The organism is Porphyromonas cangingivalis (genome assembly GCF_900638305.1).
Taxonomy (GTDB): Bacteria; Bacteroidota; Bacteroidia; order Bacteroidales; family Porphyromonadaceae; genus Porphyromonas_A; species Porphyromonas_A cangingivalis.
In genome coordinates this window covers 1960342-2018012 of sequence record NZ_LR134506.1, presented here as the reverse complement: position 1 = coordinate 2018012, position 57671 = coordinate 1960342, and the positions used below count along the sequence as shown (strand labels likewise).

The 57671-nt window shown below is 45.6% G+C and carries 53 protein-coding genes and 2 pseudogenes (2 of these 55 only partly in view); 22 read left to right on the top strand and 33 right to left on the bottom strand.

Annotated elements, in window-relative coordinates:
* Together mobB and mobC are read left to right on the top strand one after the other, a co-directional pair.
* Window positions 1–1106: the 3' portion of a conjugal transfer protein MobB gene (mobB, locus tag EL262_RS08340; RefSeq protein ID WP_036872639.1), read on the top strand. 157 nt of this gene lie to the left of the window's left edge; 1106 of the gene's 1263 nt are visible here — the last part of the coding sequence; the start codon falls outside the window, past its left edge; the stop codon is at window positions 1104–1106.
* Window positions 1107–1130: 24 nt separating this feature from the next.
* Window positions 1131–3140, top strand: coding sequence for a conjugal transfer protein MobC (mobC, locus tag EL262_RS08335; RefSeq protein WP_025003732.1), 2010 nt, complete (start codon window positions 1131–1133; stop codon window positions 3138–3140).
* A gap of 19 nt (window positions 3141–3159) precedes the next feature.
* Here the strand turns inward: mobC and EL262_RS08330 are convergent, their stop codons facing one another.
* Window positions 3160–4074 carry a pPIWI-associating nuclease domain-containing protein gene (locus EL262_RS08330; RefSeq protein ID WP_025003733.1) on the bottom strand — a complete coding sequence of 305 codons (915 nt, stop codon included), beginning with the start codon at window positions 4072–4074 and terminating at the stop codon, window positions 3160–3162.
* Window positions 4075–4245: 171 nt separating this feature from the next.
* Between EL262_RS08330 and EL262_RS08325 the strand changes: the two genes are divergently transcribed.
* The 3 genes from EL262_RS08325 (at window position 4246) to EL262_RS08315 (ending at window position 8758) form a co-directional block, all read left to right on the top strand.
* A complete protein-coding gene (locus tag EL262_RS08325) occupies window positions 4246–5730 on the top strand; it encodes a DUF3945 domain-containing protein (RefSeq protein WP_078735466.1) in 1485 nt (494 codons plus the stop codon).
* Between the two features lie 28 nt (window positions 5731–5758).
* A complete protein-coding gene (locus EL262_RS08320) occupies window positions 5759–7840 on the top strand; it encodes a type IA DNA topoisomerase (protein ID WP_078735465.1) in 2082 nt (693 codons plus the stop codon).
* Between the two features lie 123 nt (window positions 7841–7963).
* On the top strand, window positions 7964–8758 hold the full coding sequence (locus EL262_RS08315) for a DUF2971 domain-containing protein (RefSeq protein ID WP_025836662.1): 795 nt from the start codon (window positions 7964–7966) through the stop codon (window positions 8756–8758).
* A 7-nt stretch (window positions 8759–8765) separates the two neighbouring features.
* On the opposite strand, the gene EL262_RS08310 is transcribed toward EL262_RS08315, so the two are convergent.
* The 18 genes and pseudogenes from EL262_RS08310 to EL262_RS10280 all read right to left on the bottom strand — a co-directional run.
* The gene (locus tag EL262_RS08310) at window positions 8766–9284 is read right to left on the bottom strand and encodes a dihydrofolate reductase family protein (RefSeq protein ID WP_025836661.1); all 519 of its coding nucleotides are present in this window, start codon (window positions 9282–9284) and stop codon (window positions 8766–8768) included.
* A 305-nt stretch (window positions 9285–9589) separates the two neighbouring features.
* Window positions 9590–9868 (bottom strand): helix-turn-helix domain-containing protein, encoded by a 279-nt coding sequence (locus EL262_RS08305; RefSeq protein WP_025003738.1) that lies wholly within the window; start codon window positions 9866–9868, stop codon window positions 9590–9592.
* Window positions 9869–9880: 12 nt separating this feature from the next.
* Window positions 9881–11911 carry a bifunctional DNA primase/helicase gene (locus EL262_RS08300; RefSeq protein WP_036844646.1) on the bottom strand — a complete coding sequence of 677 codons (2031 nt, stop codon included), beginning with the start codon at window positions 11909–11911 and terminating at the stop codon, window positions 9881–9883.
* Window positions 11874–12233: a helix-turn-helix domain-containing protein gene (locus EL262_RS08295; protein WP_025003740.1), complete on the bottom strand. Its 360-nt coding sequence runs from the start codon at window positions 12231–12233 to the stop codon at window positions 11874–11876. The genes EL262_RS08300 and EL262_RS08295 overlap by 38 nt, the downstream gene beginning before the upstream one ends.
* 161 nt (window positions 12234–12394) lie before the next feature.
* On the bottom strand, window positions 12395–13246 hold the full coding sequence (locus EL262_RS08290) for an RteC domain-containing protein (RefSeq protein ID WP_041993577.1): 852 nt from the start codon (window positions 13244–13246) through the stop codon (window positions 12395–12397).
* A gap of 176 nt (window positions 13247–13422) precedes the next feature.
* Complete coding sequence (arsA, locus tag EL262_RS08285) at window positions 13423–15141, bottom strand: arsenical pump-driving ATPase (protein ID WP_034542510.1); 1719 nt, start codon at window positions 15139–15141, stop codon at window positions 13423–13425.
* A 100-nt stretch (window positions 15142–15241) separates the two neighbouring features.
* The gene (gene arsD / locus EL262_RS08280) at window positions 15242–15595 is read right to left on the bottom strand and encodes an arsenite efflux transporter metallochaperone ArsD (protein ID WP_025003743.1); all 354 of its coding nucleotides are present in this window, start codon (window positions 15593–15595) and stop codon (window positions 15242–15244) included.
* Window positions 15596–15606: 11 nt separating this feature from the next.
* Entirely contained in the window at window positions 15607–15840 is a 234-nt protein-coding gene (locus EL262_RS08275; protein ID WP_025003744.1) for a thioredoxin family protein, read from the bottom strand.
* Between the two features lie 11 nt (window positions 15841–15851).
* On the bottom strand, window positions 15852–16550 hold the full coding sequence (locus tag EL262_RS08270; protein ID WP_025836653.1) for an aromatic aminobenezylarsenical efflux permease ArsG family transporter: 699 nt from the start codon (window positions 16548–16550) through the stop codon (window positions 15852–15854).
* An 8-nt stretch (window positions 16551–16558) separates the two neighbouring features.
* Window positions 16559–16993, bottom strand: a complete 435-nt coding sequence (locus EL262_RS08265; RefSeq protein ID WP_025836651.1) for a nitrophenyl compound nitroreductase subunit ArsF family protein — start codon at window positions 16991–16993, stop codon at window positions 16559–16561.
* A gap of 30 nt (window positions 16994–17023) precedes the next feature.
* Window positions 17024–18058: an ACR3 family arsenite efflux transporter gene (arsB, locus tag EL262_RS08260; RefSeq protein ID WP_025836649.1), complete on the bottom strand. Its 1035-nt coding sequence runs from the start codon at window positions 18056–18058 to the stop codon at window positions 17024–17026.
* Entirely contained in the window at window positions 18051–18476 is a 426-nt protein-coding gene (locus EL262_RS08255; protein ID WP_025836648.1) for an arsenate reductase ArsC, read from the bottom strand. The genes arsB and EL262_RS08255 overlap by 8 nt, the downstream gene beginning before the upstream one ends.
* Before the next feature lie 4 nt (window positions 18477–18480).
* The gene (locus EL262_RS08250; protein ID WP_025836647.1) at window positions 18481–18975 is read right to left on the bottom strand and encodes a GNAT family N-acetyltransferase; all 495 of its coding nucleotides are present in this window, start codon (window positions 18973–18975) and stop codon (window positions 18481–18483) included.
* A 79-nt stretch (window positions 18976–19054) separates the two neighbouring features.
* The gene (locus tag EL262_RS08245; protein WP_034542507.1) at window positions 19055–19372 is read right to left on the bottom strand and encodes an ArsR/SmtB family transcription factor; all 318 of its coding nucleotides are present in this window, start codon (window positions 19370–19372) and stop codon (window positions 19055–19057) included.
* Between the two features lie 622 nt (window positions 19373–19994).
* Window positions 19995–21026: an NAD-dependent epimerase/dehydratase family protein gene (locus EL262_RS08240; RefSeq protein ID WP_025836646.1), complete on the bottom strand. Its 1032-nt coding sequence runs from the start codon at window positions 21024–21026 to the stop codon at window positions 19995–19997.
* Window positions 20998–23976, bottom strand: a complete 2979-nt coding sequence (locus EL262_RS08235; protein ID WP_159442715.1) for a glycosyltransferase — start codon at window positions 23974–23976, stop codon at window positions 20998–21000. The genes EL262_RS08240 and EL262_RS08235 overlap by 29 nt, the downstream gene beginning before the upstream one ends.
* Window positions 23977–24208: 232 nt before the next feature.
* On the bottom strand, window positions 24209–25024 hold the full coding sequence (locus EL262_RS10200; protein WP_234394631.1) for a glycosyltransferase family A protein: 816 nt from the start codon (window positions 25022–25024) through the stop codon (window positions 24209–24211).
* A 354-nt stretch (window positions 25025–25378) separates the two neighbouring features.
* Window positions 25379–25810 (bottom strand): annotated as a pseudogene (locus EL262_RS10280) (glycosyltransferase family 2 protein); the annotation flags it as partial.
* Between the two features lie 342 nt (window positions 25811–26152).
* Here EL262_RS10280 and EL262_RS08225 point away from each other — a divergent pair.
* The 6 genes and pseudogenes from EL262_RS08225 to EL262_RS08200 form a co-directional block, all read left to right on the top strand.
* Window positions 26153–26442: pseudogene (locus EL262_RS08225) on the top strand (DUF3853 family protein); the annotation flags it as partial.
* Window positions 26443–26977: 535 nt separating this feature from the next.
* Window positions 26978–28000 carry a S49 family peptidase gene (locus EL262_RS10190; protein ID WP_126464408.1) on the top strand — a complete coding sequence of 341 codons (1023 nt, stop codon included), beginning with the start codon at window positions 26978–26980 and terminating at the stop codon, window positions 27998–28000.
* Entirely contained in the window at window positions 27922–28833 is a 912-nt protein-coding gene (gene sppA, locus EL262_RS08215) for a signal peptide peptidase SppA (protein WP_126464407.1), read from the top strand. Before EL262_RS10190 ends, sppA begins: the two co-directional genes overlap by 79 nt.
* Before the next feature lie 185 nt (window positions 28834–29018).
* Entirely contained in the window at window positions 29019–30089 is a 1071-nt protein-coding gene (lpxK, locus tag EL262_RS08210) for a tetraacyldisaccharide 4'-kinase (RefSeq protein WP_078735462.1), read from the top strand.
* 185 nt (window positions 30090–30274) lie between these two features.
* Complete coding sequence (locus EL262_RS08205) at window positions 30275–31492, top strand: aminotransferase class V-fold PLP-dependent enzyme (protein WP_025836633.1); 1218 nt, start codon at window positions 30275–30277, stop codon at window positions 31490–31492.
* 46 nt (window positions 31493–31538) lie between these two features.
* On the top strand, window positions 31539–31916 hold the full coding sequence (locus tag EL262_RS08200; RefSeq protein WP_051522598.1) for a rhodanese-like domain-containing protein: 378 nt from the start codon (window positions 31539–31541) through the stop codon (window positions 31914–31916).
* 104 nt (window positions 31917–32020) lie between these two features.
* Here EL262_RS08200 and EL262_RS08195 read toward each other — a convergent pair whose 3' ends face one another.
* The 10 genes from EL262_RS08195 to EL262_RS08150 all read right to left on the bottom strand — a co-directional run bounded on the left by EL262_RS08195 (window position 32021) and on the right by EL262_RS08150 (window position 40579).
* Window positions 32021–32515, bottom strand: coding sequence for a phosphohydrolase (locus tag EL262_RS08195; protein ID WP_174706350.1), 495 nt, complete (start codon window positions 32513–32515; stop codon window positions 32021–32023).
* A 192-nt stretch (window positions 32516–32707) separates the two neighbouring features.
* On the bottom strand, window positions 32708–33445 hold the full coding sequence (locus tag EL262_RS08190) for a shikimate dehydrogenase family protein (protein ID WP_025836629.1): 738 nt from the start codon (window positions 33443–33445) through the stop codon (window positions 32708–32710).
* Window positions 33446–33460: 15 nt separating this feature from the next.
* On the bottom strand, window positions 33461–34180 hold the full coding sequence (gene ubiE / locus EL262_RS08185; RefSeq protein ID WP_036853301.1) for a bifunctional demethylmenaquinone methyltransferase/2-methoxy-6-polyprenyl-1,4-benzoquinol methylase UbiE: 720 nt from the start codon (window positions 34178–34180) through the stop codon (window positions 33461–33463).
* Window positions 34162–35109, bottom strand: coding sequence for a phosphoribosylaminoimidazolesuccinocarboxamide synthase (locus EL262_RS08180; protein ID WP_025836626.1), 948 nt, complete (start codon window positions 35107–35109; stop codon window positions 34162–34164). Before EL262_RS08180 ends, ubiE begins: the two co-directional genes overlap by 19 nt.
* Window positions 35110–35124: 15 nt before the next feature.
* Entirely contained in the window at window positions 35125–36126 is a 1002-nt protein-coding gene (locus EL262_RS08175) for a PhoH family protein (RefSeq protein ID WP_025836624.1), read from the bottom strand.
* A 45-nt stretch (window positions 36127–36171) separates the two neighbouring features.
* A complete protein-coding gene (locus EL262_RS08170; RefSeq protein WP_025836622.1) occupies window positions 36172–36648 on the bottom strand; it encodes a thioredoxin family protein in 477 nt (158 codons plus the stop codon).
* A 227-nt stretch (window positions 36649–36875) separates the two neighbouring features.
* Window positions 36876–38288: a hypothetical protein gene (locus EL262_RS08165; RefSeq protein WP_025836620.1), complete on the bottom strand. Its 1413-nt coding sequence runs from the start codon at window positions 38286–38288 to the stop codon at window positions 36876–36878.
* Window positions 38285–39103: a metal ABC transporter permease gene (locus EL262_RS08160; protein ID WP_078735459.1), complete on the bottom strand. Its 819-nt coding sequence runs from the start codon at window positions 39101–39103 to the stop codon at window positions 38285–38287. Before EL262_RS08160 ends, EL262_RS08165 begins: the two co-directional genes overlap by 4 nt.
* Window positions 39104–39116: 13 nt before the next feature.
* Window positions 39117–39518 (bottom strand): hypothetical protein, encoded by a 402-nt coding sequence (locus tag EL262_RS08155; RefSeq protein ID WP_051522597.1) that lies wholly within the window; start codon window positions 39516–39518, stop codon window positions 39117–39119.
* Between the two features lie 50 nt (window positions 39519–39568).
* Window positions 39569–40579: an HU domain-containing protein gene (locus EL262_RS08150; protein ID WP_025836618.1), complete on the bottom strand. Its 1011-nt coding sequence runs from the start codon at window positions 40577–40579 to the stop codon at window positions 39569–39571.
* Window positions 40580–40983: 404 nt separating this feature from the next.
* Here EL262_RS08150 and EL262_RS08145 point away from each other — a divergent pair, with 404 nt between their 5' ends.
* Window positions 40984–42270, top strand: a complete 1287-nt coding sequence (locus EL262_RS08145) for an AbiH family protein (protein ID WP_025836616.1) — start codon at window positions 40984–40986, stop codon at window positions 42268–42270.
* A 15-nt stretch (window positions 42271–42285) separates the two neighbouring features.
* On the opposite strand, the gene hydF is transcribed toward EL262_RS08145, so the two are convergent.
* Window positions 42286–43482, bottom strand: coding sequence for a [FeFe] hydrogenase H-cluster maturation GTPase HydF (hydF, locus tag EL262_RS08140; protein WP_078735458.1), 1197 nt, complete (start codon window positions 43480–43482; stop codon window positions 42286–42288).
* A gap of 29 nt (window positions 43483–43511) precedes the next feature.
* Window positions 43512–44936, bottom strand: coding sequence for a [FeFe] hydrogenase H-cluster radical SAM maturase HydG (gene hydG / locus EL262_RS08135; protein ID WP_036846775.1), 1425 nt, complete (start codon window positions 44934–44936; stop codon window positions 43512–43514).
* A gap of 360 nt (window positions 44937–45296) precedes the next feature.
* On the opposite strand from hydG, the gene EL262_RS08130 reads away from it, so the two are divergent.
* The 6 genes from EL262_RS08130 to EL262_RS08105 all read left to right on the top strand — a co-directional run bounded on the left by EL262_RS08130 (window position 45297) and on the right by EL262_RS08105 (window position 51377).
* Window positions 45297–46319, top strand: a complete 1023-nt coding sequence (locus tag EL262_RS08130; protein WP_025836614.1) for a metal-dependent transcriptional regulator — start codon at window positions 45297–45299, stop codon at window positions 46317–46319.
* 13 nt (window positions 46320–46332) lie between these two features.
* Entirely contained in the window at window positions 46333–48510 is a 2178-nt protein-coding gene (gene feoB / locus EL262_RS08125; RefSeq protein WP_078735529.1) for a ferrous iron transport protein B, read from the top strand.
* A complete protein-coding gene (locus tag EL262_RS08120; protein WP_036846769.1) occupies window positions 48503–49411 on the top strand; it encodes a cation diffusion facilitator family transporter in 909 nt (302 codons plus the stop codon). Before feoB ends, EL262_RS08120 begins: the two co-directional genes overlap by 8 nt.
* Window positions 49389–50015 (top strand): ribonuclease HII, encoded by a 627-nt coding sequence (locus EL262_RS08115; protein WP_051522596.1) that lies wholly within the window; start codon window positions 49389–49391, stop codon window positions 50013–50015. The genes EL262_RS08120 and EL262_RS08115 overlap by 23 nt, the downstream gene beginning before the upstream one ends.
* 301 nt (window positions 50016–50316) lie before the next feature.
* The gene (locus tag EL262_RS08110; protein ID WP_036846766.1) at window positions 50317–50646 is read left to right on the top strand and encodes a hypothetical protein; all 330 of its coding nucleotides are present in this window, start codon (window positions 50317–50319) and stop codon (window positions 50644–50646) included.
* Between the two features lie 56 nt (window positions 50647–50702).
* Entirely contained in the window at window positions 50703–51377 is a 675-nt protein-coding gene (locus tag EL262_RS08105) for a YiaD family glycine zipper/OmpA-like lipoprotein (RefSeq protein ID WP_025836606.1), read from the top strand.
* 112 nt (window positions 51378–51489) lie between these two features.
* Here the strand turns inward: EL262_RS08105 and EL262_RS08100 are convergent, their stop codons facing one another.
* The gene (locus EL262_RS08100; protein ID WP_025836604.1) at window positions 51490–52218 is read right to left on the bottom strand and encodes a carbonic anhydrase family protein; all 729 of its coding nucleotides are present in this window, start codon (window positions 52216–52218) and stop codon (window positions 51490–51492) included.
* A gap of 369 nt (window positions 52219–52587) precedes the next feature.
* Here EL262_RS08100 and EL262_RS08095 point away from each other — a divergent pair, with 369 nt between their 5' ends.
* The 4 genes from EL262_RS08095 to EL262_RS08080 all read left to right on the top strand — a co-directional run bounded on the left by EL262_RS08095 (window position 52588) and on the right by EL262_RS08080 (window position 57247).
* A complete protein-coding gene (locus EL262_RS08095) occupies window positions 52588–53784 on the top strand; it encodes a saccharopine dehydrogenase family protein (protein WP_025836602.1) in 1197 nt (398 codons plus the stop codon).
* Window positions 53781–54254: a thioredoxin-dependent thiol peroxidase gene (bcp, locus tag EL262_RS08090; protein WP_078735457.1), complete on the top strand. Its 474-nt coding sequence runs from the start codon at window positions 53781–53783 to the stop codon at window positions 54252–54254. Before EL262_RS08095 ends, bcp begins: the two co-directional genes overlap by 4 nt.
* A 34-nt stretch (window positions 54255–54288) precedes the next feature.
* Window positions 54289–55323, top strand: coding sequence for a recombinase RecA (gene recA, locus EL262_RS08085; RefSeq protein WP_025836598.1), 1035 nt, complete (start codon window positions 54289–54291; stop codon window positions 55321–55323).
* Window positions 55324–55882: 559 nt separating this feature from the next.
* Complete coding sequence (locus tag EL262_RS08080; RefSeq protein ID WP_078735456.1) at window positions 55883–57247, top strand: MATE family efflux transporter; 1365 nt, start codon at window positions 55883–55885, stop codon at window positions 57245–57247.
* Window positions 57248–57330: 83 nt separating this feature from the next.
* Here EL262_RS08080 and EL262_RS08075 read toward each other — a convergent pair whose 3' ends face one another.
* Window positions 57331–57671 carry the 3' portion of a DUF695 domain-containing protein gene (locus EL262_RS08075; protein ID WP_025836596.1) on the bottom strand. Its footprint extends 115 nt past the window's final position, so the window shows 341 of its 456 coding nt (coding positions 116–456); its start codon lies off the right edge, out of view — the gene reads right to left on this strand; the stop codon is at window positions 57331–57333.

Sequence of the window (57671 nt, the reverse complement as noted above, 5' to 3'; positions counted from 1 at the left end):
AAATGCACCTGCCCCAAGACATCAAAACCGAAAAGCCCATCATCCATATATCCCTGAATCCGCACCCGGATGATAAGCTTTCGGATGAACAGCTATCGGAGATTGCACAGGAGTATATGGATAAACTGGGCTATGGCAATCAGCCCTACATGGTTTACAAGCATGAAGACATCGACCGTCATCACCTGCATATCGTATCCCTACGGGTGGATGAGAACGGCAAAAAACTGAATGATAAGTTTGAACATCGCCGGAGCAAGGATATTACACGGGAGCTGGAAGCAAAATATGGTCTGCATCCTGCTGAAAAGAAACAGCAGCAGGAATACTACCAGTTCCAAAAGGTCGATTATGCTGCGGGCGATGTAAAGCACCAGCTTTCCAATACGGTTAAAGGCGTGGTTAATACCTATCAGTTCCAGAGTATCGGGGAACTTAATACCCTGTTATCATTATATAATGTACGGGCGGAAGAAGTTAAAGGTGAAGTCCGGGGCAAGGCGTATAATGGTATAGTTTATTCCGCAACCGATGATAAAGGCGAAAAGCTGGGTAATCCCATCAAGTCTTCCCGGCTGGGTAAGTCGGTCGGTTATGAAGCATTGGAACGCAGGATAGGACAATCAGCAACCAAATGGAAAGACGGCAAACTGAAAGCCAATATCAAAGGTCGGGTAAGCGAAGCGTTGAAAGCTTCCAGCTCAAAGGAACAATTTGAAAAAAATCTGAAAGAAAAAGGTATTGAAGTCGTATTCCGGCAGAACCCGGAAGGACGTATCTATGGTGCAACCTTTATCGACCACGAAAACAAAGCCGTCCTGAACGGCTCTCGTTTAGGAAAAGAATTTTCAGCCAATGTATTTAATGACCTGTTTAGAGAATCCCATGTAAACGAGGGACACACAAAACAGGCTGTTCCAAAAGAACCGTTCACACCTTCGGTAGAACCGTTCGTGCCGTCAGAACGGCAATCCGAAAGCGGAGAAGCTACAATCGGAAGCCTTTTCAGTATCCTACCAAATAATAGCGATTCATCGGCAGGGAATGATAAAACCCCGCCAACTCCTAAGAAAAAGAAAAAACGCCGTTACGGACGGCAGATGTAATAACAATCTAAAAAATAATCAATTATGCAGAATGAAGATGATTTAAGAGGACTTGCCAAAGTCATGGACTTTATGCGGGCAATCAGTATTTTATTTGTGGTAATCAATATCTACTGGTTTTGTTACCAGTCGATAGTAAACTGGGGTATCAATATCGGCGTACTCGATAAGATACTATTAAACTTCCAGCGAACAGCAGGGCTATTTAGCCATATCCTGATAACGAAAGTATTTGCAGTGATATTTCTTGCCTTGAGTTGTTTGGGGACAAAAGGAGTGAAGGAAGAAAAAGTAACATGGACAAAGATTTATGTTTTCCTTGTTATTGGTTTTATCCTGTTTTTCCTGAACTGGTGGATGCTGTATTTGCCATTACCACTTTCGGCGAACGCTACCTTTTATATCCTGTCAATGGCTGGCGGATATTTATGTCTATTGGTCGCTGGGGTATGGATGTCCCGGCTACTCAAAAACAATATGATGGACGATGTTTTCAATTTGGAGAATGAAAGCTTCATGCAGGAAACCCGCCTGATGGAAAATGAATATTCAGTAAATCTTCCATCCCGTTTTTGGTATAAGAAAAAACAGCACAAAGGATGGATAAACGTGGTGAACCCGTTCCGGGCTACCATTGTGCTGGGTACTCCCGGTAGTGGTAAATCTTACGCAGTGGTAAATAATTACATTAAACAGCAGATAGAGAAGGGTTTTGCACTCTATTGTTATGACTATAAGTTCCCGGACTTATCGGAAATCGCATATAATCACCTGATGAACCATTCGGATGCTTATAAGATAAAGCCCACCTTCTATGTTATCAATTTTGACGACCCACGCAGAAGCCACCGATGTAACCCTATCAATCCGGCATTTATGACGGACATATCGGATGCTTACGAATCGGCATACACCATTATGCTGAACCTGAACCGAAGCTGGATTCAGAAGCAAGGCGACTTCTTTGTGGAATCCCCGATTATCCTGCTGGCTGCGATTATTTGGTTTCTCAAGATATATAAGGGTGGAAAGTATTGCACATTCCCGCACGCCATCGAGTTCCTGAATCGGAAGTATGCAGATACATTTGTTATCCTGACTTCCTATCCGGAGTTGGAAAACTATCTTTCTCCTTTTATGGATGCGTGGGAATCGCAAGCCCAAGACCAGTTACAGGGGCAAATCGCATCGGCAAAAATCCCATTGTCAAGGATGATAAGCCCGGCATTGTACTGGGTAATGACAGGTGATGATTTTACACTGGATATAAACAACCCGGACGAACCGAAAATACTTTGTGTCGGTAACAATCCCGATAGGCAGAATATTTATTCCGCCGCTTTGGGACTGTACAACAGTCGTATAGTGAAGCTAATTAACAAGAAAGGACAGCTTAAAAGTTCGGTTATTATTGACGAGTTACCGACCATTTATTTCCGGGGATTGGATAACCTGATAGCTACTGCCCGTTCCAATAAAGTAGCAGTCTGTTTGGGCTTTCAGGATTACAGCCAGCTAACAAGGGATTATGGCGATAAGGAAAGTAAAGTAATCCAAAATACAGTTGGAAATATTTTTAGCGGTCAGGTTGTAGGAGAAACAGCAAAAACATTGTCAGACCGTTTCGGGAAGGTATTACAGAAACGCCAATCCATGACAATAAACCGTCAGGATAAATCAACCTCAATCAGTACGCAGATGGATAGCCTGATACCAGCCAGTAAAATATCTAATCTTACGCAAGGAATGTTTGTGGGTGCGGTCAGTGATAATTTCGATGAACGGATAGACCAAAAGATTTTCCATGCTGAAATTGTAGTGGACAACGAGAAGGTAAAACGTGAAACTGCCCGTTATGAAAAAATACCGGAGATTATCGACTTCCGGGATGCAGATGGCAACGACCTGATGAAAGAACAAATCCAACTCAATTATGACCGGATAAAGCAGGATGTTAAGCAGATTGTCATTGATGAAATGGAACGCATTAAAAGCGACCCGGATTTGCAGCATTTGGTGAAATCCGAAGAATAATATAAAAAAGAAGAGTTAATTACTCTTCTTTTTTGTCTTTAAATGCTTCATTTTCGGCTTCTTCTATAAGCTTTTCTATATAATCGTCATCTTCCCCCCAATGACTGTCTGTATCTACTTCAAAAGTGTCAGTTTCTAATTCAAAAGAACTCATATTATCGCATATTTTTCCATAAAATTCACCGGAGAAAGGAAAGGATTCTTCAATAGTCATTCCATCACCTCTCCTTAAATCTCCGTCCGAACCATACTGTAATTTTACAGATACAGTTCCGTTTGCTTGAAAATAGACATCAGATTCATCTATATTCTGTAAAACAATATCATATACATTAAACTCTTCAATTTCATAATGTGTAGCCAAATAATCAATAGAATCAATAGTGTCAAAGAATAGATTGCTTATAATTGACTTATTGATACTTTCTTCCATTTCATGGACTAATAACTTTCTACTTTCCTCAATAGTTTCAAATAATAATATAACAGCCTTCATCACAGATTCCGACATTCGTTTTACATCGGCGTCTGGTATATTAAATGTAGAGGGATTCACATGGGTGTATTTACTTAAAAGGTTTATCGCATCAGTTACTTTATTCCCAATCTCTTCTACATCAATACCTAACTCTTCTTCAATATAAGTATCTGACAATCCAGCCTGAATCGCATACTTCATCCTTTGCTTACGAGTTATTTGTTTAGGTTTTTTAGGGTCATTAGGTTTAAACCAAGTGGTATCCATTACATTTTTATCAGGGGCTAATCTTTCAAGAATATGCCTTGTAAGCTCCCTGATTGAATATGAGAAATTGTTAAATCTTAATTTGTTTTTTACATCTTCAAGGTTTGAAAGAGAGGCTTCAACTAATTCCCGTTCAAAAGTTCCTACTAATCTTTTGTCTATTTCAGCTTTAAAAATATCTATATCCATAATCTATCGTATTTGATGCTGCAAAGATACGATTCTTATTCCTTTTAAAGACTGATATTTACGACAAATAAGGTCATATACAGCCACCTAACGCCACAACTTAATATATACACTATTTCATCCGTACTTTTAATTCGATAAGTTTTTTATTAACCATTAAAAATTAAAGTTATGGATGTAAATTCAAACAACAAGTCCGGCTCTGATGAACAGATGATGGACATTCTTCTTGTCTTTGACAAGGAAAAGAAAACGATTAATGCCGTAAAGGGTATTGATGAAAACGGGGAACTGCAAACTGTTCCGCCAAAGCAGGAACATAACAACGATTTCCTGAAAGTGGATAAGCAGGGTAACACTCTTGAAAATTTCTTGAAGAACTTTTTCAGCCAACTAAAAGACCCGACCCGTTTCAGTTTCTTCAAAGTAGCCCCCGAAGACACCGAACGGACAGTCAAAATCATTCAGGAGAATATCAAGAACCCGACACCTGCTGCCGATGAAATGCTTGATAAAATCCGTATCGAGCCTAAAGACCTGAAAGTGGAAAATCCGAAAGAATCCACGACACAGGAACAGAAGCCCGATACGAATAAGTATTTCATCGACCCTAACAAAATCAACTGGGACGACCTGAAAAATCTGGGTATCACCAAAGAGCAGCTTGAAAAGTCAAAGGCTTTAGAACCTATGCTGCGGGGATATAAGTCGCCTTCTACCTTTCCGATTGAAGCCAACTTCGGGTCAATGGTAATGAAAACGGATGCCCGTCTTTCGTTCCGTCCGGATAGTGAAGGAAATGTGGTTTTGGCAATTCATGGTATCCGCAAAGAACCGGAACTTGACCGTCCGTTCTTTGGACACCAGTTTACCAATGAAGACAAAAAGAATCTCCGGGAAACCGGAAACATGGGTAGAATTGTTGATGTAAAGAACTATCGCACAGGTGAACTTGTACCTTCTTTTATCAGTATCGACAAACAGACTAATGAACTGGTATCCATGAAGGCTTCGTCCCTCAAACTACCCGATGAAATAAAAGGTGTTAAGCTGGATGAAAAACAGAAAGCTGCCCTGATGGAAGGTAAAGCGGTATTCCTTGAAAATATGATTTCCGCCAAGAATAAATCGTTTTTTGCCTTCGTTCAGGTCAATGCGGAAAAACGCAGCCTTGAATTTATCTTTCCCGAAAAAGAGCAAAAGCAAACCCAGCAACAGGGACAACAGCAGAGAAACGACCAGCCCAAAGGGGTGCGTATTCCCAAATCCCTTGCAGGAGTGGAATTATCTGACAAACAGCAGGCTGATTTGCGGGCGGATAAAACCATCTATGTAAAAGGGCTGAAAGATAAAGAAGGTCAGGAATATAACGCCTATGTAAAGGTAAACCATGAAAAAGAAAAGCTGGATTTCTACAAATTCAATCCTGATAAGGCAAAAGAGAAAGCCAAAGAAATAACCCCTGCCAACGAACATAAAACACAGGTAGCGGTCAATTCCGAAGGCAAAACGAACGAAGCGACCAAGCATACGAAAGAACCTTTGAAGCCCGGACAAGCTACACCTACCGGGGAACAGAAGAAAAAGCGGGAAGAAAAGAAAGAAGAACAGAAGCCCGACAAACCTAAAAAGTCGCAAGGTCGCAAAATGAAATAATTATTAACCACAAAAATCCAATTATATAATGATAGCAGTAATAGCAGAAAAGCCCAGTGTGGCAAGGGATATAGCCACCGTACTGGGTGCAACAAAAAAGAATGACGGGAACATTTCAGGTAACGGATACATCGTTACCTGGGCGTTCGGTCATTTGGTAGGACTTGCCATGCCTGATGCTTACGGAATCGAAAACTTCAGGCGGGAAAATTTACCCATACTACCGCAGTCATTCCAGCTTATTCCCCGTCAGGTAAAAACCGACAAAGGATATAAGCCCGATACTGGGACGGTTAAGCAACTCAAGATTATTAAAGAAATATTCGACCAGTGCGATAAGATTATCGTTGCAACTGATGCCGGAAGAGAAGGTGAACTGATATTCAGGTACATTTACCAATATCTTGAGTGTCGGAAACCTTTCGTCCGCTTATGGATAAGCAGCCTGACGGATAAAGCCATCCGGGACGGATTGCAGAATCTCAAGGACGGGACAATGTACGATAACCTTTTCCGGTCGGCAAAGGCAAGAAGCGAAGCAGATTGGCTTATCGGCATTAATGCTTCCCAAGCGTTAAGTATAGCTGCCGGAAGGGGGACATATTCTTTGGGACGGGTACAGACACCCACGCTGGCGATGATATGTTCCCGTTATCTTGAGAACAAGAACTTCGTTCCACAGAAGTATTGGCAACTGAAATTACACACCGGGAAAGACAGCATCGAGTTTTCAGCCCTTTCAGAAGAAAAATTCGATAGCCAGCAACCTGCCATCGACAAGTTGCAAATAATAAAGGATAGCGGTCAGGTGCAAGTTAAATCGGTAGAATGCAAGGAAGTGAACCAAGAGCCACCGCTTTTGTATGACCTTACCACCTTGCAAAAGGAAGCCAATACAAAACTTAATTTCTCCGCAGATAAAACGCTGTCTATTGCACAAAAACTGTATGAAGGCAAGCTGATTTCATACCCCCGAACCGGAAGCCGTTATATATCACAGGATGTTTTCGATGAAATACCAGAACGTATTTCCCTACTGGAAACTTACGACCGGTTTGCCGGCTACGCAAAATCAATGAAAGGTAGCAACCTGAATCGGCGTTCGGTGGACGATAAGAAAGTTACCGACCACCACGCCCTGATTATTACCGAAAATAAGCCCAGAAGTTTACAGGCGGATGAACAGGCAATATATGAACTGGTTGCTGGAAGGATGCTGGAAGCTTTTTCGGAAAAGTGTGTCAAGGAAGTTACTTCAATTTCTCTCACCAGTGGCGAGAGTATTTTTGCAGTGAAAGGAACAGTAATAAAGTCTGCCGGATGGCGGACTGTTTTCAACTCCCAAGAAGAAGGCGAAGAAAATACCGTTTTACCTGCATTAAAAGAGGGTGAGAATTTACCCCTTTTCAGTATTGAGTTATTGGAAAAGCAGACTAAGCCCAAGCCGTTACATACGGAAAGTTCGTTGTTGTCGGCTATGGAGAATGCAGGGAAAGAACTGGGCGATGCCGAACTGAAAGCCAGTATGAAGGATTCCGGTATCGGTACGCCAGCGACACGGGCAGCGATTATTGAAACTCTCTTTACCCGCCAGTATATTGTCAGGGAGAAAAAAGCCCTTGTGCCGACTGAAAAGGGACTGGCGGTTTACGATATAGTCCGGGACAAGAAAATCGCAGACGTGGAAATGACGGGTATGTGGGAAAACGCACTATCCAAGATTGAAAGCGGGGAAATGAATCCTGATACCTTCCATAAAAGTACAGAAGTTCACGCTTCACAGATAACCAGCGAACTTTTAGGGGTACAGCTCACCTTATCAACGCAGCAGGATTTAACCTGCCCGAAATGCGGGACAGGTCGGTTCCTGCTGTATCCGAAAGTGGCAAAGTGTGATAATGCTGATTGTGGGCTGGTTATCTTCCGAAATAAAAGCGATAAGCAATTAACGGATAAGCAGATTACGGAACTGGTAACGATAAAGAAAACCGGAATGATAAAAGGTTTTAAGAGTAAAGCCGGAAAGCCCTTTGATGCTTCACTGGCTTTTGACGACCAGTTCAATGTGGTATTCGTTTTCCCTGAAAAGAAAGGGAAATCAAGGAAATAATCTGAAATTCCGTATCTTTACCACAGAAAATTCCATTATGAATAGATTTTATGCTATCATAATTGAGGATTTTTGTGGTTAGCACCCGGTGGGGACATCGGGTGCTTTTCATAAAATAATTTTATGGAAACAAAAAAGATAATAGTATCAGAGAAAACATTTGAAGAAATGGAACTTCCCGAAACAGTCTATAAATACCGTGTTTGGGACAATCCTTTTCATAAAACAATAATAACTAAGCAAGAAGTTTTTTTTGCTGCTCCCACTTCTTTTGAAGACCCATTAGACTGTAAGAACTTAATTCGCTATGATTTACTTACAGATGAAGATATTTATAGCTATTTTTTAATGGATTCAAAAGAAAAATATCCAGAGCGAACAAGACAGCAACATCGGGCTTATGCAAGAGAATGGAGTAAGAAAACTCCTATGAATGATAAAAAGTATGTAAAAGAGAGAGTTGAGCAAGATTTCAAAGAGTATGATGAACGATTTGGAGTTTTGAGCTTAACCGCCAATCCAACAAATAAAGCTATGTGGGAGAAGTATGCAAATAACCATAATGGTTTTGTGATAGGCTTTAATCCATTGATAATGTTCCCATATTTAGGTGGCGGTGGTGCTGTATCATATTATGACGAACTGCCTATTATATTACCTCGTCCATGGCATTCATTTGAAGAACAACATAACTATCAAATTTTCGCAAAACTTTCTAAATGGAGTTTTGAAGAAGAATATAGGACACATATATTTAGACCCGACCCCTTAACTATACAAGATAGAACTATAAAATTACCACCTGAAGCGATTACTAAAATAATCATAGGAAAGAATATGCCTCAAGAAAGTGTTGAAAATCTGATTGAATCAATTCCGGCAGAACTTTCTCATGTGCAAATTGAGTATGAAAAATGAAACAGCCTTACTTTTTGTGCCGATATATAATACTCATTACATTGTTGCTAATTAATTGATTCCCTAAAATTACCCATTCTGAACCAATAGTCCTTCCAATAAAAGGTATTCCTTCTCCCAGCATGATAGGAATAGTGTAAATTGTCAATTCATCCAGCAGTTCGGTATTGATTAAAGATGTGATAAGTTTACCGCCCCCAATAACTACCAAATCGGATTCCCTTTCTTTTTTCAATCCTTGAATAACATCGAAAGGATTGTCGGTTATGAAAGATAAATATTCTTCCTGAATCGTATTTATTGGGGTATTTGCGACTACAAAAGTCTTTTTACTTTTGTATGGCCAACCACCCCACCGTTCAAAAATAAAATTATAGGTATTTGTGCCGGAAATCAGCGTTTCTGCGGAACTATATACTTTGCTGATAGATTCTTTTACTTCTTTTGTAATCCAGTCTATTTCACCATCTTTACGGGCGATAAACCCATCAAGAGATATAGCTACTTGCGCTTTTAAGATTCCCATGTCAATAGGTATTAAACAGTTATAAAACTGTTCGCCAGCCCATCAAAAAGAAGCGTGGAACTCACACTGCTCCGATACGAGGTACTGGCATACCTAAGAATAGAAGACAGGCAAGCCCACGCTATACAACGATAGCATAGACATTGCACAGTAGTCCCTATTCTTTTGAAAATTGCCAGTTTTCGTATCGAGACGTTCTGCGAACGTTATGTTATATATAAATTCTGAAAGATTAACTTTCAGCTTTTTATCTCAAATTTTCTTCTGCAAAGATACTGAAAGTCGGTGATATAAGCTATTATTTTTTACAGTTTCTCCCGAATCAATTTATGTACATCGGTAGCTTTATAATAGCATCGACCATCATCCAGTTTTATATACGGAAGGATACCTTTTTTTCGATAACGTTGGAGTGTGCGAAGGCTAACTTTTAAAAGAAACATCAAATCCTGATTATCCAAAAGCTGTTCACCATCCAAACAATTACGCTGGGTTGCCAATCGGTCGATTTTCTTTTCGGTCATATCGAACCTGTCCATTATACGTTCCATCCAAGCGATGAATGTTTCCCTATCTATATTCATAACAATAACCGATTAAAAATGACCTTTAATAAAATAACTCTGATTTGAAGGGTCTTTAATAATAATTTCCTTCTCCCGCATAAAGCGTATATAACTTTTCGCTGTGCGTTCCTTTACATCCATAATCTGCTGTATCTGTTCGCACAGGTCTATATAAGTGATAAATGTTTGCTGGTCGAACACTTCACGGGCTACGCTTACCAGTTCTTTTTCTTTCCGCTTCTCTTTTTCTTCACGGGGCTTTTCACCACGATATAGGTGCATCCCGGTTTCCTTATCCCAAGAAAAAAGCATTAATGGAACATCCAACGGACTGCCTTCCCGTACCTTCAAGGCTTTCACTACTGATACAGTCGGTTCATTATCCAGCTCGATGGAGAGAATGGCTGCCGATTTTCGTTGCAGTTCCGACCCCAAGTGTCCACGAAGCTTTAATCCGTTCGGAACATAGTGCAATACACAAACAATACAGGTTTGATATATTCCAGCCAATCGGTAGAGTTCATCGACAACGCGCAAACTTTCGGCTTCATCATTGGCGGAATGTACCAAATCTGCAATACCATCTATGACAACTAACTGGATACCGCCATATTGATAATGAAACTTATCCATACTTTGAACAATAGCCTGTAAACGTTCTTTACGGGACATCCCGGTCAGACAGAAGGCTTTCAACTCTTCCGGCTTTTCCGGTTGTTTTGCCCGCTTTAATAGGTTAGAAACATTCTTAAACAGTTGTACTTCGGACTGTTCTGTATCATACAATAGGACAGCTTTATTTTGGCTGTTTTCGTGTACATTGATTCCCAATGTATCAATACAAATATTTTCTGGTCTGATTGACCCGGCAACCAACGCAGCAACATAGTTGCTTTTCCCTGTACCTTCACCCCCTGTGATGCAAAGGATATTTCCCTGTGTTCCCAGTGGTACATCCCCGGCAGATATGATTTCCTGTGCTTTTGCCGGAGGGTTATTAAAATCTATTTCGCACGATTTCAGCATAGTCATAGTATCGCTGTATAGAGTATCTAAAAAATCAAGGAAGAGTTTCAGGAACGATTCACGGCTATTTCCAAGCCTGAAATAATCGGATATATCTTTCTCTTCTTTTGTTCCTGAAAGCGGTAATAGAAGACGTTTTACACCATATTCTGCTAACTGTTTTTCATGTTTGGAAGAACTCTCAAGCCCGGTTTTATCCATATCATAAAGCAGGATGATATGTTTGAACCGGAAAGACAGTTTGTGAATGATAGTTGCTGGAATATTTACGGTTTCGCTGTTAAAGCATATTGCATGAAATCCCTTCACTGCGAGGGAAAGGACATCTTTTTCACCACCAGTGATAAATACTGTATCACCTTTGGCTGGTAACTGTTCCAATCCGAAGCTATAATTTTCCCCCATATCACCACCATATAAGAATCGCATTTTGGAAAATGGACGGTATAGTTTGATATATCGTTTGCTCTTATAACCAAATATAGGTTCTCCCAATGATGAAGTTATGGAGTATGGTTTTCCCTCTGAATTTTCACTTTTGAACTCCCGAATGCAACAGACCTTGTACTGTGCCAATATTTCAGAAGTGATGCCGAACGTTTCCCAATATTCCAATTCATTCCGGGTGAATTTCTGTTCTTGAAAGCTATATGGTTTAGCTTTCTTTTCAGGAATGACAAGTATAGATTCCTTCGGACAATATGGTACAGAGGTATCTGTATTCTCTGATAATCCAAGTGATAAATCCTGATTAATGGTTTTCAATATCTCGACAAAATCATTAGCATTGTTACAGTTCAAACCTTTCAGTTTTCCTACAAGATAGAAACAATCCCCACTATACTCGTCATTCCCAAAGTCTTTCAGCTTATATACTCCGGCTTTTCGGTCAAAATAAATATTACATGAAGCCTTATTGTCTTTATATAATGGGTTGAAGAAATTACGTCCTACACGCCATTGACAAGCAATGTAATATCTAAAAACGTTCAGTCCGTTACTTGTTCTTTCTAAGATTTCTTCTTTCCTTAACATATAGCTTATGGTTTGTTACTAAATCGTTTAAACATTCTGAATTGCTCTTAATCAGTCGTTCTTCCAACATCCGTTTTATTTCTCCGATTTTGTAGAAATATCGACCCCGAATATTGGAATAGGCGATTGTGCCTGATACCCGAAGCCTTTGTAATGTTTTGTCGCTGATTTTTAAGAATGTGCAGACTTCGTAACTATCCACCCATATTTCATCTTCGTTTATATCTTCCGATTCCTGTTTGTTAAGGATATAATCTGCAATGGCGTTAATCTTTGCTTCCAATTCCTTAAATGCTTTTGATTCTATCGTTATGACATCCATAATTGTAACTAATTGATTTGCTGCAAAGATGAAGGGATAAAATCAAATAAAAACCACAGCTTTACCCACCTGTGGTGAAATTTTTATTCAATAAAAAAGGCGAAACATTGATAGCTTCGCCTTTGGTAACTTGCCAGTACCTCGTATCGGATTGACAGTAATTAATCCTCTTCTTCCATCCGCCGAAGAAGATTCTTTTGTAGAATATCTAAATACCTTGTTCTGTTAATTTTACGCCCCTTTATCTCCATGTATATGTGATAGAAGTCCCCCAAATCTATATTGAACATCTTTTCAAAATTCACAGCTATTGTTTTTATATCAGTATTTCCCTTATCAAATGCACCGCAAGTATCAAAGGCGTAAATCAGTTCAACAAGCCCACGTTTTGAGCCTGTCCAAGTCATTTGACAACAAGAACCCTGATTCCTTTTCCGAAGACCTTCATTTGTTAGTTCTTTTATCCTGTTCGTGAGGTAAATTTTAATTAACTCGTTGGCTAAAATTTTTGCGACCTTGAAATCATAACTGGTGGAGAACTGTGGGTCTGAATCGAAAAAAGAATTATCTATAATCAAATGTATATCCGGCTTTCCACGAAGAAAGTATTTATCGTCAAGATAACAGGCATTTGTTCGGTAGTATTGATAAAAAGTGAGATTTTGATTGAAAAAAGTAGTGAGAGAATCTAATTCTGATACATAATATTGCGTTTGAACATCATCGCTTCCGGTAGGACGTTTTAACTCAATATTGTAAATGCTATTGTAATAGATTAATTTACTGCTAATTTGAGGTTTCAAGTGTTTGAAAAACAATATTTCTTCTGAATTATCCTGAAATTTATAATTCAATACGAACGACTTTAAATCAGAAATTATATCCTGTAAGTAATTAATTACTTTTTTACACACATGGAGAAAGTCGGATTCGTTTAATTCTATTGTTTGAATTTCCGAATCCACTTCCTGTAATAGATTGCTGAAATAGTCTTTTATTGTTATTTCTCCCATCGTAGTTATCGTTTTGATTCCTGATGATATATTTATTTTCTCATTTTCATATATTTTTATCTGTGATAAAACAGTAAGAACCTGAATCCGCTAAAAAACAGTTTCAGGTTCTTATCTCAAAAAGGATAACTTACATAGAGAATAAGAAAATTCCTATTCCTTCCTGTTTTGTAGCATTACACCTTTTCTTTCCATTCTATAACTGCAAAGTTTCCCTCTGAAATTTCCTTTACTTTATTAATCCATTGTACTTCGCTTAGTGCTTTGGCTTTAAGGAAAGGACTATTCGTTGAAGTAAGCAGCAGACTGGAATTAACTACCCACCATTTGTTTTTAATTCCGGCACGTTGTAAATCCTGTTGCAGCCTTTGTGCTTCAAATACAGGCGTTGTTTCGGGCAGAGTTACAATAACCACCTCTGTTTCCTTCTCATTCCGTAAACGAGGCAGCAGGTTTTGAACCGCAGGAGTAATATTTCCCTGTGTCCGTTCCACTTCTTTATGATAACTTTGAGTTGAATCCAATAATAGCAACGTGTGTCCGGTAGGGGCAGTATCTATCACTACCACTTCATTATCCGCTTTGGCAACAATTTCGGCAAAGGAATTAAAAACAGCGATTTCCTGTGTACAGGGCGAACGCAGGTCTTCTTCGATATAGCTTAAATCGGCATCACCCATTGTTTCCCTTGCTTTATCCAATACGTTTTTCTGATAAGCGGCAAGCACCGCTTTTTCGTCTATATGACTTACTGTAATACCATCTAATTTCGTTTCGATGAAGGACAGGTGATTGGCTGGGTCAGTTGTAGTCAAATGCACTTTTACGCCTTTTTTAGCCAACCCACGAGCAATATTCCCAGCAATAGTAGTTTTGCCGACACCACCTTTACCCATCGTAAAAATTACACGCTTACCCGATTGGTAGAGGTCTTCAATAACGCTGTCAATCGTATTGAAATCATCTTTTTCAATATGCGCCACATCGTTCTTTATGGTTACATCTGCATTCAGCATATTACGGATATTATCAATACCTGTCATATTATAAGAACGAAGCGGAACTATGTATGTATTCAGTTTTAACAAGGCTGACGAACGGTTATTGAGTGCATTTTGCTGGCGTTCGTAAATCTGTTTGGAAATACTGTCGTTTGCATCGTAGTTTTCTAAAACTCCATTTATAATTAGATACTGTGTTTCAATGCCTAAATCCAGCAGCTCATTAGATGAACGTTCGACCTCTTTCAAAGGACTTTCTTCCGGTCTGCTGACAAGGAAAAGTGTAGTTTGGGTTTTATCTGTCAGGGTAGCAACAGCATTCTTATATACTTCTTTACGGTCTTCCAGTCCCGAAAGCTGTCCTAAACAAGATGCTCCGGTTGTATTTTCGGCAATAAAAGTGTTCCATGCCGATGGCAGTTGAAGCATTCGCAGGGTATGTCCGGTAGGTGCAGTATCAAAGATGATATAGTCGAATCCCCTGCGCTTTTCTTCGTTGGTAATAAAGTCGGAGAACTCATTAAAAGCTGCAATTTCAACGGTACACGAACCTGAAAGCTGTTCTTTCATATTGGTAATAACGCTTTCGGGTAATTTCCCGCGATAAGGGGCGATAACTGATTCCCGGTATTCGGCTGCTGCCTGTTCCGGGTCAAGATTGACTACTGTAAGGTTTGGAACTTCTTTAATAGCTGTTCCCTTATTGTCTAACGGCATATCAAATACATCCTGTAAATTGGATGCAGGGTCGGTACTTATCAAAAGTACCTTATTACTGTTATCAGCGAGATTCACTGCCGTAGCACAGGCGATGGATGTTTTCCCAACGCCACCTTTACCCGTGAAGAATATATACTGGGTAAGTTTTTCGTTTGCCGGATTATACTTTTTCATATCTATATCTGTTTTATGGTTACAATCTGGGATGTAAACATCCTGTTCTACCTATTTTTACAGATAGAATAAATTGTTGTAAACCTGATTATTGTTACTGTTATTTCTTAACGGTCAAGTCCTCTTCGGGGACATTTAACCATTCTGCAATCTGCTTATTTGAGGGGTATTGCTTTGTCAGAACGACTTCACCGTCCAGTGTTGTGATAGGAAGCACTTCTGCCGATTCTTTCATCAGGTATTCGTTGATTTTCTTGTTATCAACATAAACCTGTGGATGGTCACGCAAATTAAAGCGTTCGATGATAACGCCTTTCTTTTTCAGGCTTTCGATAACAACTGCTATCCGCATTAATTCAGGGTCTATATTTACCCCACATAGTCCGGTAGGACAACACAATGCCGGGTCGTATATCTTTACGGCTTTCCGGGTATCTAACTTTAAATCAACCATATCATTTTTATTTATTCTGTTACTAATTTCTTTATCTCTTCTTCGGATGGTACATAGCCCTTTATTTTCACTTCACCATCCACAACGATAGCGGGTAACGACATAATGTTATACTTCACTATCTCCAGTATATCTTCTTCTTTCTTCAAAGTTGCTTTACTGTTCGTGTCGGCAATTACTTTGGCAACCCTGTTATACGTGGTTTTGCAATTTGCACATCCAGTGCCTAATACTATAATTTCCATTTTCGTTCTCTTTAAATATTTGTAATGATATAATAAACTCCTACGATGATAAAGATGGCAGCTACTATCCGCTTAAACCATACCTGAAAGGTTTTCATATTATTGTAGAACTTTCCGACATTCCCGATACTATATGCCAATAACCAGGCGATGATTATTACAGGTAACCCGGTGGCAATAGCAAATACCGGAGGAAGTAATAATCCTGACGGGCTGGCTATCGTCATAGGTATAAGCACCCCGAAGTAAAGAACTCCGCTATATGGACAAAAAGCCAAAGCAAACACAACTCCCATCAAAAAGGCATTCCAGTAATTCCGTTTATTTGGCTTATTTTCCAATCCTGATGTAAGTTTATTCATTCCATTAAACTTGAATTTTATTACATCGAGCATTAAGATTCCTACTATAACTAATGCTATCCCCAGCCAAAATCCACCGATATTTTGAAGAAACCTTGCTATCTGAAACTGACTTGCTCCGAAATAGAAGATAGTTCCAAGAGCCGTATAAGAAAACATCCTGCCAAGAGTATAGAAAACCCCGTTAAGTAGTACCCGCCTTTTGTCGGCAATATCCTTGCTTAAATAAGCCGTAGCCGTAATGTTGGTAGCCAACGGACAAGGACTTATTGCAGTCATTAAGCCGAGCAAGAATGCCGTCAGTAGTGGGAAATTAGACCCATCGACAAGATTTTGTAAAAACTCCATCATAGGTATTATAGCCTTGCGTTTACTTCTTTCTTAATCAGTTCTGTAAGCACGTCAGGAGTATTGACAGCATTGGCGAAACCTTCTTTTGTCAGGTCGATATAATTATCGCCTTTTTCAATGATAAGGGCATTCCAAGTAATCTCATACTTCTCTACCAGTTTAGCATTTGCTTTATCTTCCGTGTTTATTTCTACAAAACGGACTTTCTTGTTATCAGCAAAAGCCTTTTCGATAGTTTCTTTTGTTACTTTCTCAACTGCCACACAGGTCTTACAGCGTTGCTTTCCGTGAAAATAATACACGTTCACCACAGAAGCATCTGCAACTTGTTCTTTAGCTGCCGTTTCAGATTCAGCAGCTTGTCCGTTTTTCTTTTGTGTATTACCACCACAAGCAACCAGCAATACAGCAAAAAGTCCGATTAAAATACATTTCTTCATACATTTTCTTTTTATTGGTTTGTACTATGTTTATTTATAATATTTCTTCCGAAGCCAAAATGCTAAGTTTACCAACAGGATTAATACCGGGACTTCGACCAAAGGTCCGACTACTCCGGCGAAGGCTTGCCCACTATGTAATCCGAATACACCGATTGCCACTGCGATAGCCAGTTCAAAATTGTTTCCGGTTGCAGTAAAGGCAATCGAAGCATTTTTATCATAAGAAGCCCCCATAAGCTTACCTGCGAAGAAGCTAAGCAAGAACATCACCACAAAGTAGATAAGTAACGGTATAGCTATGCGAACTACATCCAGTGGTATTTGCACAATCAGTTCACCTTTCAGGCTGAACATAAGGATGATAGTAAACAGCAGTGCTATTAAAGTTATAGGGGATATTTTAGGGATGAACTTTTCTTTATACCATTGTTCTCCTTTTAATTTTACCAATATAAATCGGCTTAATATTCCCATCAAGAAAGGAATACCTAAGTAGATAGCAACCGTTTCGGCAATCGTACCGATAGAAATATCAACGATAGCCCCTTCAAACCCGAATAGGGGAGGAAGTTTTGTAACAAACAACCAAGCGTAAAAGCTATAAAAGAACACTTGAAAGATACTGTTTAAGGCTACTAATCCTGCACCGTATTCCGTATTTCCTTCTGCGAAGTCGTTCCATACAAGAACCATCGCTATACATCGTGCTAATCCGATAAGAATTACTCCTACCATATATTCCGGGTAATCGTGTAAGAAGAAGATGGCAAGTAAAAACATTAATACTGGCCCGATAATCCAGTTCAGGATTAACGAGACTGATAATATTTTTACGTTTTTGAAAACCTTCGGTAATTGTTTGTAATCGACCTTTGCCAATGGTGGGTACATCATTAAGATTAAACCGATAGCTAAAGGGATGTTTGTAGTTCCACTGGATAATGAATCTATTGTACTGCTGAATGATGGGAAAAAGTAACCCAGCCCAACGCCAATAGCCATAGCCAAAAATATCCAAAGAGTGAGATTCTTATCTAAAAAACTCATTTTCTTTTTACTCATTGCTTTTTATTTTTTCGATATATAGTTTATAAAATGCTTCTTTAATTTCGTCCCTTACCCGAATAAATTCAGAGTGGATAAATTCAGGCGAACCCGTTGCTTCTGATGGGTCTTCAAATCCTATGTGCAAACGATTCTTTACATTACCGGAAAAGGTAGGACAACTTTCATTTGCACCACCGCAAACCGTAATAACATAGTCCCATTCTTCATTCAAGTATTTATCTACATTGTCGGATGTATGGTGTGAAATATCTATTCCGGCATCTTTCATAACTTCCACTGCTTGAGGATTTAATTTTCCACTCGCTTTTGTCCCTGCGGAATATACTTTTAGTGATGGGTCAAAAGAATGCAAGAACCCATGTGCCATTTGGCTACGACAACTGTTACCAGTACATAGAATAAGTATTTTCATAGCTTCAATTATTTATGTTAAGCAACCAATGACCGACATCCTGCCATTGATTAAATTTCCATCCTATTTCTTTCATGTGTGAAGCTTGCTTGAATCCAAATTTCTCGTGCAACTTTACACTGCCTTCATTTGGAATACAAATTCCAGCAATTAACACATGGATATTTTTTTTATCTAAGTTTTGGAATAGATGGTTGTATAACACTGTTCCAAATCCTTTTCCGGTATGGTCTTTATCTAAATAAATTGTAACCTCTTTTGTAGATGAATAAGCACACCTGCCATTCCATTTGTGGATGTAATAGTATCCTACTATATTACCATTGATTTCTCCGACATAATAGGAAAATCCGGAATCAATAATCTCACTGATACGTCCTTTCATTTCTTCTACTGAAACAGGAGCAGTTTCAAATGTTACAGCCGTATTCTCAATGTAATAGTTATATATTTCACAAATCCTACGGGCGTCTTCTAATTTTACTTTTCTAATTTTCATATCACTTTATTTATCTGAACATACCAAATGAATGTAGTTCGCCAAACAACGAACGTCTGTCGGAAAAAATATATGCTGATTAACAGCATACATCTTTTACATATACATTAAAAAGGTCTGCAAATAACTTTCGGGCTATTTCCCAGTTCTCCTTATTGATACAATACCTCACTTTCGGGGTTTCGATTTCTCCCTGAATTAAGCCCGCATCTTTGAGTTCTTTTAAGTGCTGTGATACGGTCGCTTTAGCTATCGGAAGTTCATCGTGAATATCCCCAAAGAAACAACTTTCTTGCGATGCCAAAAACAGTAGTATCGCAATCCGGGTAGGATGTCCCATTGCTTTTGCAAAGCGGGCAATTAATTCCTGTTCTTCAATGTCATTCTTAATCTTCACAATTCTATCTCCTTTATTTGTTGTTCGCAAAACTACGAACAATATTTCAAACAAACAAATTTTTCTGCATTTTTTAGTGCAAGGTGCAAGTATCTATATAGATAAGCTTGCACCTTGCACTAACGCTAAAGTATTGAGGACTAAATAATTTGCAAATATGAAATTTATATGTATCTTTGAACCCACGATATATGCAGAAGAGCATAGGTCAAAGGTGGACAAATAAGGCTATTTAATTTGTGCCTATTTCGTTACCGATTATAAGTTTGGAAAAACAAAAGCATTGACTTTTAAGCATATAAGGGGGAAGGTTCACCGACCTCTCTCTCCGCAGACAAGGGTGTAAATCAGCGAGTTATGTGATTTACACCCTTTTCTACACCCAAAAACTCGCGAACAATAAAAACAGCCTCCAATGTATTTCATTGAATTTATTAGGAAGCTCTTATCATAGATAAGTTCTATTTTTAATGTATGGAAAATGAAGTTGTGAGAAAGTTTACTTTTGAAACGGTCCTTTTTAGATATGTGAGTATACACAAAATGTAAGGCATAAAGATCGAGGTAGACCAAATACAACCTCCAGTGTGATAGAATTCAATGGCAACACAATGTTTGTATATTATGACACACTGCCATCTTTATTTTTTGGTTGTATGTTCGAATTATTGGCTAGATACCATTTCACATAGCACTTCAGCCCCTCCTCAATTGTAGTGTTTGGTCGAATACCTAAGTCTCTATATAATAGAGATGAGTCCGAATAGGTCAGTTGTGCTTCCCCTGGACGCAATGGGCTATGTGTGATTTTACTAGTTTTATTCAATAGCTTCTCTAGTATTCTAACGACCCTCTCTATAGGCACAGGAGACTGATTCCCAATATTGTATATCGGAGCAAGAGTTTCCCCCTCATGAAGTTTTTGAGTAACCTGTTTTATCACACAAACTAAATCTTTGATGTAGGTAAAATCTCGAGCTGTAGCATCATTTCCATAGAGAGTGATTGGTTTGCCGTGATATATCGCCGAGGTAAATAAACTGATTGCCATATCTGGTCTCATATCTTCCCCATAGATAGAAAAGAAACGAAGACCAACGGCTTTGAGGTTGAGATGTTTGGCATAAAAGGATGCAACCTGCTCATTATATAGTTTGGTAGCAGCATACAGACTCTTGGGTGATAGAGTCGCCTCAGACTCGAGGAAGGGGACATTCGAGCAATCGCCATATACACTACTAGAGCTGGCGTATATAAGAGGGATTCCCAGATGAGCACACAGACGCATAACCACCTCTGCTCCGTAGATATTACTCTCTATGTAGCTAGGGGTTAGATGTCCCTCGGCAACGACTCCTGCTTGTGCTGCTAAATGAATAACAAGTGTCGGAGTGTGAGTTTCAAGGATTTTCGTCAAACTCATGGACTCTGAGACACAAGCGTGATAGTAAACAAAAGATTGGAAGCACTGCAGAGATGCGAGCCTTCTTAGCTTGATCTCTATAGGATAATAATCGGAGAGAGAGTCTACACCTACTACCGCAACTTTATCCTCCAATAAGCTATGAGCCAAATGCGACCCAATAAACCCAGCAACTCCCGTGATGAGAATACACCTATTATTTTTACTTTTTTCTTTGTTTATAGCTGTCATAAATCTTTTTCCAAGATGGAGAAATCTTATTTTCACTGAGAGGAGCTTTCTCTACACGTGGTATGAAAAGACCCTGATTATGATCATAATCCTTGAAGTTGCCACATAGTCTACAGAAACGCTCTAGCTGTGCTCTCAATTTATCCTCGCTAACCTCCTTGAGACTACCAATAGCACAACGCTCTTGATTGAGCACACGATCTATGCCTCCACATACACTACAAGCATAGTAGCCATAGCGATTAAGACCTATACCACAAAAACTTGTCACCCAGCACCCTTTATGATACTGAGCATCGGCAAACTGCGGGTCGTCAATAGGTGCATCGTTAAATGGGGAGAAGTATTCGACCTTTTTACTTGTTTTGAACGACGAGCGATCTACCCAAAGCTCGGGATAAGTATCTTGAAGTTCTTGTAGTAAGATCCTACTATATTCGGTGTATCCGTTGCTAACAATTTGAATTTGGGTCTGAGGAGAACAAGGTCGGATATATTCGTTTATGATACACGATACTATCTCTCTCAACTCTGGATGTAAGGTAGGCTCTCCTCCCAATATGTTGATGAACTCCCACCGCTTACCCAACTCTATGCTTTCCTCGACAAAGCGCTCTATGTCAAGGAGGGTCATCTGCTCCGTAGTGGGGGCCTGTGGACAAGAGCGATTACAGGCTTCGCAGCCAAGATTGCAGATATAGGTGATATCGATCTCGATCTTATTGGTGTTGGGAATAAACGTTCTCCGACCAATGTGGACATCACTAGGAGACTTAGCTGGCCTATTCAGAATATAAGCGATATTACGCTCTTTGCTCTGTCGTACCTCCTCGGTATAAGCCTCTGCATCTCTGTCATAATAGTAGGTAAACTGCTCTAGTTGGTTGGGCTTTCGACTCATCTCCACGATGGGAACCATAAAGGCAAAGTCGGCACTGTTCTCAAGCCATTTACTTTTTGTTACAACCTTGCTGAGATTGCCGCTGTCTGGGACTCTTTTGAGGTCTTTTGCCTCGAGCGAGTCAAAAAGGTATTTGCGAAATGAGCGTGTATGCTGCCATACATTGCCTCCCGTGGCACGTGGATTCACGTAGTTCGCGGGATAGCGATAGTGAGGCTGTAGACGATAGTTCTGATACATACGCCCTATCACTACATCTGCAAAGTGCTCTTCATAGCGATTGGCTATCATAGACAAGACCTTGTCTCCTAGGAGAGCATCGTCTCCATCAAGAGTGATGATGACAGTATCTGTTTTTTTGACGAAATAGTGAATTGCTTTATGATGGTTGTATAAGCCACCACCCCTTACCCTGTTGCGAATCAATGTTATTCTATCTCTGAATGGTTTCGTTATATACTCTATAAAGAGAGATAGGCCATTGTCCGAGGCATCGTCGATGAGTACCATGCCCCAACGCTCATCACGCTGAGCAAGCAAAGAGGCAAACATCCTGAGAAATCTATCATAGGCCACATTGCGTACAGTACAAACGAAGACATAGGGCTCTTCTCTACGGGGAAGACACCAGTCATAGTAGCTCCCCATACAGTCAAATGCTCCATATTGACAATCGGGGATATGTCCTTGCTCTACTCGGTCTAGTATAGTTAGCCAAACGTCTGATACCGATTTGCGGTAGTTTTGAGGATGAATGTAGAATGTACGTCGGTCCCCACCTCGTATGGAGCTCATGCCCAAATCCTTTTGCTTGAGATGCATAGACCTAAACCAGGTATATTCCCAGCCTCTATCTAGAACTTGATTGTAGAAAGGACGCATAGCTAGCATGCGCTCCTTGTCAAACAATCCCATACGCACTTCTGGAGCAAATCCTCCGTCTTCGTAACCAAAGTATGGCTTGAACTTGATGCCTTTATCTTGGTATATATTAAATCCTACCGATACCACTGATGGATGCTCCTCAAGCTCACGCACCATATCCTCTAGGTAATCATGCATGAGGTCATCACGGCCGATTAGTACATCGCTATCCATCTGAAGAATATATTTGCCTTTGGCCTCCTCAAAGAGATAGAGCTGAGCAGTAACTGGTGCTTGGTGTTGACTATGAGTACAAGGGGAGGCTATCCCGAACCATCGCTCGTTGATGGCGACGACTTCCGTCTCGGGTAATATGATATATTTATCAATAACACCATTATGAATGAGCTTATTAGCCTCCTCTAGGAGCTTATCCCAAGATGCTTCTTGAGTAAACTGACGAAGAAAATCATCGGTTCGGGTATCAATGGCTAGAATATACTCGTCAAATCGATGTGGGGAGGAGAGCTGACGCACAATGTGACAGACATTTGCATAAATACTAGCATAATCCTGCGCACACGTCTTGACGACCAAGGAAACAGGCTCTCTAAAACGTGTAATATCGTGATAACCTAGCACTACCTCCCGAGGCGTTAGATACCCCTTTTTCCCTAGCAAAAGTCCTCGGATAGATCCTCCTGTCAAATAGCGCCCTCTACGTAACTCTTCAAAAAAGCGTAGCTCAAGATTGCCTAATACCTCAAATGGCACATCCAGCTTTTTCCCCAGCACAGAGACGCCTTCAAGCTGCTGAATACCTTTCTTTGATGACAGATGGATGGCACGCAGATACACTCCGTTGACAAACTCTTGTATACCCACCAGCTCTGGCAAATCAAACTGATTGATAGCACTCCGAGCTAGCTTGCGTAAGTATTCGTCATCCCGCCCTCGATATTTATTATATATGAATGCCCGAACGCACATATTGAGGAAGTGATTATCTGTATGAAAATACAGATTGTAATCAATGAGTTTAACCCCATTATCCGTACGAACGAAGTTACTAGGCTTAACGTCAAAGGCGATAAGGCCAGCGACCCATAGCTCAGCAAGCATATCTTGCCATTCTTCGGTAGCAATATCCGTCGCTGGGATAGAGGCCTCATAGGGGTACACCATAATGTAATAGCCTGTACCCACTGGTTCGAAGCTCTCTATGGGATAAATGCAACGAATGCTATGTGCTCTATCAAGGCTCCGTTTAATACGCCAATAATCTTTATCCTCTAGCTGGTCATAAACTTTGTAGACTTTATCTGACGTAGCGAAAACTACTCCTTCCCCTCCCTGACCTAGTAGCCGTACTGAAGATTGTACATCATTGGGTAGTATGAGCCAGGCTGTTCTCTGCCTAGCGGTCAATACTGTTGATATAGTACTCATATAGTCTTTTTCTGCTGTCAATATAACTGTCGTTGACTTTATTTGTTTGTGTGGTCTTGCCCTCCAAGCTGTACATACAGTACATCTGCTGAGAAGCCATAAGGAAGGAGCGGCTTGGGAGTCGAAGTAGGGTCTGGATAACCAACCAATGATCCTCTCCACTGCATTCATCGGGGTAAGGGCGATAAACACTTGGACGAAGACACAGATTGCACGAAGGTAGCTCTGCAGTGCGATCCCCCAGAGCCATAGACAGTAGCCGTCTCCTCATATATTCGCTATTATGAAAATCTTTGCTCGCCCGATTGATGCCAACGATCCTACCTCTGTGTATTTGATAATTGCCACAGAGTACTGCATTTACCTCGTCATCTGCAAACAAATACTCTATTTCCGAGAGAGTTGTTGTGCTATGGAGTTCGTCATCGACATCTAGGCGACACAGTATGTAAGTATGCGGATAGGATCTAAGGATATACTCCGCTAGAGCATTGCGTGCTTTGGCAGGAGAGCCTCCATTTATATCTATGGTGATAATATTATGGTAGAGGCAGAGGCAATCCGAAATTTCAGCTCTCCATCCATCTGTCGAAGCATCATCTCCGATAAATAGTACTATGGGTCGCTCCGTACGCTCCTGTGTCACTACAGAACGTACTGCCCTACGGATACTTTTGGCGCCATTATGCAGGGGCATCATAATGGCAATAATCTCCTGGGCTTGGTAGTAACTCTCCCAGATTTTCTGTTTATGAGGATAAGAAAACAGCTTTTCAGCACGCATAAGAGAGCGCTCAAGTGTTGGTTCATCGAAGCGCCACAGGTGTTTCTTATAAAAAGTATCTAAGCCAGCTGTTTTGTTTTCAATATTGTTCGTAACACAGGCTGGTGAACGGGCATCGTGCCAAACAGTCTGTTCGTCAATAACCACAATATTTTTATTGCCAAATCGCTCCAAAAAGCGAATCATAAGATCTCTATCGGTACAGCTCCTTAGTGTCTCATCGAAGCCTCCTATAGTCTCAATGGCTGAGAGACGAAAACACATATTGCTCCCTTGAACCCCTGGATTGCCGTAGAGAAATTTAGGAATAGTGAGGTCGCTATGACTTTTGAGTTTTCCTGACTCCCCGTGTTGGTGGTATACACGAGTCAGGTTGCAGAAGATAGCATCAGGATTGCTACACATAGCCTCGGCACAGCGTCGGAGGTGGCTGCTATGCCACCGATCGTCATCATCAAGTATAGAGATATAGACATCTTCCCAGTGATGCTCAGCTGTATATTTGCGTGCATAAGCTATTGCAGTATTCCAGGCTCCGGTTCCTGAGAACCCAGAAGTTCGATTATTTCGGATTAACCTAAGCTCTACAGCGGTTCTTTTCTGTAACTCTTCAAGCCCCAAGCTGATTTTGCTATACTCAGCCGGGGCATTGTTATCATCGACCACAATACAAGCACAAGGAAGACAATCTTGAGCTAAAACAGAGGGAATAGCTTGCTGCAACAAAGTTCCTGTTCTACAGCCAGAGGTCGCAATAATTGTAATAATAGGGTATCGAGATGTCATGAAGAGATTATTCATTTGTGTTCGCAAAGGTACGAAGAAGCTAGCAGAGGAGCGAAGGGATTTCCCTATTTAACACTGAAAAACAAGAGGGCGAGCTCGGTGAGGGCGAAACGTGGTGAGAGGCTCGGGGGCGGTGATGCTCTGCGAGCCTCTTTTTGTATCAAAATGCGTGTTGAGGACGGCGGAATGAGGGGTTGTGATTTCCTGCCTTTTCCTTGCATTTCCTGCGACCTCCTTACCCTTTCACAGACAACAGATTAGCTCATACTTTTGCAGTGTCAGAGCTGACTAATAGCCCGAAGCACAAGGGCAAAAGTATTCACAACTCAACTGCAATGAAGTATGATTTTAGAAGAACTTTTGGGCAAGCCCGTATGGCAGATGACTGGCGAGGAATTGCTCTTCCTTGCTCGCCACGTCTCACAGCCCAACAATACCCCCACGGAGGCAAGCCCCTCCAAAGAGCAAAGACGCTATGTGTATGGGCTATCGGGCATCGCTCGCCTTTTCGGCTGTAGCCTCCCCACCGCCAATCGCATCAAGCAGAGTGGCAAGATAGACCGAGCCATCACACAGGTAGGGCGTAAGATTATCTGAACGCTGACCTCGCCCTCGAGTTGGCTGGTCGCAAAAAACAAGAGGACGCAGATGAATCCGCCAGCCTACGAAAGCATTTGGCAGCAATAGTAGCGAATAAGTTCAACCTATCTCGCATCAAGCTTCGTGTAGATGCAAGGATTCCAATGAACTACTTACCACTCAGCCCACAATCCTAATTTCACACTTGAAACGAGAAACATGACAGGGTAATAAAAACAGAAGTTAGGCATAAACACAAAAGAAGAACAACTCTGTTTTGCTGTGGCAATCGGCTTAAGCCTTATCTTATTTTTTCAAGAAAAAATCACAAGAGAATGCACTAATTACTACATAACTCCATGTTTTATAGCCACTTCACTTACATCTGAAGATTACAATCCTTTGCACCTCAATCAAGAACGGCTTCTTTTTGATAAAGAAAATTCACATTTTTGATAATAGCATCGTAAAATATGGCTTTAATTTATTGGCAAATAGTTTGATATATCTTATCTTCGCAAAATAGTATGCCCTTTTGTGGTGAGATAGAGTATTACAATTTTAAGTTATCCATATATCTGCAAGCTAATGAAACAGTTTTTCAAGATGCTTTTGGCTTCGTGCCTTGGCGTGGTTGTCGCCGGCATCATCGTATTGTTCGTGTTCTTCTCCATGTTGGGGGGATTGGTTTCGTCCGTGTCTGATGCCTTCGGCAGTAAAGATACAGCCACAACGAAAGCCAAGAAGATCTCCAGTGGCAGCGTCCTTATGCTCGACCTTTCGGGTATGATCAATGACACCAAGACCGGCGACTTCTATTCCGACCTACCTTTTGGCAAGGGGGATAAGAAGCAAAAAAACTTCCCTCTCCATGAAATCATCAAGGCGATCAACATCGCAACAGAAGATCCAAAGATCGAGGCTATCGTCCTCAAACTCGAAAGAGCAGGCATGGGGTTTGCGACAGCTCAAGAGCTACGTGAACATCTTGACAACTTCCGTAAGAGCGGTAAGGAGATCTTCGCTTACGCAGAGCGTTATGGCTATGGCAACTATTATGTCTCAAGTGTCGCCGATAAGGTATACCTCAACCCTTATGGCATGATCAATATCTCGGGTCTTTCGTCTACCACACTCTTCTACTCGGGCATCCTGAAGAAACTGGGCGTGGAGATGCAAGTCTTCAAGGTCGGCACGTTCAAGGGGGCTGTGGAGCCTTATATCAACTCCAAGCTCAGCGATGCAAACAAGATGCAGATACAGACTTACCTTGACGGTCTTTGGTCTTCGACAAAGGCAGACATCGCACAAAGCCGTAATATACACCCGGACTCCATCCAAGCTTTTGCTGACAGGGGGGATTGTTCAACACTCCTCAAGAGGCTCTTCGCCTTCAGTTTGTGGACTCGCTCCTCTATGGCGCAGACTTCGATGAGGTCATCGCTCAGAACCTCGTGGGGGACAGAGAAGCGGAGATTGACTACCTCTCTGTGGGAGATGTGCTTGCATCTTCAAGGAAGGGTATCAGAAAGATGGGGGATGTCGTTGTCCTCTTTGCCGAAGGTGCCATCGTGGACAAGGATCTTGTCGATGTGCCATTCCCAACCATGAGCGAAGAAGCGACCATCAACCGTGATCTGATCAAGCAACTTCGTGATGTCGCGGATGACGAAAGTGTGAAGGCTGTGGTCCTCCGTGTCAACTCTCCCGGTGGGGATGCATTCCTCTCGGAGCTCATCCATCATGAGGTCAAGAGACTCAAGGAGAAGAAACCTATCGTTGTCTCTATGGGTAATTATGCCGCATCGGGTGGTTATTACATCTCTTGTGAAGCTTCTAAGATCTATGCCGATCCGTACACATTGACCGGTTCGATCGGAATCTTCGGGCTGTTCCCCAACTTTACCGGTTTGGCTCAGAAGCTTGACTTGTCTTACGATACCGTCAAAACGGCGCAGTTGGCTGACTTCGGCACTCCTTATCGTCCTATGACAGACAAGGAAAAGGCCGTGATGCAGGGCTACATCGAAAAGGGCTATGACACGTTTATCACAAGGGTGGCTGATGGTCGTGGCATGACCAAGGCTCAGGTCGATTCTGTCGGTCAAGGTCGTGTATGGCTTGGTCAGAAGGCGCTTGAGATCGGCCTTGTCGACGAACTCGGGGATCTCACTGATGCTGTCACCGAAGCGGCTCGTCTTGCGGGTCTTAGCAGTGACTACAGTGTGGGTTACAATAAGAAGGAGGTGAATTGGTTCGAAGACCTTTTGGGGCTCTCTATGGTAGAGATCAAGAGTCTGGTAAACTTCAACTTCATCCTTTCGCCCGAAGAGCAAGAGCTCCGCAAGCACATCGAACGCCTTCGCTCACGTACCGGTATCATGGCACTCCCTCCATACGACTTGGAGGCTGTCACTCCTGATATGGGCAAGGTAGAATACTAAGAACAAAATAGAGGGGGTGTGTCAGAGAGGAGTATTGTCTCTCCGGCACTGTAACGAGGGCAAGCGTGGTGCCAAGCCATGCATCATCAAGCCCCGATAATAATTCGTCAAATCGAGGGATACTATTCCTTCTGACACACCTCTGACATACATATCAGCCCCACTCCGTGGGGACAACGAAATAGATGAGCAAGAGGCGCAACATACTACTCAAGATACCTGCTGTATTGTACGGCTGGGGAGTGGGGTTGCGCAATTTTGCTTTTGATATGGGGATGATAAAGTCGGTGAAGCCTTCGATACCCACCATCTGCGTGGGTAATCTTTCGGCCGGAGGGACAGGAAAGACTCCTCACATAGAATGGCTCATCCGTCAACTCAAAGATCGCTATCGACTGGCCGTCCTCAGCCGTGGTTATGGTCGCACGACGAAAGGTCCGATCATAGCAACACCAGGGCATACGGCGCAGGAGATCGGTGATGAGCCCGCACAGATATTATCGAAGTTCCCTGATCTCATGATGTATATCGATGGCAATCGTCGTCGTGCCATAGCGGCCATGGAGGCTCTTCCGGAGAAGGAACGCCCCGAGGTCATCCTCATGGACGACGGTTTCCAGCACCGTTATGTGACTCCGGCTTACAGCATCCTCCTCACCTCGTACTACAACCTCTTCACGAGAGATGATCTGCTCCCGTATGGTAATCTCAGAGAGAGTGCCATGGGCAAGCTCAGAGCGGACACGATCATCATCACTTCACTCCCTTCGGGACTCAATCCCATCGACCTCCGCCTACTCGAAGGGGAGATATCTCCCATCGCACACCAAGATCTCTATTTCAGCCGAATCGCCTACTCAGCACCGGTGCCGATTTTCGAACCGACCGCTCCGACTCTGAACACCATGACACCGATGATAGGGATAAGTGGGATAGCAGATCCCGACCGTTATCACGAATACTTGAAAGGAAATTACCGCAACATAAGGAAGTTCGTCGTCTATCCGGATCATTACAGCTTCACGACAGAGGATATCCGGAATCTCCTCGAATACTTGGACGAAGAGGCCGGCAGCGTCATCCTATGTACAGAGAAGGATGCGATCCGGCTACGTACCATGGAGTCGGACATCCCGAAGGAGTACCGACATCGTCTCTATACCCTTCCGATCCGTATCGACCTTTCGCCAGAGAGCACGAAGCGCATCATGGCTAAGGCTCATCATGCTATTTCTCACAACGGCTTGACGATCTGACAGCCTGTACCCGGCTCCTTATCTCCTGCAATCATTTTGGATTTTGTCCAAATGTCTCCGGTGAGGAGTGCATGGAGAAGGTGATGCAGGCTCGAAGGGTATTCCTCTTTTGAAGAAATATCGTACTTTTGTCCTCGGTGAAGTGTTTTTAGACAACCATTTAAGTGATATATAAGAAAGATAAAGTGAATACATTAGATATACAACAGATCCGAAAGGATTTCCCTTCCCTTTCGCAGAAGATCTACGGAGATAAAAACCTCATTTACCTCGACAATGCTGCAACGGCACAGAAGCCCCTACAAGTCATCCAAGCCATGGATGAGGCTGCCCTCTACCGTAACGCCAATATCCATCGAGGGGTGCACTTTCTCAGCAGAGAAGCAACCGAGGCGCACGAGAGGGCTCGCAAGACGGTGGCAAAGTTCATCGGGGCAGAGTCTTCGGACGAAGTTCTCTTCACGAGAGGCACGACCGAGAGTATCAACCTTGTCGCACACTCTTATGGTCGGAAGTTCCTCAAGCCCGGAGATGAGGTCATCGTCTCTGTGATGGAGCACCACTCGAACATCGTGCCTTGGCAACTCTTGGAGGGCATTAAGGTCGTGCCTGTACCTGTTACAGAGACCGGAGATCTCGATATGGAAGCATACCGCAAGGCTTTCACTCCTCGCACGAGGTTCGTATCTATGTGCCACTCTTCGAATGTGTTGGGCACGACAAATCCCATCCGAGAGATCGCTCAGATCGCTCACGAGCATGGGGTGCATATCCTTGTGGATGCAGCTCAGTCGGTGGCGCATAGACCGATCGATGTACAGGAGTTGGGAGTGGATTTCCTCGCCTTCAGTGGGCACAAACTCTATGCTCCGACAGGTATCGGAGTGCTCTATGGTCGTCGCGAACTGTTGGAAGCTATCCCCCCCTATCAGGGTGGTGGTGAAATGATCCACAAGGTGACCTTTGAGAAAACAACATTCAACGAGATTCCGTTCAAGTTTGAAGCCGGGACACCGGACTTCATCGGCAGTGTCGGTCTGGCCAAGGCGATAGAGTATATCTCTGCACTCGGCTTCGAGAGCATCATGAAGTATGAGGAGGAGTTGTTGACATATGCGACAGAACGGTTGCTCACACTTGATGGCATCAAGATTCATGGCACATCGAAGACAAAAGAGGCTGTGATCTCTTTCACTTTTGAGGGACTTCACCCTTATGATGTCGGTATGCTCATCGACCGTATGGGGATAGCCGTACGCACGGGACACCATTGTGCTCAACCCTTGATGCATGAGCTTGGGCTGGATGGGACAATAAGAGCAAGCTTTGCCTTCTACAACACAAAAGAGGATATCGATGCACTCATCGTGGCACTTCAGAGGGTGCTTCCTATGTTGAGATAATCACACAACCTATATTAATAACACTCTAAAAAACAGAACATTAAGCATGAAAAGAACATTTATCTACATGATCATAGCGACGGTAGGGGTTTGCCTCTCTGTCTTGAGTTGTGCAAACTCTGTAGAATACAAGACTGTGAACGTGCAAGAGTTTAAGACTGTCCTTCAAGAAGAGGGGATGCAGCTACTCGATGCTCGTACCATCGAAGAGTACAATGAGGGACACATCGACTGTGCCGTTCAGATCTCTGTCAAGGATGCAGACTTCGAAGCTCGTGCATTGGAAACATTCGACAAGAACCGTCCCGTAGCAGTCTATTGCCGTAGCGGTCGCAGAAGTGCAAAGGCTTCGGAAATCCTCACAAAGGCAGGCTTCAAAGTCATCAACCTTGACGGTGGTTACGAGGCTTTCATCAAGCAATAATCTCTACTAATCACACCCAATAGGAACTAAGAAAGCCATCTCCGCTTCCCAAGAGCAGAGGTGGCTTTTTTACTGTGATTACTGATGATCCGCTTAAGGATCTATTATTTCGGAGAATAATCTGACTTTGCCCTCCGAAAAAGATAATTGTATTCTTCCTTGTATCTCTTGAGCCGCTCATAATCATTTTCTGATGGTGTAGGCAATCGCCGAATATCCATATTGTGCGTTAAATCGTTGAGCTTTACCGCTGTTGCCAGAGGATGCTCACCTATATTTCGGATGTATGTCGCTCGATAAGGTGTCGTATTGTGGTTGAGCAGGTGTAAAGCCTGTGCCATGTCTGTTTTGTCTTTTGTGTCGAACGACATCTCTGCTTCCTTTTCCAATAGATCCAATATCTCTTCTATACTGTAAGGAGTGTCTTCTCCGGCGTCATGAAGATAGCCGACGACTTTCTCCTGAAAGGTTTTGCCCAAAGAGGCTACAAAACTCAAATGTCCGAGATAATAGTCTACTCCGGCCTTATCTGTCTGTCCTCGATGCAGTCTTTGGGATAACCTTGCAGCTGCATTGATCCATTTTTCTTGCATTTCCATAATGATATTTTCTTTGGAGTACTACCATGTCTTATCGATTTACCGAGTATATGAGGTCGTGCTTAGGCTTGATGAGTAAGTCACTCCAAGTTAACTTCGATCGAAGGTCATGTAGTATTGCGACTATCTCTGTCCGATCTCAAGAGCGTTCTCGGGCATTTATTTCGATAATAGATGTGTGGTATGTTGTCTTTATCTTGCCCAGATGGCTTGGGCTGCCCGTGCTTGTTCCCATAGCATGGTCAGACCGTTGGAGACTTTTGCTCCAACCTTTTGTCCCTCTTTCATGAAGGGTGTCTCTTCAGGCGAATAGATCAAGTCGATGAGGGTATCTTCGGAAGTGAGAAGAGAATAAGGGATGGGAGGCAGTTGATCAGGAAGTTGATGGCTGCCCAAGGGTGTCGTATTGACAATGACTTTGGGAAAAGTGGTGGAGAGGAGGGTGGGTAAATCTTCATAACAGAGCACTCCCTCTTGCGGATGTCTTGAGATCAATATCAAGGCTCTTCCCCGTTTTTCCAACGCTCTTACAACGGCCTTTGAAGCCCCTCCTGTACCCAAGATATAGATCTCTGATGATGGGTCTAAGTCCATACCACCAATCAACGTCTCAAAGCCAATGACATCGGTATTGTAGCCGATCCAACGACCTGAAGGTAGACACTTCACTGTATTTACGGCTCTCGTAGCGAGGGCATCCCCTTCGAGTTCGTCAAGATAAGGGATAATGGCTTGTTTGTAGGGAATAGTAACGTTGAAGCCTCGGAGGTCCGACATCGCTTTTGCTCGACCTACAAAAGCTATGAGATTTTTTGTATCGAAGAGAAGGTAGTCCCTATCCTCAATATCTTTGCCCCAAAGGACTCGATGTATCTCCGGCGAACGACTGTACGATATGTCTCGGCCGAGCAACCCATAGACTTCCGTCATAGCAACAAGGTTGGATCAAAGAGGTTTGTATGCAACGTACATCGCACAGACTCCCGGAGGAAAGACCTTGAAAGACGCCCGAGAAAACCCGATACCCTCCATGATACTTTTCATCCCATTACGTTGGGGCATACGCCGGATGCTCTCAGGGAGATAGGCATAAGCCTTCCGGTTGTGTCCAAGGACAGCCCCAAGGACAGGAATAACCCCGAAGGCATGCAACTTATAAAGTCCTCTGGAGATCCGTCTGTCGGGCTCGCAAAGTTCGAGGATGACAGCAACACCTCCCGGACGTAAGGTGCGGTACATCTCCCCAAGACCTCGTTCGAGGTCGGAGAAGTTGCGGACTCCGAAAGCACAGGTGATGGCATCGAAAGTGTTGTCTTTGAAGGGTAAATGAAGAGCGTTGCACTGAACCGTGGAGACCTGAGACATACCGCGTTCGACGAACTTTCGGTCGGCCTCTCTCAGCATATTCTGAGACAAGTCCGCAGCCACGATGCGTGCCGAAGGTATGGCATTCGACAGTGCGATGGTGAAGTCTCCTGTGCCTGCAGCGAGGTCGAGGATGTGACGAGCACCTGTACGCGAAACGAGCTTGACAGCACTCTTGCGCCATGTGGAGTCAAGCCCAAAAGAAATAAGCCTGTTGAGCTTATCGTATTCGGGGGCAATGGCGTCAAACATCTTTCGGATGTTTGACGCCTTTTTACTGATTATCGTTCTTTCAGCCACGCTGTAATGTTCCTTTCGATTCTCTTTTCAAGATCATCGGTCGGATGCTTGACAAAAGTCTCTCCGATGAGCTTTTCATATAGTTCGATATATCTATCTGTGACACTCTCACAATATTCAGGTGTCATGGTCGGCACTTCTTGACCTTCTCCGCCATTGAAGCCTTTGTCGATAAGCCATTGGCGAACAAACTCTTTGGACAACTGTCTTTGCGGCATACCTTTTTGGAAAAATTCGTCATAGGTGTCCTTATAGAAATAGCGTGAAGAGTCAGGTGTGTGGATCTCATCGATGAGATAGATCTTGCCATCTTTCTTGCCGAACTCATACTTGGTATCCACGAGGATGAGTCCTCTGTCCGCAGCCAGTTTTGTCCCTCGCTCAAAAAGGGCATAGGTGTACTTCTCCAGCTGCTCGTAATCCTCTTTGGAGACAAGGCCCGAAGCGATGATCTCTTCGCGAGAGATATTTTCATCATGCCCTTCATCTGCCTTCGTCGTAGGGGTAATGATGGGGTGAGGAAACTTCTCATTCTCTCTCATACCTTCAGGTAATGTCACACCACAGAGGGTGCGTTCGCCGGCTTTGTATGCACGCCAAGCACTACCGGTAAGATAACCACGGATGACCATCTCGACCTTAAATCCTTCGCAACGAAGACCGACGGTGACCATAGGGTCAGGGTTATCGAGCTTCCAGTTGGGAACGATGTCTTTCGTCGCATCAAGATTAAATGCGGCAATTTTATTGAGGATCTCACCCTTGTAAGGGATCCCCTCGGGAAGGATGCGGTCAAACGCCGATATGCGGTCCGATACGACCATTGCGAGGAGGTCATCTCCGATGAAGTACACATCCCTGACCTTTCCGTGGTAACAAGAGGTCTGTCCCTCAAACTTGTAATCTGTCTTTGTTAGTGCTTGTGCCATTGTTATAGTATGATTTTATGGGTTTTCGAGTTCGTCATTGCTCTCGGCTATCATAGAGGCTTCACGCTCTGCTTTCACTTGACGGTCGTGCTCATCATAAGCTTCGACAATAGCCTTGACAAGACCGTGGCGAGCGATGTCCTTCTTTTCGAAAGCAATCTTTCCTATACCGTCGGTGTCACGTAGGATGTGTAGAGCTTGTTTGAGTCCGGAGGTGGTGCCTTTCGGAAGGTCTATCTGGCTCATGTCTCCCGTGACGATCATCTTGCCATTCATGCCGAGACGAGTAAGGAACATCCGCATCTGGTGGGGTGTCGTATTCTGTGCCTCATCGAGGATGATTACCGCATCGTTGAGGGTGCGACCACGCATGAATGCCAGGGGGGCAATCTGGATGACTCCGGTCTCCATATACTCTTTAAGCTTGATGGCAGGTATGAGTTCCTGCAAGGCATCATAAAGCGGTTGGAGGTAGGGATCCAATTTGTCCTTCATCTCTCCGGGCAAGAAGCCGAGTTTCTCTCCGGCTTCGACCGCAGGGCGGCTCAAGATGATCCGTCGAGCTTGTTTGCTCTTGAGCATCTTCACTGCCATGACTATGGCGATGAATGTCTTACCTGATCCGGCAGGCCCTGTCGCAAAGACAAGGTCATGCTCCTCGACAAGACGTATCATTTCACGCTGGTTGGCGGAGAAAGCTTTTATGGCCTTACCTCCGGCACCATAGATGATGACATCTTCGGAAACACGCTCTTTGGGTTCTTCTCCTCGGTGCAGCTCGACGATGGTCTCATCATCGAGGATATTGTAACGCTCGGTGTGCTTTTCGAGCTTGCTCAAGAAGCGTACGAAGTCCGAGCACTCGTCCGGATCTCCGATGACTTTTACGATGTTTCCTCTCGCCATGATCCTTAGTTTGGGATAGAGGGCTTTGAGGAGAGATAGGTTCTTATTGTTAGTGCCGAAGAAGACGGTGGGATCCGCCTCTTCGACAAGATAAATTCGTTCGTTATTCATTTATTATTGTTACAGTGACAATAGCCCGTTCATGCTATGGAAAGATCACTCCGTAGCGAGCATCTTCTCCACAGCCTCTTCGAGTTGCTTATAGGAGAGAGCACCTTCATTCTTCACACCCTTACCTTTCATTGGGATCATGAATGTCGTAGGCATCGCTCTTACGCCCATAAGTTGGGTTGGGATAGGGTTCTTGTCTACATCTATTGTATATACATAAATCTTACCTGCATACTGCTTCGCAATTTCTTTGAGGCGAGGCTTTAGTACCTTGCAAGGGCCGCACCATGTAGCGTAGAAGTCCACGATACAAGGCTTGTCCCCCTTGTACACGATCTCGTTGCTATCGAAGTCATAGATGAGTTCTTTGAACTGTTTGGTATTGATTTCGATGAGGTCTCCCTCGCCCGCTTCACCCGGAGGCACTGCCGCAATAGCATCGTTATTATATTGCAAGTATGCAAAACCAGCTACAAGTACAACAGCAAGAGTAGCAAATAGAGTAGTTAGTTTCTTTGTCATGATTGAATCGTTTTAAAAGTTTTGATTGTCGGGATGGCTCTGTGGACTATCCCGTAGCACAAATATACACAAATATCTTCGGCCTGAGCAGTGTCTGTAGTAGCCCTCACGATGAAGTCTGAGTGTATCAAAGAGGGTTTTCATAAGAAGCTCACACAAGGAAAAAACAAATGAAATGCCCAAAAAGTTGACCTTCGCCCCGGCTATCACCCCATTTGGAGCCTGTGTCAAATACGACTCAATAGTTCGGAAGCATACAGTCCCTCGGATGACTTCGGGTTTATCCTGATACACTTGTCAAGATAAGCACGAGCTTGTTCAGAGTCAGAGAGGAGTTCGATGCAAGTCAATGCGACGCGGATAAGAGCGTTTTGATAAGACTCGACAGAGACTCCTTTTGAGTTTTTCAGTACAGATAAGGACAGTCCACTGAACGCAGGTTGATCCGAATTCATTGCCCAAAAATCGTGCTCGGGGATATTCCCCCAAATCTCTCTGAAGCTACGACGATCCTCTTGTCTATCCTCAATGTCATTCCGAGTGTCGGTGTCGTATTTCTTTCCCCTCTTGAAAAGAGACGGGTGCTCATATCTATGTATTGTCTCCAAGTCCGGTTTGATACGAGACAGAGCGGTATACCGAAGGCTGTCTCTTAGACCTTGGACGCCTCTATCCCTCAAGCCTGCTTTTTCATGCAAGAGTAAGGCTTTATAGAGATCACCCTCATTATAGGCTAAGTCTCTCAGCTGTCGCACCGCATCCATCCGAAGAGAGCTCCTATCGGTTGTCTCCTCAACCCATCGTGTTATATCTCCGGACTTCTCCTTCGTCGGAGCAAGTGTCCATAGTTCGATACAGATATACTCCTTTTGATTTTTGAGTGACAGTAGCGATTTGAGGGACTCCAGGCTTTCTGTCGCAAGAGGCATATTGTTGTTCCTTTTTGCAAAGTCCGCTTGTCGCCTCAGTAGGACAGCTCTCTCATATCGGGTAAGATCTGAGGCTGAGAGTAGTTGCCGAAGTCCTTTGGTTGCCGATGGATAATTTTCTCTCACCATCTCCAGATAAGTTCGTAATATGAGGGAGTCTCGTGCCCCAAAGCTTGTTCGATCATGTTGATCGAGAAGCATCTCTGCCTCGGTGACCTTTCCTTGAGCCGAAAGAGCTGAGATTAAGTGCTTATAAGATATCCGACGGAGTGTGCTGTCCTCATAGTGCGACAGACAGAAACGACACTCGGCCTCCAATCGCTTCATGTCTCCGAGTAGAAGCAAAAGTTCTTGTCTGCCTTTCCACACAGCCCGAACCTCGGCGATCGCCTCTTTTGGGATGCCGTGCTCTTGTTTTGCTTGCCCCTTCAGATACTCTTGGCTTGTATCAAGAGCTTGTATCAAGAGCCCTTCGGCTTCTCGTTTCCCTTCATGAGCAAAATAAGTCAGAGTCAAAGGTGGCAAAATACTATCCCCTCCCGAGGAAAGAGGGAGGTGGGTATAGAAGACGTTTGTTGCGTGCTTGGCTTCTTGTCGGAACGCATGATAGGCATTGATGCGACGAAACTCTCTGCCCAAGCGACTGCTGCTACAAGCAATCACCGCACCTATGGTGCCAACTAAAAAGAGAAAAAAAGAAGCCTTTCTCACTGTTGTGCCAGACGTCGTTGGCTCAGGGTACGTGTCCCTTTGGCGACGACAAAGACAATAGTGAGCAATAAGATAGAGAATGCGCCGGTAGGCAGATTGAGGACATAACTCCCGATGAGGGCACAGATCCCCGAAAGGATGCTGAGTACCGACGAACCGATGAGCAACTTCTTGAAGTTGGAGGTAAAAAGGTTGATCGTCATTTGTGGCAGGGTGAGCATACTCATCAGCATCATGATACCCATCACACGGATACTCAATACAATGCCTATACAGATCCACACCATCAACGCCACACGATAGAGACGGACATTGAGTCCCCTTGTACGACCGTACTCGGGATCAAAGGACACCAGTAAGAGAGGATTGTAAAAGTACATTACGGCGGGAATACTCACCGCAACGAAAGTCCCCAGCATGATCAGATCCAAGCGACTGATAAGCAGGATATTCCCGAAAAGGAAGGCATTCAGCCCGGGTGTATATCCCGGTGTCATGAAAGTGAATAGGACTCCGATGGCCATACCCAGCGACCATACCGCTGCAATGGCAGAGTCTTCACGCACCTTCCCCCGGTCGGCCACAACCTCTACCCCCAAACCGCTAAATATGGCTGCTATCATCGCATAGAGTAAGGGAGACTGCCCCAAGAAGAAGCCCAACCCCAGCCCGGCAAACGAACTGTGCGTCACTCCACCTGCGATGAATACCATACGACGGACGACGACATAACTACCGATGAGTCCTGTCGCTATTGCGGTCAACAGTACAGCGAGTGCCGAGTAAGTGAAGAAGCTGTATTCGAGTATCGACATAAGTCCCTTGTTCTTACTTACCGAGCGGCATTTCTGCTTTTATTCGGGCTCCTAAATCTTCGGGCAAGACGATCCCCCGAAGTTGAAGACTTTCGAGCCAACCAAGTCGGTCTGAGGACAGCAAGGTGTCATAGACCTCGATAAATTCAGTCTTTTCGGCCGCAGTATAGCTACCTGCTTCACGACCTGAAAACCTATCCAGTTCGTGATCATCATAGTAGATGATCTTGGGCGTGTCCGGATGCTTCTTGTGACAGTTGGCACCACCACAACAACCTCCCCCTTTGCTACACATTTTCACCTCACTCTCATCCGAGGAGCTCTTCGCCCTCCTGAGCAAGACAAAAAGGACAAGTAAGACTACGAGCAATGCGCCCAACAATATAATCGGGTTCGAAAAAAATATGTCTACCATAATTTATGCGTATGAATGTTGTCTGAGAAAAAGCAAAAAGCAAGCACTTTTTACTTCGCCTTGTACACCCACGCAGAGAGATTGCCGTTGATCTCTTTGAGTGTGGTGTTGGAGTACGCTACTGCCTCCTCCATGGTCTCGAATGCCGCCACGTAGATCTTGTAGTTGCTGTTATCTGTACGAAGGACTCCCGCCCCTTCGAACATCGAAAGGTCGTTGTACTCCATATGCTTCTCCACTCCGGAGCCGGTTTTGTAGGTCGCAACAACAACAAAATGCTTGACTTTATCCTTGACCTCTGTCACAAGAGGCAGACCGGCCAAAGTAGCCGCGTCTGTCGCTTCTCTTGAAGGTTGTGCCATCTGAACCGGAGCAATGATTGTCTCTCCCGCAGAGGTAGCACTCACGGCACCAGCCTCCACGGTCGTCGAGTTTTTGTCCAGCATGGAGGTGAAGAAGCCGGCACTATAGCTATCCTCGGGCAAAGAGATTGTTTTTGTGGGGATGAACCATGTCATCGCCAAAAGCGCAGCCGCAGCCACTCCATACTTAAGCCCCTTAACATGAATAGGCAGATAGTACACCCCCTCACGACGAGTTGGCATCACATTATCGCCCAAAGCAGGGATTGCATGGCTCAAGGTAGGCAACTGTGCTACCGGCGTAAGTCCATAGTGAGAGATAGAGAACGGATGATCAGGATTAGGGAAGAACGAGACACGCTCCCCACTCTTATCCATCGAGAGACGACCGACACTACCAAGGCTCACCACCGAAGATGAGCGAAGACTTGCACGAAGTTCTTCGACATCCTTTTCAAGTAGCGCAAGCGCACGTTTATAACTCATCGCAAAAGCATCGCTGTAACTGCCGACAAGGATGCCATCATTCTGTTGCACTGCCGAATTGAACGACAACGCAAAGTGTCCGGGAAAGATCAATCCCTTGCCTTCATCCAATGAAGACGAGACCCGATGCTTGATGAAAGCGCCGAATCCCGGTACCACGACACACTCATGCGTATAGAGTGCCTGCTCGATATGTCTGATAAGTCGTCTCATGTCCCTACCTAATCTAAGATGTTACAACATCCAAAAGTACAAAATATATGCCAATTCTTCACGTCCATGGCTGTTAAAAAAGGAAAGACAAGCAACATCCGTCGATCTTTCTCGATTAAAAGCAAATAACAAAATTCTTTGTTCAATATGAATATAGGCATTTACAATAATTAATTCAAAATCCTTATAAAAAGAACACCAAAGAATAGAGCTACGCAAGCCCTTTGCATGGTCATCTCACATTTTTCCCTAAGCGAAATAAATAACAAGCAGACAAGTAACATAAAACCTCATAAATCAGCTTTGAAGTTTCAGACATTCTCCTGAAATTTCCCCATTTTAGATTACATTTGTGTGCATTTTTTGGAAACACATCTTTGTTAGATAAAACAAAAATCTAATTTATGAATAGAATTATTATCATAGGGAACGGATTTGACAAGGCACATAAACTTGCAACTGGCTATAAGGACTTTATAGACAGCTATTGGACTGATATTTCTCATCACATATTTGATAATTATAAACATTTCCTCAATAAACACTTTAACATAACTCACAATCCAACACCCTACGAAGATGAAATTCTCTCATTCAAAGTCTTTCATGACCTACGAAACAAAAAATTAGATCCTTCGTATCCTAAATCATGCTCAAGCTCATACGATATGCAAAGGTTCATTGCAATATTGAATCATCGGAAGAGTCATTACGACGAGTCATTTGAATTGAGCATCAAAAACAAATTCTTCGAGCATATTTCTGGTCGTTGTTCACTTACTAACTGGGTAGATATCGAAAACGAATACTATGAAAAGCTGAAAGAATTGCTTACAGAAAGTGATGCATTTGTTCGGAATGAGAAAGTGCAAGAACTGAATAAAGATTTTAATGCAGTGAAAAGGTTACTTGAAAAGTATTTGACGAAGATAGTAGAAGATGTAAAACCAACTTCATTTAGATCCGTTCAAAAAGCCTTTGATAGCATAATAAATCCGGATGACATCGCTCATGGCAATCAAAAGAAAGTTTATGACTTGATTATTCAGGAGATTAAGAAGGCTAATCTTAAAGAAGAGGAGCAGTACAAAACAGACCTATATTTGAATATAACAGAAGGAATCCCTCTTCAACTACTCCCAATTAAAGACTATAAATTCAGGACAAGACACTTCACTCCAAAACAGACATTGACACTAAATTTCAACTATACATCAACTGCAGAACATCTCTTTTATATCAAAGATGATTATGAGGTTGTCAACATTCATGGACAGCTTAACGACAAAAGCAACCCTATCATTTTTGGTTATGGGGATGAGTTGGATGATGATTACAAACGGATAGAAAAGCTACAGGATAACGATTTTCTGGAAAATATGAAGTCTATCCACTACCATGAAACAAGTAACTATCGGAAGCTGTTGGGCTTCATTGAAGCAGATCTATACCAAGTCGTTATCATGGGACATTCGTGTGGAAACTCAGACCGCACATTGCTTAATACACTGTTTGAGCATCGCAACTGTATCTCCGTAAAAGTCTATTACCACCAACGAGAGGATGGATCAGATAATTACAGCGAATTGGTTCGTAACCTCTCACGTAATTTCAATGACAAAGCAGGGATGAGAGACAAAGTCGTCAATAAAGAATATTGCAAGCCCCTTGTCCCATCCACTGAAGCTTGATTTAATGAAGAATCATCACTCCTTGGAGGGGAGAGAGACCTTGTCGAGGATACCTGTGAGATAGGCGAGGGTGATGCCGTAGTTGGTCATCGGCACTTTTTGGGCTTGGGCTTGGGCAGAGCGACTCATGACCATCTTACGGGTAAACATACATGCACCGCAATGGATGACAAGATCGTAGGGGGTGAGGTCGTCGGGGAAATCTTTCCCTGCTACCATATCGATGCGGAGCTCTGCGCCGATGCGCCCACGGAGAAGGCGGGGGATCTTGACCGTGCCGATGTCTTCACTCTCCGGAGCATGTGTGCAAGCCTCGGCGATGAGGACTCTTGATGACGGAGTGAGCGAAGCGATGGCTCTTGCCCCTTCGACAAAATTGTCGATGTCCCCCTTGTAAGCGGCAAAGAGGACGGAGAAGGAGGTCAGCAAGCTACCTTCGGGTTTGAGAGCATAGACCTCCTTGAAAGCCTGAGAGTCTGTGATGATGAGGTGTGGCGGACGAGCCAAAGCACTCAATGCTTGTCGCATCGTGTCAGGAGTACAAGAGATGGAGATACAACCCTTATCAAGGAGTTCTCTGATGGTCTGAACCTGAGGGAGGATGAGTCGACCTTTGGGTGCGGCAGCATCCTGTGGCATCACGAGAAGGACAGTATCACCGGCCTTCGTGAGCGAGCCTGTGATCGTGCGCTCGTCGTCTTTGATATGCGCTTCGTGCAGAGCCTTACGCAAGTCCTCGATCCCCATCCCTGTGTGCGCACTCGCCACGATGGGTGGGTGTCCGGTGAGGGTCTTGAGCTTTGCTTTCAACGCATCGTCATAAGTATGGACATCACCCTTGTTGAGGACGGTGACGATGGGTATCTTTGAGGTTTTGAGGACCTCCACCCATTCCTCCTCGATATCTGTCTCATCCGATGCCAACACAAGGATGGCGATGTCAGCGAGCTTCAATGTCCCCTTGGTACGCTCTATGCGGAGCTGTCCGAGGGCCTCGTCTCTGTCGTCAAAACCCGCAGTATCCACAAGGACACAAGCTCCCAACCCCTTGACCTCCATAGCCTTGGAGACCGGGTCTGTCGTCGTCCCTGCCACGGCGGAGACGAGGGAGACCTCCTGCCCCGTGAGGGCGTTGATGAGGGAAGACTTCCCACTGTTGGTACGCCCATAGAGGACGATGTGCAGGCGTTCGGAACGAGGAGTCTGTGACATAAGCCGTGCGTAAACGAAGTCGTTGTGTTTTAGAATCTGAAGTCTCTCTTCCCTTCTTCGATCTCGCCGAGGTTCTTCTCAGCCTTGGCACGTATCTTCTCGTTGGGGATCATCTTGAGACCACTGAGGATGAGTTTTTCGCCCTTCTTCTTAGTATTCGCCGAAGCATAGTCCTCCAAATACTCCTTAAGGGTGATGAGGGCGTTCGGACCGCAGCAGTTGGCGATCTGTCCGCTCTTGATGAGTGCCATGAATCGATCGCCCGTACGCCCTTCACGGTAACAAGCCGTACAGAAGCTGGGGACATAACCCAAGTCAATCAGCCACTCCGCGATCTCATCGAGCGTGCGGGTATCCGAGAGGTCAAACTGTGCTGTCTCGTCAGTCTCCGGAGCGGTATCCACGGCATAGCCTCCTACGGTGGTACGTGAGCCGCCACTGAGCTGAGACACTCCCACTTCGAGGACACGCTCGCGAGACTGTTGGCTCTCTCTGGTCGAAATGATCATACCGGTATAAGGCACGGCGATACGGATGATCGCCACGATACGGCGGAAGATATCATCAGAGATGGAGTTGGGGAAGTCGGCAGTGTCGATGTCGTCGGCAGGACAGATACGAGGCACACTGATCGTGTGAGGGCCGACCCCAAAGACCGCTTCGAGGTGCTCGGCATGCATGAGCAGACCGGTGAAGTCATACTTATAGGTATTAAGACCGAAAAGCACACCGATACCCACATCATCGATGCCCCCTTCCATGGCTCTGTCCATGGCTTCGGTATGATAGATGTAGTCGCTCTTGGGGCCTGTGGGGTGAAGAGCCTCATAAGTCGGGCGGTGATAGGTCTCCTGGAAAAGGAGATAAGTACCGATACCGGCCTCATGGAGCTTGCGGTAGTTCTCGACCGACGTCGCAGCGATGTTCACATTGACACGGCGGATCGCACCGTTTTTGTGCTTGATGTCGTAGATCGTCTTGATGGACTCCAAGAGATAGTCCATGTCGTTGAGTTTGGGGTGTTCACCCATCTCGAGTGCCAGCCTCTTGTGCCCCATATCCTGAAGGGCGATGACCTCCTTACGGATCTCATCTTGGGTCAACTTGCGACGAGGGATGGTCTTATTCTTGGCATGATAAGGGCAGTAGGTACAGCCATTGACACAATAGTTGGAAAGATAAAGGGGGGCAAACATCACGATACGATTGCCATAGAGGCGTTGCTTGATCTCCTTTGCGATGGAAAACATACGCTGTTGCAACGCTTCGTCTTCACACTCCAAGAGGAGCATAGCCTCTCTGTGATCCAGTCCCTTACCATCGATAGCCCTATCGAGTATCGCCTCGATCATGGCTTTGTTGTCCTTGTTGGCTTCGGCAAATGCGAGAGTCGCCAATATCTCTTCGTGAGAGATAAATTCTTCTGCCTTCCTTGATGCCTTGTTATATGTCATTTTAGTATAAAATCTTTCTGTGTTTCTATTTCGTGAGAACAAATTATAACAATAAAAAGTTCACAAAACTCTCGTAAAATGCCACTACTCAGACCTCAACGGTCTTAAAAGAGTTCTTATCACCTGATACATCCAAAAGGGACTCCATACCCCTTCCCGACACAATCCATAGCGCACTGCAAAGTTAGTGACTATTTCGTACACTTGCTTGAGAAAAACAATACTCTGAAAGGCAGATCAAACTTACCCTCATCACAAATCCGCACAATGACACCAAAAGGCGCACGAAGAGACGGGAGGCTTTGTCCCAAAATTGACTACATTTGTAAAAGATAATTCCATCATCTCCACAAAGTCTCTATGGAAAAGCTGATCATAGTCGTACTACTCATCATCGTACTGCTCCTTGCGTTGCTGGCATGGGTCTTTTACCGCAAACTCAGAGATAAGCAGGAAGCAGAGTACTTCATCGAAGACCTCCTGAAACACTTCTTCACCAAGAACAAGGAGGCTTGGACACTGGATGACATCCGTGCGTGGAAGGACATCAACGAGGACACCGTGCGTAAGTATCTCAACATCGCAGAGTGCCGTGGCTGGATACACCTCTCGGGCGCATCGGACAACATCGTCGTGATCTCTCCTGCAGGACTCACCTATGGAGCGCAGATGTCTCGTGCACATAGGATATACGAGCGGTATTTGGCCGAAAAGACGAGTTACCCCAAGGATGAATGGCACCGTCGTGCCGAACTCAAAGAGCACCATCTCACCCCTTCCGATGTGGAAGAACTGAGTCGCAGCATGGGACACCCCCTCTTCGACCCGAGTGGCGAGCCCATACCTCCGAGGGTGGGTGGCTTGCCGGACTTTCAGTTCATCGCGCTGGATGAGGTCACAGACACGGATGCGGTCTACACAGTGGCGGCTCTGCCGGATGATGAGGAGAAGAGGGTGTTGACCTTCTTGCACCAAGGACTCATCGTGGGCGTGCCGGTACAAGTACTCGGCACGGGGACGACAGCACGCCTGCGTGTCGAAGACAAGATCATCGAAGTACCGGAGCACTGGCAACCCCACGTACTGCTCAAACACAAAGACACGGATACACCTCTGCCCGATGGGTTGATCCCCTTGTCCAAGCTCCGTCCGGGCGAACGTGCGGTCATCGTCCGCATGAAGTCCATCATCATGGGTGAGAAGCGTAGGAGACTGTCTGACCTCGGCTTTGTCAAAGGGGGAGAGGTGAGTGTCTACATGGCGAGCCCTCTGGGGCATCCTGTGGCCTATCTGGTGCGGGACACGGCCATCGCCCTGCGCCGCGACCAGGCGGATCATATCTTGGTCCAGCCGATCAAGTCCCCAAGAGATGCTAACTCATAATCTTGTGATCCCGATGCAAAATAAAGACAGTCATAAGAAGTCTCTCGTCCGTACCGGAAAGAGTGCGGACGGAGCAGAAATGAGGATCGCCCTTGCCGGCAATCCAAACACAGGGAAGAGTACCGTATTCAATTACCTCACAGGCCTCCGCCAACACACGGGCAACTGGCCCGGTAAGACCGTGGCAAAGGCCGAAGGGAGTTTCTCTTACAATGACAAAAAGTACAATATCGTCGACCTGCCGGGGACATATTCCCTCCTATCTACATCGGAGGACGAGGAGATCGCTCGTGACTTCATCCTCTTCGGTGCACCCGATGTGACGGTGATAGTGAGCGATGCCACACGTCTTGAGCGTAACCTGAACCTCATCCTCCAGATCCTCGAGATCACAGACAGGGCGATCCTCGTGGTCAACCTGCTGGACGAAGCCAAGCGTAACGGCATCCATGTAGATACGGAGCGTCTGAGCCGGCGACTCGGCATCCCGGTGGTAGGGGCTTCGGCACGCTCGGGTAAAGGGATGGATCTCTTGCTCTCGGAGATCGATGACTTGGTGCATCGCAAGGATGTGCAGGCGCCTCATCGTTTGACGAAGCTGCAAGGCAAAGAGCTGACCGTGGTGACCTTGCTGACGGAGCAGATCCACAGTGCGCTACCCGACATCGCCAATGCCAGATGGCTCGCACTGAGACTGCTGGATGGTGATGAGCGGATCAAGTCGGGACTGAAGGAGGGGGAGTTCGGGACTTCGGAAGAGATCCCCGAGATCCTCCGCCGTGCAGAAGAGATGCGTTGGGAAGTGGGTGACGATCTGCACGATCACATCACGGAAGCGATATTCGCCGAGGCAAAAGAGATCGCAGAAGAGGCTGTGACCTTCGGCAGTCAGGAGCGCAACATGCGACTGGACATGAAGCTCGACCGCATCTTGACGAGCAAGACATGGGGGTTCCCGATCATGCTCCTGATGCTGGCAGCGGTACTTTGGATCACGATCAAGGGATCGAACTATCCCTCACAGTGGCTATCGGACATCCTTGTGGGGTATCTACATCCGCTACTGTACTCGACATTGGGAGGTGTCTTGCCGACCAAGCTGGCAAGCTTCCTCATCGACGGAGTGTACCTGACGACGGCATGGGTGGTATCGGTGATGCTGCCCCCGATGGCCATCTTCTTCCCACTGTTCACCTTGCTGGAGGACTTCGGCTATCTACCCCGTGTGGCATTCAATCTTGACGAGCTCTTCCGTCGTAGCGGAGCGCACGGCAAGCAGGCACTTACGATGACCATGGGCTTCGGCTGTAATGCGGCCGGTGTGGTGGCGACACGCATCATCGACAGTCCGCGCGAACGCCTCATAGCCATACTGACGAACAACTTCTCTCTCTGCAACGGCCGATGGCCGACACAGATCATGCTGGCAACGATATTCTTGTCCACGGTAGTCCCTCCGGCGTTGGGCTCGGTGGCCAGCATCGGAGCCGTGCTCGGCATAGCACTTCTGGGCGTCCTGATGATGTTCGGGAGTTCGTACCTCTTGTCGCACACCCTCCTCAAGGGGAAGGTCTCCACGTTCAACCTTGAGCTCCCCCCATACCGTCCGCCCAAGCTCCTACAAGTCCTCTACACCTCCCTCATCGACCGCACACTCATCGTGCTGTGGAGAGCGATTGTATTTGCCGCTCCTGCAGGTGCGGTGATATGGCTACTCTGCAATATCAACATCGGCGACCTGTCGATCGCAGAGTGGATGATCAACGGACTTGATGGCTTCGGTCTCCTCGTGGGGCTCAACGGAGTCATCCTCCTGGCTTACATCATCGCCATACCTGCCAACGAGATCGTCCTTCCCTCCGTACTCATGCTGACGGTACTCAGCGTCCCTTCGTTGAGCGATCTGAGCGAAGGAGTGGGCACACTCATGGGGACGGAGGCCTCTGACACCATAGAGATGATACTCAGGACGGGGGGCTGGACGACCCTCACAGCGGTGAATGTCATGCTCTTCAGTCTCCTTCACAACCCTTGCAGCACCACCCTCTACACCATCTACAAGGAGACGGGGAGTGCCAAGTGGACATTCGTGGCGGCAGCCCTGCCACTGCTCTTGGGCTTTGCCATGATTTCGATCGTCACCTTCGTCTGGAGGCTTCTCGAAACACAAACGATGATCCCTCATGGATAAGAAAATCAAAGTAACGATCATCGGGACGGTCGTCAACCTCATCCTGCCCCCGATCAAGTTTGTGGCGGGAGTACTGTGGAACAGTAATGCCCTCGTCGCAGATGCCATACACTCCCTCTCCGACCTCCTCTCGGATCTCGTGATCTATATCTTCCTCACCGTCGCCCGCAGACCTCGTGACAAGAACCACGACTACGGCTACGGCAAGTACGAGACCCTCGCCACCCTATTCATCGCCTTCCTCCTCGTCATCGTCGGTGGATTTATTGCCGGAAGTGCGATAAGTACGGTGCTCGAATACTTCGACAAAGGTCTTCTGCCCGAACGCCCGGGCACCGTGGCACTCATCGCCGCCCTCGTGTCGGTCGTCCTCAAGGAGATCCTCTTCAGAGTCACACGCAAGGTGGCGATAGAGACCAAGAGCGATGCCGTCATGGCCAACGCCTGGCACCACCGAAGTGATGCCTACTCCTCGATAGCGACACTGATCGGGATCACCGGTGCCATATTCTTCGAAGGTGTGGGGACGCTCCTCGAGCCCATAGCGGCCCTTGTCGTCGGCATCTTCATCATGAAGGTCGGTGTCCAGCTGGGTGTCCCTGCCATACGTGCCCTCACCGAAGCGAGTCTCACCGACAACATCGAACAGGAGATCCTGGAGATCATCTGTAGCGTGAAGGAGGTCGAGGATCCTCACAACCTCCGCACCCGACTCATCGGTAACGACTACGCCATCGAAGTCGATGTGCGCACCGATGGCAACCGCACCGTACACGAAGCACATGAGCTCACTCAGGTCATCGAACGAAGACTGCGACGAAGATTTGGCAACGGCACACACATCGTCATCCACGTCGAACCCCGCAAACCCTACCGCCATGGGCATCTCTACGAAAAATAACATCTCCCTCCCTGCCCGCCTCGATCCCTCACGTCTCGAAGCCGGATGTGACGAAGCCGGAAGGGGCTGCATCGCCGGTCCTGTCGTGGCGGCAGCGGTGATCCTGCCGCCCGACCTCATCATACCCGGTCTGGACGACTCCAAGAAGTTGTCCGAAAGCCGACGGATGGCACTCCGTGAGATCATCATCGAACAGTCCCTCGCCTATGCCGTCAGCATCGTATCGGCCGAAGAGATCGATCGTATCAACATCCTCCAAGCCTCGTTCGTCGCCATGACCCGAGCAGTCGAAGCCCTGACGCTGACACCCGAGCACCTCCTCATCGACGGCAACCGTTTCCGCAGCACCACGACAATCCCTTACACCTGCATCGTCAAGGGCGATGGCAAGATCGCTTCGATAGCGGCAGCATCCATCCTCGCCAAGACCACAAGAGACCTCCTGATGAGAGAGCTCCACGAAGCGCATCCTCACTACGGATGGGCGCAGAATGCAGGCTACCCGACCCCGGGTCATATCGAGGCTCTGCATCGCCATGGCTTGTCTCCCCATCATCGCAAGACCTTCGCTCCCTGCCGCCCGACACTCTTCGACCTCATCTGACTCTGACAACGTCCTCGCCTGCCCTCACTCTTTGCAAGGAGTTCTCTCCCCTTCAACGATCCTCGAAATCGAGTTTAACGACTTTCGTCATCAAGTCTAACGACCTTCGTCATCGATCTTAACGACTTTTTCGTCCCCCTTGGAGGACACTATATCTCCCCCCTTCCCCTCTGCTCTATCAACATCTTCCCCAAAGATGCAGGGTCGTTGTGAAGCACCGATAAGGAACTTTATATATTCAAAAAAGAGATTATCACATTATATTCATATCTTTGCGAAAAACAAAGCTCTGTAAGAAACTATGGACAATAAGAAGATTGAGAATACAGAAATGGAATACGATGACGATGCGTGTATCGCCTTCATCCGCCAAGAAACATCCGGCAACAAGGCCATCGCAGCCCTCTCCGATGACGACATCATGTACATCATCGACCTCGTCTACGACTTCATGGAGAGTCGCGGACTGATGGATGAAGACGACGAGGAGGACTTCGAGGTCGATCTTGAAGAACTGTACCAATACGTCACAAAGAACATCAAAAGAGATGAGTTCGACTTCACCCTTTCTGAAGAAGACTTCATCCTCATCTATGATGCCGAAGCAGAGTACACCGACACTCTCGTGTAAAAGAAAATGAGGCATAGATGATTTAAGTACGAACAAACAAAACAAATTTGAAGATTATGAAGAAGACTAAAACACTACTCGGCGTTTCGTTCCTATCAGTAGCGATCACACTTGGTGGTTGCGGACTCAACAATGCTGCCAAAGGTACCGGCATCGGCGCAGGTGCAGGTGCAGCCATCGGTGCAGGGATAGGCAACGCCATGGGCAATACCGGTCTCGGTGCCGTCATCGGTGCAGCCATCGGTGGCGCAGCAGGTGGAGTCATCGGTAACAAGATGGACAAGCAGAAGAAGGAACTCGAACAAGCTGTACCTGAAGCAACCGTGGAGACCGTCAACAACGGTGAGGCGATCCGTGTCACTTTCGACAGCGGTATCCTCTTTGCGACCAATTCAAGCACTCTCAGTGCGGCTTCTCGCAATGCCCTCACACGCTTCGCTCAGAACATGAACGAAAACCCTGACACCGACATCAAGATCATCGGTCACACCGACAGCACCGGTCGTCACGAATACAATATGACCCTCTCCAAGAAGAGAGCGGACAGCGTCTTCAACCACCTCATCACACAAGGTGTGCGCTCTTCTCGCATCCTGTCCATCGGCATGGGTCCCGATCAGCCTGTCGCTGACAACACCACTGTCGAAGGACGTGCTCAGAACCGCCGTGTCGAGGTCTACATCCTCCCGAACGCAAAGATGATCGAAGAGGCAAAGAAGCAGGGCAAGTAAGCCACTCTTTGTCATAAGGATAACAACACAAAAAAGAGGCTGTGCCGAAGTGAATTTTCGGCACAGCCTCTTTTTTATCTTATCGCCTATATCTTATGTGGCGATACAGGGGTCAGAGGAAGTGAACCTTGCGAGTGTCCATTTCGTAGATCGCTCCACAGATCTTGATCTTCCCTTCCTCTTCGAGTTTCTTGAGGATAGGACTGTCTCTGCGGATCTCTTCGATGGTCTGGAGGACATTTTCCTTGACGACAGCATCAGCAAACTCTTTGTTGGAGTAAGTGCGCTCGCCGGCATATTCTGTCGCTTCGACCGAAGGCTTGATCTCCTCCATGAGCGAAGTGATGTTGCCGAGCTCGACTCCCTTGATCGCAGACTTGATCGCGCCACAGTCATGATGCCCGAGGACAAGGATCACCTTGGAGCCGGAGACTCCGCACGCATACTCAAGACTACCGAGCATGTAATCATCAGCCACATTGCCGGCAACACGACCGACAAAAAGGTCTCCGATACCCTTGTCAAAAATGTACTCGACAGGGACACGACTATCGATACAAGACAGAATGATGGCTTCGGGATACTGACCCTGAAGACTCGCAGTGGCTTGTCCCTCGAAGTCTCGTTCGACCTGCTTGTTCTCTACATAGCGAGCATTTCCGGCCTTGAGACTCTCGATGACAAGATCAGGAGTCAAGCCGTCCTGAGCCTCTTTGGTGATGACCTCAGATATCTGAGCGGACTTGTCGACAGCCGGAGCTTCGGACTTGTTTTGCGTGGATTGGTTGCCACATGAGACAAGCATCATCATGACGGCAGAGAAGAGGATTGTTTTCTTCATAAGACATTCATTTTAGTGGATAATTATTTACACCTCACCTCTCTTTTGTGAGTTTTTTCTGATTTCATTATCGACAGCACAAGGTGTCTCAGTGCAAAAGTAACACTTTTATTTAACTTGCATACGGGCTTCAGGCGTCTGAGGGAGCAAGAAGTCCATAAAATAAGAAAGGGCATTGAGACAAAGATAAAAACAACCGAAGAGGAAAGCTCGTTTGTTTTGCGTAAAAGTAGGACAAACATGGGCAAATACTCACCCGAAATGACTATCTTTGAAAGACGTAGCTTCGGGTAGGCCTATCCTCCCGACAGATCTGCTACACGAATACGCAACAACAAGATTACTAATAAATAAGACGACTTAAACGAAATGAAAGGACGTGTACTTATCATCGGTGCCGGCGGTGTCGGCACAGTGGTGGCAAAGAAAGTGGCGATGAATTCGGATGTCTTCACCGACATCATGCTCGCAAGCCGTACAAAGTCTAAGTGCGATGCTATCGCCGCAGATATCAAAAATGTGAAGATCAAGACGGCTCAAGTGGATGCCGACAGCGTGGAGGATCTCGTGAGACTCTTCAACGACTTCAAGCCCGAACTTGTCATCAACGTAGCCCTCCCTTACCAGGACCTCACGATCATGGATGCCTGCCTTGAGTGTGGTGTCAACTACCTCGACACGGCAAACTATGAACCTTTGGATGAGGCTAAGTTTGAGTACCACTGGCAGTGGGCTTATCAGGAACGCTTCAAGGAGGCGGGCTTGACTGCCATCCTCGGTTGTGGGTTTGACCCGGGCGTGACCAACATCTTCACTGCCCATGCTGCCAAGCATCATTTCGATGAGATACATTACCTCGACATCGTGGACTGTAACGCAGGCGATCACCACAAGGCATTTGCTACCAACTTCAACCCCGAGATCAACATCCGTGAGATCACTCAGAAGGGTAAGTACTGGGAAGATGGCAAGTGGATCGAGACTGAACCACAAGAGATACACAAGACCCTCAACTACCCCGAAGTAGGTCCGAGAGAGTCTTACCTCCTCTACCACGAAGAGCTCGAGTCATTGACAAAGAACTTCCCCACTCTCCGTCGTGCTCGCTTTTGGATGACATTCGGTCAAGAGTACCTGACTCACCTTCGCGTGATCCAAAACATCGGTATGGCAAGCATCGTACCCATCATGTACGAAGGTCGTGAGATCGTTCCGATCCAGTTCCTCAAGGCGGTACTTCCCGATCCGGGCGAACTTGGAGAAAACTACACAGGTCAGACCTCCATCGGTTGCCGCATCCGTGGTATCAAAGATGGCAAGGAACGCACCTACTACATCTACAACAACTGTAGTCACGAGGCCGCATACAAGGAGACCGGAGCACAGGGCGTGAGCTACACCACCGGTGTACCTGCTACGATCGGAGCAATGATGTTCTTCAAGGGGCTTTGGCGCAAACCGGGCGTCTTCAACGTCGAGGAGTTCGATCCCGATCCATTCATGGAACAGCTCAACAAGCAAGGACTCCCTTGGCACGAACTCTTTGACATCGACCTCGAGCTATGATAAAGATAGGAGACAAGATACCTGCCATACTCGGCAAGGATCAGGACGGTAACGAAATCACCGCCGAAGGCCTCAAGGGCAACAAAGTCATTCTTTACTTCTATCCGAAAGACAACACCTCGGGTTGTACTGCTCAGGCATGCAGTCTCCGCGACGGCATCGCCGATCTCAAGGCTGCCGGATACATCGTCATCGGAGTAAGCAAGGACTCGGCAAAGTCGCACACCAAGTTCAGAGACCAACACAGTCTACCCTTCGCACTGATTGCGGACACCGACACCGAACTCAACCAGGCTTTCGGAGTCTGGGTAGAGAAGAGCATGTACGGTCGTAAGTACATGGGCACCGAGCGCACCACCTTCGTCATCGACGAGGAGGGCATCGTGCGAGCTATCGTATCGGGCAAAGAGGTGGACACCAAAGAGCATGCAAGACAGCTGTTGGAAATGATCTCAAAGCTCGACAAGTAATAACACAACAAAAAAATTTCTCCACACATAATATATGGCAGAAGATAAAATAAAGGCACAGACCGCTGATGCTGCCGACAAGATGAAGGCCCTCGAAGCTGCGATGCAGAAGATCGAGAAGACTTATGGTAAGGGCTCGATCATGAATATGGCGAGCCAGACTGTCGAGGATATCGAAGTGATACACTCAGGCTCACTTACCTTGGACATCGCACTCGGTGTGGGTGGTTATCCCCGTGGACGTATCGTAGAGATCTACGGTCCCGAATCTTCGGGTAAGACGACACTCGCCATCCACGCCATTGCCGAAGCACAGAAGGGTGGCGGTCTCGCCGCCATCATCGATGCCGAACACGCCTTCGACCGCTTTTATGCGGAGAAGCTCGGTGTCGACCTTTCGAGACTCTGGATCTCTCAACCTGACAACGGAGAGCAGGCACTTGAGATTGCAGAACAACTCATCCGCTCCTCAGCCGTAGACCTCGTGGTCATCGACTCGGTAGCCGCACTTACCCCCAAAGGTGAGATCGATGGAGAGATGGGAGACAACAAGGTAGGCCTCCAGGCTCGTCTCATGTCTCAGGCACTCCGCAAACTCACAGGTTATATCAACAAGAGCAACACCACATGTATCTTCATCAACCAGTTGCGCGAAAAGATCGGAGGCTATGGCAACCCTGAGACCACTACCGGAGGTAACGCTCTCAAGTACTATGCATCCGTACGTATAGAGATCCGTAAGAGCACCCAGATCAAAGATGGAGAAGAAGTCTTCGGGCATCTCACCAAGGTCAAGGTTGCCAAGAACAAGGTTGCTCCTCCGTTCAAGAGAGCAGAGTTCGACATCATGTTTGGCGAAGGGATCTCCAAGGTCGGAGAGATCGTTGATCTTGGTTCGGATCTCGGAGTAATCCGCAAAAGTGGCTCATGGTACAACTACGAAGACACTCGCCTCGGTCAAGGACGTGAGGCTGCCAAAGAAACCCTAAAGACCAATGTAGACCTTGCCGACCTGATAGAAAGCAAGATACATGAGGCGATAAAGGGGACTTCCGAAACCAAAGAGTGATCTCAACCCGAATAACAAAATATTTTTATTATCTAAGCGAGATAAATATGTTTTAGAACACTACAAAAAGTTTGCATCTCATCTTGAAAAAGAAGACCTTTGTAAAGTCAAAAAAACATAACCTAATCAATCTTTCTTACCTAATATCCTAATATTTTGTGGAACATAAGGCAGGGACTGTGCGTGATGTATAGTCCCTGTCATGTTTTTTGTACCTCAGTCATCTGACAGAGCCGATCGCACAGCCATGACAAACGCTCATCAAAAGACAAAAGTCGTAAGACTGACCACAAAGATAAGGCACGAATTTGCCCTCCGAGTAGATTATAGTCGGTTACGGTCGATTATAGTCAATTATCGTCGAGTATAACCTCATCGCACTCGCTCGAAGCCATAAAACACCTTATTCGAGAGAAAGCTTTATCTCTCTTACCCCTTCTAACCAAAGCAGATATTCACAATCATTAAGAGCCACACAACTCTTGCAAAGACAAACTCAAACCCATGAATGTTAGGATGTTGTTTTGTATCTTTGTAGTCCGAAAAAACAAGAATCCGAATGACAGGGCGAGAATACTACACACATACAAAAGAGATCCTGCGGGTCGGTCTGCCGATCATGTTGGGTCAGCTCGGGATCATCCTCGTAGGCTTCATCGACAACATCATGGTCGGTCATCACAGTACGATGGAGCTCGGCGCGGCATCTTTTGTCAATAATTTCATGAACCTTGCCTTCATCTTCGGACTCGGTTTTTCCTATGGTCTCACACCACTCATCTCTGCAGCCTTTGCAGGACGGAGCGACAGAGACCGACTGCACCTTCTCCTTTCCAACAGTCTCTTTGCCAACGGTCTTGTGGGCATTCTTCTCACGGTCATCATGGCGATCATAGGCTTCAATCTCCATTGGCTCGGTCAGCCGGTCGAACTTACCGAACACATCCTCCCCTACTACGGCATACAAGCCGGATCGATCATCATAGTGATGCTCTTCAACGCCTACAAGCAGTATGCCGACGGCACGGACAGAGCCACGACAGCGATGAAGGTGATGCTCCTCTCGAATGTGATCAATGTCCTACTGAACTATCTCCTCATCTTCGGGAAGTTTGGTTGTCCCGAGCTCGGGCTCATCGGCGCAGGCCTTGCCACACTCACGGCACGCATCTTCTGCCTTGTGGCGATGATGTGGCTTCTTGCTCGCAGGCAAGCAGATGTTGAGAAGTATAGGCCACTCAACTCAGGGCTTGTGAGATACAACAAGCAAGCCTTCATGCACCTCTTCAAGCTGGGCACACCTGTTGCTCTGCAGATGGGAGTAGAAGCCGCTTCGTTCAGCCTTGCGGTCATCATGGTCGGCTGGCTCGGATCCATCGCACTTGCAGCGCATCAGATCATTGCCGTCATCTCGACCCTCGGATTCATGTTTTTCTATGGACTCTCCTCTGCTGTGACAATAAGGATGAGCCGCTATTACGAAGTCGGCGATGTCCCCAAGATGCGAGCAACAGTCACCACAGGGCTCACCCTCCAGCTCCTCATGGCCATCAGCTTTGTCATCCTCCTCCTTCTCACACGACACATCATCGGGCGCATCTTCACACGGGACGAAGAACTTGTCTCCATCGTCGCGACCCTCTGCATCCCCGTGATGGTGTATCAGTTTGGCGATGTCCTTCAGATCCTCTTTGCCAATGCCCTACGAGGACTACGAGATGTCACCTTTACGGCAGTCAGTGCGATCATCTGTCACGTACCTCTCGCCTTGGGTCTCGTGTATCTCTTCGCCTTTCCTCTCCGACTCGGACTTCTCGGCGTATGGATGGCTTTCCCCGTCAGTCTGACGACGCTCGGTATATTGCTGTATCTACGCTACCGCCACGTCATGCGCAAGCTCGAAAACTCCATGGCAAAGGCCTGAAAAGATCAGACAAGACAGGAAATCCCATTAAGATCGGAGGCACAAAACCCTACCGATCGGGATCGTCGTATCAAAAAGCCACGTCACTCCTCCTCTTGTGCCATATCCATGGCAAGAGCGAAGACCTCCTTGAACATGGAAGCCTCACGATCCTCATCCGCTTCGAATGAGAGAGGGAACTGTGGCAGGTCCGACAGAGCCGTGTTGAGTGTCTCTCCAAAAGCCTTCAGATTGCGTGTGTAGTAGACCCACTCCTTGAGCCCTTCTCCCGTGCACGAATAAGCCAGGAGTGCCAACTTGTTACGCTCCAGTGCAGGCGAAAGTGCAGTCTCGAAGGCCTCCATCTCCGCTCCCACCGCATCTGCGGGCATCCCCCTGCGATCGCCCTCATAAGCCCAACGTATCTCTATCCGATAAGGATACT

Excerpts from the sequence above, each read along its gene's own strand:
- EL262_RS10190 (WP_126464408.1), top strand. The coding sequence starts at position 26,978 with ATGAAACAGTTTTTCAAGATGCTTTTGGCTTCGTGCCTTGGCGTGGTT.
- EL262_RS08115 (WP_051522596.1), top strand. The coding sequence starts at position 49,389 with ATGGGCATCTCTACGAAAAATAACATCTCCCTCCCTGCCCGCCTCGAT.
- EL262_RS08120 (WP_036846769.1), top strand. The coding sequence starts at position 48,503 with ATGGATAAGAAAATCAAAGTAACGATCATCGGGACGGTCGTCAACCTC.
- recA (WP_025836598.1), top strand. The coding sequence starts at position 54,289 with ATGGCAGAAGATAAAATAAAGGCACAGACCGCTGATGCTGCCGACAAG.
- hydG (WP_036846775.1), bottom strand. The coding sequence starts at position 44,936 with ATGACATATAACAAGGCATCAAGGAAGGCAGAAGAATTTATCTCTCAC.
- mobC (WP_025003732.1), top strand. The coding sequence starts at position 1,131 with ATGCAGAATGAAGATGATTTAAGAGGACTTGCCAAAGTCATGGACTTT.
- EL262_RS08145 (WP_025836616.1), top strand. The coding sequence starts at position 40,984 with ATGAATAGAATTATTATCATAGGGAACGGATTTGACAAGGCACATAAA.
- EL262_RS08320 (WP_078735465.1), top strand. The coding sequence starts at position 5,759 with ATGATAGCAGTAATAGCAGAAAAGCCCAGTGTGGCAAGGGATATAGCC.
- EL262_RS08190 (WP_025836629.1), bottom strand. The coding sequence starts at position 33,445 with ATGACGGAAGTCTATGGGTTGCTCGGCCGAGACATATCGTACAGTCGT.
- EL262_RS08105 (WP_025836606.1), top strand. The coding sequence starts at position 50,703 with ATGAAGAAGACTAAAACACTACTCGGCGTTTCGTTCCTATCAGTAGCG.
- feoB (WP_078735529.1), top strand. The coding sequence starts at position 46,333 with ATGCAAAATAAAGACAGTCATAAGAAGTCTCTCGTCCGTACCGGAAAG.
- EL262_RS08155 (WP_051522597.1), bottom strand. The coding sequence starts at position 39,518 with ATGGTAGACATATTTTTTTCGAACCCGATTATATTGTTGGGCGCATTG.
- EL262_RS08250 (WP_025836647.1), bottom strand. The coding sequence starts at position 18,975 with ATGAAAATTAGAAAAGTAAAATTAGAAGACGCCCGTAGGATTTGTGAA.
- EL262_RS08255 (WP_025836648.1), bottom strand. The coding sequence starts at position 18,476 with ATGAAAATACTTATTCTATGTACTGGTAACAGTTGTCGTAGCCAAATG.
- EL262_RS08080 (WP_078735456.1), top strand. The coding sequence starts at position 55,883 with ATGACAGGGCGAGAATACTACACACATACAAAAGAGATCCTGCGGGTC.
- EL262_RS08300 (WP_036844646.1), bottom strand. The coding sequence starts at position 11,911 with ATGTTAAGGAAAGAAGAAATCTTAGAAAGAACAAGTAACGGACTGAAC.
- arsA (WP_034542510.1), bottom strand. The coding sequence starts at position 15,141 with ATGAAAAAGTATAATCCGGCAAACGAAAAACTTACCCAGTATATATTC.
- EL262_RS08295 (WP_025003740.1), bottom strand. The coding sequence starts at position 12,233 with ATGGATGTCATAACGATAGAATCAAAAGCATTTAAGGAATTGGAAGCA.
- sppA (WP_126464407.1), top strand. The coding sequence starts at position 27,922 with ATGGGGGATGTCGTTGTCCTCTTTGCCGAAGGTGCCATCGTGGACAAG.
- EL262_RS08100 (WP_025836604.1), bottom strand. The coding sequence starts at position 52,218 with ATGAAGAAAACAATCCTCTTCTCTGCCGTCATGATGATGCTTGTCTCA.
- EL262_RS08290 (WP_041993577.1), bottom strand. The coding sequence starts at position 13,246 with ATGGGAGAAATAACAATAAAAGACTATTTCAGCAATCTATTACAGGAA.
- EL262_RS10200 (WP_234394631.1), bottom strand. The coding sequence starts at position 25,024 with ATGCGTGCTGAAAAGCTGTTTTCTTATCCTCATAAACAGAAAATCTGG.
- EL262_RS08270 (WP_025836653.1), bottom strand. The coding sequence starts at position 16,550 with ATGGAGTTTTTACAAAATCTTGTCGATGGGTCTAATTTCCCACTACTG.
- arsB (WP_025836649.1), bottom strand. The coding sequence starts at position 18,058 with ATGAGTAAAAAGAAAATGAGTTTTTTAGATAAGAATCTCACTCTTTGG.
- EL262_RS08310 (WP_025836661.1), bottom strand. The coding sequence starts at position 9,284 with ATGGGAATCTTAAAAGCGCAAGTAGCTATATCTCTTGATGGGTTTATC.
- EL262_RS08235 (WP_159442715.1), bottom strand. The coding sequence starts at position 23,976 with ATGGTGTACCCCTATGAGGCCTCTATCCCAGCGACGGATATTGCTACC.
- arsD (WP_025003743.1), bottom strand. The coding sequence starts at position 15,595 with ATGGTTGATTTAAAGTTAGATACCCGGAAAGCCGTAAAGATATACGAC.
- EL262_RS08240 (WP_025836646.1), bottom strand. The coding sequence starts at position 21,026 with ATGACAGCTATAAACAAAGAAAAAAGTAAAAATAATAGGTGTATTCTC.
- EL262_RS08160 (WP_078735459.1), bottom strand. The coding sequence starts at position 39,103 with ATGTCGATACTCGAATACAGCTTCTTCACTTACTCGGCACTCGCTGTA.
- EL262_RS08325 (WP_078735466.1), top strand. The coding sequence starts at position 4,246 with ATGGATGTAAATTCAAACAACAAGTCCGGCTCTGATGAACAGATGATG.
- EL262_RS08265 (WP_025836651.1), bottom strand. The coding sequence starts at position 16,993 with ATGAAGAAATGTATTTTAATCGGACTTTTTGCTGTATTGCTGGTTGCT.
- EL262_RS08315 (WP_025836662.1), top strand. The coding sequence starts at position 7,964 with ATGGAAACAAAAAAGATAATAGTATCAGAGAAAACATTTGAAGAAATG.
- EL262_RS08180 (WP_025836626.1), bottom strand. The coding sequence starts at position 35,109 with ATGGCACAAGCACTAACAAAGACAGATTACAAGTTTGAGGGACAGACC.
- bcp (WP_078735457.1), top strand. The coding sequence starts at position 53,781 with ATGATAAAGATAGGAGACAAGATACCTGCCATACTCGGCAAGGATCAG.
- EL262_RS08330 (WP_025003733.1), bottom strand. The coding sequence starts at position 4,074 with ATGGATATAGATATTTTTAAAGCTGAAATAGACAAAAGATTAGTAGGA.
- EL262_RS08175 (WP_025836624.1), bottom strand. The coding sequence starts at position 36,126 with ATGAATAACGAACGAATTTATCTTGTCGAAGAGGCGGATCCCACCGTC.
- EL262_RS08170 (WP_025836622.1), bottom strand. The coding sequence starts at position 36,648 with ATGACAAAGAAACTAACTACTCTATTTGCTACTCTTGCTGTTGTACTT.
- EL262_RS08150 (WP_025836618.1), bottom strand. The coding sequence starts at position 40,579 with ATGAGACGACTTATCAGACATATCGAGCAGGCACTCTATACGCATGAG.
- lpxK (WP_078735462.1), top strand. The coding sequence starts at position 29,019 with ATGAGCAAGAGGCGCAACATACTACTCAAGATACCTGCTGTATTGTAC.
- EL262_RS08195 (WP_174706350.1), bottom strand. The coding sequence starts at position 32,515 with ATGGAAATGCAAGAAAAATGGATCAATGCAGCTGCAAGGTTATCCCAA.
- EL262_RS08095 (WP_025836602.1), top strand. The coding sequence starts at position 52,588 with ATGAAAGGACGTGTACTTATCATCGGTGCCGGCGGTGTCGGCACAGTG.
- EL262_RS08275 (WP_025003744.1), bottom strand. The coding sequence starts at position 15,840 with ATGGAAATTATAGTATTAGGCACTGGATGTGCAAATTGCAAAACCACG.
- EL262_RS08110 (WP_036846766.1), top strand. The coding sequence starts at position 50,317 with ATGGACAATAAGAAGATTGAGAATACAGAAATGGAATACGATGACGAT.
- EL262_RS08130 (WP_025836614.1), top strand. The coding sequence starts at position 45,297 with ATGGAAAAGCTGATCATAGTCGTACTACTCATCATCGTACTGCTCCTT.
- EL262_RS08200 (WP_051522598.1), top strand. The coding sequence starts at position 31,539 with ATGAAAAGAACATTTATCTACATGATCATAGCGACGGTAGGGGTTTGC.
- hydF (WP_078735458.1), bottom strand. The coding sequence starts at position 43,482 with ATGTCACAGACTCCTCGTTCCGAACGCCTGCACATCGTCCTCTATGGG.
- EL262_RS08305 (WP_025003738.1), bottom strand. The coding sequence starts at position 9,868 with ATGAATATAGATAGGGAAACATTCATCGCTTGGATGGAACGTATAATG.